Below are 55,712 nucleotides of genomic sequence, written 5' to 3'. Positions count from 1 at the left end.
CGGGGCTGTGCGTCGGCTTCCGGACGAACACCCTCTCGGACGAACGCCTCCAGTACGTCCGCCAGCTGGGCGTGAGCGACGTCTTCGTCAACCCGACCGAGCCCGGCGGCGGGACCGGCGGGGACATCTTCGCCGACGAGAGCGACCGCACGGCGACCGACCGGCGGCTGCCCCTCGGGCCCGACGACGTCCCCTCGGTCGAGTACCTCGAGTCGCTCGAGGCGGCGTGTGCTGACCACGGCGTCCGCCTCGCCGGGATCCACACGCTCGGGTACAACTGCTACGGCGACATCAAGTTCGGCCGGCCGGGCGCGGAGAAACAGCTCGAGTCCATCAAGACGCTCGTCAGGAACATGGGCGAGGCCGGCCTACCGGTCCTCGGCTACCAGTGGAACCCCCGGGGCGTCGTGCCGATGCGGACCGGGACCGTCCCGCTGCGCGGCGACGCCCAGGGGACGAGCTTCGAGCTGACGGACGTCGAGGACGCGGGCGACCCCGCGCTCGACCGCGAGTACACCGAGGCGGAGCTGTGGGAGAACTACGAGGGGTTCCTCCGGGAGGTCCTGCCGGTCGCCGAGGAGGCGGGCGTCACCCTCGCGCTCCACCCCATCGACCCGCCGAACATCGAGTCGATCGGCGGCATCCCGCGGCTGTTCAGGAACGTGGAGAGCTTTCGCCGGGCGATGGACGCGGTCCCCAGCGACAACCACGGACTGAAGCTGTGTCTCGGCTGTTTCTCCGAGATGGGGGTCGACGTCGTCGACGTCGTCCGCGAGTTCGGCGAGCGCGGCGACATCGTGTTCGTTCACTTCCGTGACGTCGAGGGGACCGCAGAATCGTTCAACGAGACGTTCGTCGACTGCGGCAACTACGACGAGTTCGAGGTGATGCGGACCCTGATCGACACCGGGTTCGACGGGATCGTCATCCCCGACCACGTCCCGGAGATGCGCGACGACACCGACTGGGGCCACCGGGCCCGGGGGTTCACGGCGGGGTACCTGCGCGGGCTCCTGCGGGGCGCGCTCGCCGAGTGACGGTCGGAAACGCCCGGCCGACACCGTTTTGCTCCGGGGGGTTCGATCCCGCCCATGGACCGAGGCAACTTCCCGTACCTCCTGTTACACTACCTGGTGATGATCGGGGCGATCCTCGTCGTCGTCGACGGGATCGAACGGGCCGGGTACGACCTCCCGATCTACGTCGGCGTCCTCGTCGCGGTCGCGGTCGGTCTCGCGTACCCGCGGCTCGTCGCGTTCGCCGGCATCGCGCCCGAGCGCTGGGAGTCGTCGTGACTGGACTTCGTCGTCGTGACGGGGGCGGTACGCGCGGAATCGACCCTGGAAGTGGGTTGATGGCGTGTCTTTCACGGCCTCGAAACGAACCGACCGTGAGAACTCGCCTGCTATTGGAGCGGAATGTTTGATCGAGAAGGCCTCGTTGCTGGCGCGGTGAAGGAGACTTCGGAGAACACTTCCAAAGCCCCAGCCGTTCGGCAGTACAGCGCAGCGAGCACGACTTCGGGGAACATCTCCAAAGCCCCAGCCGCGAGGACTCGCGCGCCTTGTTGCGCGCCTCACTCAGTCGCTACCGCTCCTTCGCAGCGGTGCTTACTGCGGCGTGCTTCGTCCTCGCGGCTGCCCCTTTGAGTCCCACCCTACCGTCCCGCGACCGCACCTCACGCCTCCCCAGCCTCGCCGCTCGCTTTCGCTCGCGGCGTCCCTCGCGGGCGGTTCGCGCCCTCCGGGCGCTCACCGGCACGCCACCGCAGATCGCTCATTCTCTCACCTACCTCGAACGATTCTCGATCCGGATGTGCGAACGCTTCTATGACACCTACACGAGGAACGCTAGTCGTAGATGAACTCGGTCCACGCGCCCTCGGTCGGGGGATACTCCTCGATGACGTCGAGGTCGACGGTCACGCCGAGGCCGGGACCGTCCGGGACGGTTAGTTCCCCGTCGTCGACGTCGATCGTCTCCTCGAGGATGTCGAACGCCAGGTCGAAGGGGTACATTCCCGGGTCCTCCTCGGCGTCCAGCGCGGGGTCGTCCTCGAAGACCGGGTACTCGAGGAGGTCGACCTCCGGCGCGGCGGCGACCAGGTGGGCGTTCGCGATCAGCCCGAGCCACGTGCCGAAGTTGTGGGGGACGAACTCGACGTCGCGCCCCCGACAGAACTCGATCGCCTCCGCACAGCCGGTGTACCCGCGGTGGTGGCGCACGTCCCCCTGGAGGAAGTCGACCGCGCCGGTCCGCCCGAGCTCGATGAGGCCGGCCGGGGACTCCTCGCTCTCGCCGCCCGCGAGCGGAACGCCCAGTTCGGCGAGTTCGACGTACCCCTCGTAGTCGTCGGGGGCGACCGGCTCCTCCACCCAGTAAGCCCCCTTCTCGCCCGCGTACTCCACGATGTCGGCGGTCGTTTCGGCGTCGTACGCACCGCCTTCGAGCTTCCACCACGTGTGGGAGTCGAGCATGACCTCCGTCCGATCGACCGCGTCGACGATCCGGTCTATCGTCTCGAGGTCGCCCTCGGGGCCGATCCCGGGGCGATACTTGTACCCAAAGAAGCCGAGTTCGTCGATGGTCCGCGCCTGCTCGGCGTACCCCGCCGGCTCCATGTACATGCCGGCGCTGGCGTACATCGGTAGCCGGACGTCCGGCTCGGTGTCGTACTCCTCACACAGCAGTTCGTATATCGGCGCACCCGCCCGCTTCCCCCGCAGGTCGTACAGCGCGACGTCGATCGCGGACGCCGCCTCGTGGCGGGCCCGCTCGGGGAGGTCGGTCGCGTCGATCAGGTCGTGGGCGTCCGTCACCGCCTCGACCGTCTCGCCCTCCAGGGCGTCGGCGATCGGCCCTTCCACGAGGTCGGCGAAGGTCGCCTGCGAGTCGCCCTCGAAGTACTCGCGCATCGCGGAGCTGCTCGCTCCCGCGGGCGCGAACCCGACCTCGCCGTCGGCCGTCTCGACGACGACGAGGACGACGTCCCGTTTCAACAGTCGGCGTTTCCCCCCGTGGAACGGGCGGGTCTGTGGCGGCTCGATCGGCGAGGACAGCGCGTGGCCCCGTACCTCCGTGATACGCATGTCGCAACCGACCCCGGAGAGTCACATAAAACCGATGGTGCCGACGACCGGTACCCGATCGGGGCGGTCCCGAAGCCGGGAGAGCCTTTAATACCCGGCTGGGACAGGATAGGGTATGAAACAGGATGTAACGGTCGAGTCCGCCGACGAGCGACGGGTCGTCTCGGAGGAAACGATCAGGAACGTCTGCGGGGACCGGGAGATCCCGCCGCTCGGCGTGATAGAGCAGGTGTGGGAGACTGACCCGATCCCGGAAGACGAGATCGAGTCGCGCGCGGCCGCAGCCGTGGACGAGCTCCCGTTCGAGGACGTTCCGGAGGGCGGCGAGGTCGCGATCGGGGCCGGGAGCCGCGGGATCGCGAACCTCGAGGCGATCGTCCGCGGGACGGTGGAGGGCGTCGAAGCGCGCGGCTACGAGCCGTTCGTCTTCCCCGCGATGGGGAGCCACGGCGGCGCGACCGCCGAGGGACAACGCGAGGTGTTGGCCTCCTACGGGGTCACGGAGGCGAACGTGGGCTGTGAGATCCGGGCGACGATGGACGTCGAGGTGGTCGGACACACCGCGGACCGCGACGTCCCGGTGTACGCCGACGCCAACGCGGTCGCGGCCGACGCCATCCTGGTCGCCAACCGGGTCAAACCCCACACGATGTTCGCGGGCGACGTCGAGAGCGGGCTCTCGAAGATGCTCGTCATCGGGATGGGGAAACAGCGGGGCGCGAAGACCGCCCACGAGTGGGCCCTCGACTGGAGCTTCCGGAACATGATCCCCGAGATCACCGAGATACTCCTCGAGGCGCTCCCCGTCGTGGGCGGCGTGGCGATCGTGGAGGACGAACGCGACGACACGACGGTCATCGAGGGGGTGCCCGCGTCGGGCTTCCTCGACCGCGAGGCCGAACTGTTGGAGACCGCCTACGAGCGGCTCCCCCAGCTCCCCTTCGACGACCTCGACGTGGTGGTGTTCGACCGCATGGGCAAGGACGTCAGCGGCTCCGGCATGGACACGAACGTCACCGGGCGGATCCTCCCGTTCAACGAGCCCTCGCCGGAGACCCCGTTCATCCGTCGGATCTACACCCGGTCGCTGACGCCCGCCTCCCACGGCAACGGCACCGGCGTCGGACAGGCGGACTTCATCCACCGGGACCTGCTCGCGGACCTCGACGTCGAGGACACGGTGATCAACACGGTGACCGCCGGGAGCGTCGAGAACGCCCGGATCCCGGCGACCGTCGAGACGGACTGGGCGGGGATCGTCGCCTGTCTGTCGACGGTCGGCGTCCGCGAGCCGGGCGAGATCCGACTGCTCCGCGCGACCGACACGATGAACGTCGAACGGCTGTACGCGTCCGAGGCGCTGATCGAGGACGCCCGCGACCGGGACGACCTCAGGGTCGTCTCCGAGCCCGAACCCGTCGAACTCGACGACGGCGACCTGGCTGCGCCCTCGCCGTCGTCGCCGGAGTCACACTAGAACCCTCGCGTCGGGCCGACCGCCGTGGCCGACGCCGCAGGGGGGGCGATCGGTCCCGTCGGACCGTCGCCGCAGTCGGACGGTCCGGACCGTCAGGCGATCCGGTTTCGCAACTCGCCGTCGCCGTCGCGTCGCCGGTCGAAGTTGTGGAGGAAGAGGTCGACGAACCGGTCGACGAAATCGCGCGACCGCCCGCCGACGTGCGGCGTGAGTATAGCGTTGTCGATCTCCCAGAGCGGCGACGACTCGGGAAGCGGTTCCGGGTCGAAGACGTCGAGACCCGCGCCGGCGATCGACCCCGTCTCCAGCGCCTCGATCAGCGCCTCCTGGTCGACGACCGGGCCGCGCGCGACGTTGATCAGGAACGCCGAGTCGGGGAGCGTCTCGAACGTCGAGCGGTCGACGAGGTGCCGGGTCTCCGGCGTGAGCGGGACGGTGAGCGCGAGGACCTCCGTCTCGCCGATCACCCGGTCGAGCGCGTCGGGTTCGAGGACGCGGTTGTCCGGGAGCACGCCGTCGTACTCGGCGGGCGTCCGCTTCGTGCCGTACACGTCCATGCCGAACCCCAGCGCGCGGCGGGCGACCGACTCGCCGATGTCGCCCAGCCCGACCACGGTCATCGTCCGGCCGTCGAGGTCGATCAGCTCGCCGCCCTTCGTCCGGTCCCAGTTCCGTTCGCGCTGTTCGTCGAGGAACGTCGGGAGCCCCCGCGCGAGGCCCAACGCGAGCGCGAACACGTGGTCGGCGACGGGCGACCCGTAGTTGCCGGTCGCGTTCGTGAACGTGATCCCGCGCTCGCGGAACGCCTCGACGGGGAACGCGGCGTAGCCGGTGCTCGTCGCCTGGACCCAGTCGCCCTCCTCGAGGGCCTCGAGGAGGACGTCGTCCCAGCTCGCCGGGTTGATCACCAGCGCGTCGGCGTCGGCCAGTGCTTCCTTGGTCCCCTCGGTGTCGTGGGCAGTGCGGACCGTGAGCCCGTCACGCGTCCCCTCCAGCGCCTCGTCGATCGGTAGGTCGTGTCGAACGACAACGGTGGTCATATGGTCCCTCTCCTCGGCCGGGCGGTTAAAGCGTTGCCTTGCCGCACAACTATACCGGGCGGTGTCGTACCCGACGTCACATGGAGATCAACGGAGACACGGCACTGGTGACGGGCGGCGGTCGGGGGATCGGGCGAGCGATCTGTACGAAGCTCGCGTCGCGGGGGCTCGACGTCGTCGTCGCCGACATCGACGACGACGGCATGGCGGAGACGGAGGCCGAGCTCGAAGCGCACGGCGTCCGGACGCTGTCGGTTCACACGGACGTGAGCGACGAGGCGAGCGTGCGGGACGCCGTCACGGCCGCCGAGGCGGAGTTCGACGCGATCGACGTGTTGGTCAACAACGCGGGCATCGCGGGCCCGACGAAGGACGTCGAGGACGTGACCGTAGAGGAGTGGGACGCCACGCTCGGGGTCAACCTCCGCGGGGCGTTCCTCCTGTCGCGGGAGCTGATGGGGAAAATGAAGGAACGGGGGTACGGGCGCATCGTCAACATCTCGTCGGCGTCGGGGAAGCGACCGGTCCCACAGCGGAGCCCGTACACCGCCTCCAAGAGCGGCCTGTTGGGGCTCACGCGGACGCTCGCCGTCGAGGGCGGGCCACACGACGTCAACGCGAACGCGGTCTGTCCGGGCTCGGTCGCCGGCCCCCGGATCGACCGCGTGATCGAACACGAGGCGGAGGCGCGGGGGCTGTCCGCCGAGACGGTCGCCGACGAGAAGCGGGCGAAGAGCCCGCGGAACGAGTTCGTCCAGCCGGAGGACGTCGCCGAAACCGTCGCGTACCTCTGTTCGACGGCCGCGGACCGGGTCACCGGCCAGAGCCTGAACGTCAGCGCCGGGAAGGTGACCTACTAAACAGCTAACAGCCCTCCGGTCCGGCCTCGACCGGGTCGCCGGGGGCCGCTCACTCGTCCCGGTCCGCCGAGTCGTCCTTCGCAGCACGGTCCGGTCCGGCCCGCGACGCCGGCCGGTCGCGGTCCTCGTACACCGAGAGCAACGAGAGGAGCTGTCGGTCGCGGTCCTCGGTCGCCGTCGGAATATCGACCTCCGACCAGTCGTAGACGCCCTCACCGGTCTTGACGCCGTACCGGCCCTCCTCGACCAGGTCCGTCAGGACGGCTGGAGGCGACGTGTCCCGGTTGATCTCCCCGAGCAGCTCGTCGAGGACCTTCGCGTGGATGTCGAGCCCGGAGTGGTCCCCCTTCTCGAAGACGCCGAGGGCGGGCAGGCGGAACCCGAACGTCCCCTTGACGGCCGCGTCGATGTCCTCCGCGCTCGCGACGCCCTCGTCGAGGAGGGCCCACGCCTCGCGCGCCATCGCCGACTGAATGCGGTTGCCGATGAACCCCGGGACGTCCTTCTCGACGACGACCGGGGTCTTGCCCGCGTCCTCGAGGAGCGTCCGGACGGCCCGAACCGGCCCGTCGGCGGTCGCCTCCCCGCGGACGATCTCGACGACCGGGACGATGTGTGGCGGGTGGAACCAGTGGGTCCCGAGGAACCGCTCGGGACGGTCCAGCGCGTCGGCGAGCAGTGTGATCGAGAACGACGACGTGTTGGTCGCGACGACCGCGCGAGACGGGGCCTCGCGTTCGATCCGGCCGAGGACGTCCAGCTTTATCGACTCGTCCTCCGGGACGGCCTCGATCACGAGGTCGGCGTCGGCGACCGCGGTCGAGAGCGTCGAGTCGTACGCGATCGACCCCAACACCCGCTCGGCGTCCTCGAGTTCGTGTCCCTCGTGTTCGGCGAGCGTCGCGACCGCGTCCGCGATCGCCTCGCGCGCCGCCTCCAGCGCGTCCTCGTCGACGTCGTAGAGCGTCACGGACCGGCCGTCGCCGGCCAGCGCCACCGCGATCCCGTGACCCATCGTGCCCGCGCCGACGACCGCGATCCGTTCGATCCGCGCGGGGTCGGCCCGCTCGGATCCCGCCCGTTCGATCGCTCCGTGGTCGTCAGCGTCGACCTCGTCCGTTCGGGTGTCGTCCGACATGGTCGGCCGTTGGGAGACCGTGCGGATAACCGTTGCCACGGCTCCCCGCGACGAACGGCGACGGGGATGCCCACAGGGAGGTGCCAGGACCACCGGCAGACACAACGTTTATCATGGACAATATGGATGGTTCACGCATGGCCGAAAACAGGTCCGGTTCCTCTTTCATGCCGACAGTCGCCGTCGAAAAGCTCCTGACGGTGCTCTCGCTCGTGCTCTGGGGGCTGGCGATATACTACGCCTACACGCAACGGATGCCGCGGGCGCTGTACACCGTCGGGCTGTTCGGGCTCGCGTTCGGAATGTACGTCATCGAGCAGTCGATCGATTCCATCGAGGACCGCGACTACCTCGACCTCTACCTCCTGGGGATCGTGCTCCTGTCGACCTCCACGACCGCGGTGTACCTGATACTCAACTTCGAGGAACTCCTGTTCCAGCGGACCGGGATCGCGTTCCATCACGAGTACGTGTTGTCGCTGTTGTTCACGTTCGCGATGTTCTACCTCATCTACCGCGCGTTCGGGATGGCGTTCCTGGCGGTCATCGGCGGGGGCGCGCTCTACGCCTGGCTCGGCGCCTCCCTCCCAGGGATCATCGGCCACGGCGGCCTCTCGCTCACCCGCATCCTCGTCGTGTTCGTGACGGACTTCAACGGCTTCTTCGGGTCGATAAGCGGGATCGTCGCTGCGTGGGTGGCACTGTTCCTCCTGTACGCGGGACTGTTGAACGGCTACGGGGCCTTCGATTACGTGATGCGCATCGCGTTCCGGGTCTCCGAGTACGTCCGTTCCGGGATCGCCCAGTCGGCGGTCGTGGCGAGCCTCGCGATCGGGTCGATCAACGGCGCGCAGGTCGCCAACGCGGCGATGACCGGCTCCGTGACGATCCCTCTGATGAAGAAGGCGGGGATGAAACCCTCCACCGCGGGCGGGATCGAGGCGGTCGCCTCCTCGGGCGGGCAGATCATGCCGCCCGTGATGGGCGCGGCGGCGTTCATCATGGCGTCGATCCTCGGGATCACGTACATCCAGGTCGTCGTCGCCGGCATCGTTCCGGCGCTCGTGTTCTACATCTCCGTCGCGATCGCGGTCCACTACGCGGCGCTCAACCAGAACATCAGTAGCGGGGTCGACACGAGTAGCGCGGACGCCGGCATCGACGAGCGGAAGTCGCTCCCCGCGTTCGCGCTCGAGACGGTCAAGCTCCTGATCCCGTTCGCCGTCCTCATCTACCTGCTCGGGATCGCCCAGTGGACCGTGATGACCGCGGCGCTGTACACCTCCATCGCGATGGTGTGTACCGGGATCGTCTTCCCGGTCTTCGAGCGCCTGCTCGGGTTCAGCGACGAGTCGTACCTCGTCGGCATCCCACAGACGCTCGAGGGGATGCGCTACGGCGCGATGATGTTCGCCCCCATCGCGGTCATCGTCTCGGCGATAAACGGGATCGTCGACATCCTGGTGACGACCGGGGTGCCGGGCAAGCTCGCGCTGGCGCTGATCGAGCTGTCCGGCGGCGTGTTGATCTTCGCGCTACTCTTGGCGATGCTGATCTGCATCATCCTCGGGATGGGGATGCCGACCGTCGCCGCCTACACCATCGTGGCGTTGCTCGTCGCGCCGGCGCTGATCGAGGGCTTCGAGCTGGCCCGGCTGCCCGTTCACTTCTTCGTGTTCTACGCGGCCATCCTGTCGGGGATCACCCCGCCGATCGCGATCGCCGTGGTCGTGACCACCGGGATCGCCCAGTCCAACTTCTGGCGGACCGCGATCGAATCGGTCAAGATCGCCGCGCCGCTTTTCATCCTCCCGTTCACGTTCATCTACAACCCGGAGATAATCGTCGGCGGGCTCTCGGCGATCAAGATCGCCTCGTCGGTCCTGCTCCTGCTCGGCGCGGCGGCGATAGTACACGGGCTGAACTACCACCGGAAGGCGCTCTCCCTCCGGGCCGCCAACTACGGGATCAGGCTCGTGTTCGTCGTCCTCGGGGTCGTGATCATGGCGGCCCCGAACGAGTACATCCGGTTCGGGAGCTTCGTCATCGCGGCGGTGCTCTTCACCTGGCAGGTTATGGCGGTCAGGGGGATGGCGCTCTCGACGCTCCCGGCCGTCCTCGCTCGCCGGTTCTGAGCCGTCCCGGTCGCTGACGGTCCTTCGTTTCGGCTCCGTTGAAATCCTGTTCTTCGGGCGCAGTATCGTCCGAAACGGCTGTTCGGTAAAGACTGCTAGTAGTATAGATCGGATGATCGAGGACGCCTCGTTGCGGGGGAGATGACTGGGGCTTTGAATCCCACCCCGCCCCACACAGCATCGCACCTCACACCTCCCCAGCCTCGTCGACCGGCCTCCGCTTCGCTCCGACCGGCCGACTCCCTCGCGGGCGGTTCGCGGGTGCTATCGCACCCGCTCACCGGCGCGCCACCACACTGGATCGCTCGCTCCTTCGGCTGTACTGACCACAGCAAGTCAAAGCGTCACACTTGCTGAGGATTCCAACAGAGCCGTTGGGTCGTTCATCACGAGGTCAATCCGCGACGACCGCCACGATCCTCACGCGGACCCGCGACGCTCGCCCGAGTCAGGTACTCGCAACCGGCCTCGTCGGCTTCCACGGTCTCGTTCCGTGAAGCGACCGAATCGCATCTCGCCGGAGACGTGTCTCGACCGTCCGTCCGGTATTGACGACCGTTCACTCGGATCGACAGTGTGAGCGCGTCGCTACCCTCGAACGGCGTCGTGAAAAATCGTCTCGAAAAAACGGCTATCGTACGGTCGCGCTATTCGCCGCGGGTCCAGTCGTCGTTCCAGAGGTCGTTGTCCTCGTAGAAGTCCGCCGCACCGGGGTGGACGGGGGTGAAGTCGGACTCGATGGCGGTGATGAAGTGGTCAGGGTTCTCGCCGTAGGGGAAGAACGCCGGCTGTCCCTCCTGAACGCTCTCGTAGTGGTCGTGAGCGACCTGGAGCACGTCGTACACCGCGTCGGCCGGGAGCTCGGGGTCGAAGAAGTACTGGAACAGCAACTGCCATCCCTGGAGCGGCCCTTCGATATCCTGTTCGAACCCGTACGGGTCCTTCTCGAAGTACGGCGCGAGCGGCGAGGACTCGAACACTTCCTTGAACTGATCGGACATCTCGACCAGGTGGACGTCGGACCGGGCGTCGACCTCGGCGAACCAGGACGGCAGGTTCACCTCGTTGGCACCGTACCCGATACCACACGTGATGTTGCCCTCCTCGACGCCGCCGGCCACGTCGCCGACGTCGACGTTGACGACGTTCTCCTTCAGCTGCTCGAGTAAGTCCTCGCCGCCGCCGGTCCGCATGATCTCCTCGAACATGGCGCGGGTCCCCCAGCCGGGCTGGAGCATGTGGAACGGCTCCCCGAGCATGTCGTCGGTGGTCTCGATGCCGGAGCCGTCGACCGCATAGAAGAAGTCGTCGCGGACGAAGTAGGTGAACCCCTGATAGGGGGCTTCGAGGTCTTCGCCCTCGAACGGGCCCTCCGAGTTCATCGCCTGCTTCTGGGTGAAGTTGGTGAGCCCGTACGCGTCCAGCCCGCCGTCGTTGTAGATGCGGATGCTGGCGGGGTCACCACCGCTCGCCTGCGTGTCCCAGCGGACGATGTCCGACTCGTTCCGGAGCACGCGCTGGATCGCCTGGGAGGTCTGGAAGACCGTCGACCCCTGCGTGGAGGACCCGACGCGCATGTTGACGACGTCGTCTCCGCTCCCGTCGTCGTCGCTCCCGTCGTCGCCGCTTCCGTCGTCTCCGCTCCCGTCGTCTCCGCTTCCATCGTCGCCGCTCCCGTCGTCTCCGCTTCCATCGTCGCCGCTCCCGTCGTCGCCGCCACCGCCGGCGCATCCGGCTAATCCGATCATACCTGCCCCCACTGTACCTTCGAGGAACCGCCGTCTGGATGGTAATTCGTCTGGCATCCCATCTATCATTATCGTTCGGGGTATAATAAAGATGTGGGAACCCCTGTTATGTGAATTCCTCGTACTCCGTTCGGGCGGTTTCCGAGACCACCTCCGTACCGGTCCCGGCGTCGCCCGCCGACCTGCTCAGAACTCGAACCAGACGACGTCGAACTGGTACGCGAGGATCCAGTAGACGAACATCGCGGTGAAGAGCACGCTGAGAAGGAACTTCACGACCCGTCCGACGCGGTCCGGGTCCTCCGGTTTCACCGCGTCGGTCAGTTCCCGGATCCTCTCGCTCGTTCGAGCCAACGCCCCCGCGATCCCACCCGGATCCTCCTCGGAGGGACTCGCCGTATCGCCGCTTGCGTCCGTTCCCATACCTCGAGTTATTCCCTTCCGTATCATAAACGTTCGTGTCGATCCCCGCGAGATGGAGGGTCGACCGCCCTCCGCCGACCGGTCCACACGGAGGGAAAGCGATCCGTGTGGAGGGAGAGCAGATCCGATCCGACGACCACAAAGATATATACGCGTTTCGGCGGATCCGGTACTGAAGCGATGTACACACAGAAAGCGATCTCACGGATCCACGCCGGCCCGGTTTCGCCACGGAGACCACTCGGAGGATCCCTCCGGGAGCCGACCGACGTCCGTTCGGTGGTGGACAGATGAGCCAGAACCTGAAGACGGCGTTCGAAGAGCAGTCGTTCCTCTCGGCGACGTGGGTCTCGATCGGGAGCCCGACCGTCGCGGAGGTGAGCGCGGCGAACGCGTTCGACTTCGTCCTGATCGACACCGAACACACGACGACGACCCTCGAGACGGTCGAGGACATGCACCGGGCCGTCGAGGCGGCCCCCGGCGAGAGCGGAACCGTGATCCGCGTCCCCTGGAACGACCCGGTGTACCTCAAACGCGTCCTCGACGTCGGGGTCTCGGGCGTGATGGTGCCGATGATCGACACCGCCGAGCAGGCCGAGTCGCTGGTGGAGTCCCTTCGATACCCGCCCGAGGGGAAACGGGGGATCGCGTCCGGGCGCGCGTCCGACTACGGGGCCGACTTCCGGTCGTACGTCGAGAACGCGGGGGAGACGTTCGTGACGATCGCCCAGATCGAGACGGTGGAGGGTCTCGAGAACGTCGAGGAGATAGCCGACGTGGACGGCATAGACGCGCTGTTCGCCGGCCCCGCGGACCTCTCCGGCGCGCTGGACGTGTTCGGACAGTGGGAGAACGAGCGGTTCCTCGAGGCGATGGACCGCATCGTCGACGCGGCACACGCCGCCGGGATCCCCGTCGGGACGCTCACCGTCGACCCGGACGACGCACCCGAGCGGGTCGAGCAGGGGTTCGACTTCCAGATCCTCGGGAAGGACACCAGTTACCTGCTGGAACGGAACGAGCGCGCCCTCTCGATATACGACGAGGCGACGGGAGAAGCGAAGACGGGGAAGTCGACGACGGAGGAGTGACCCCGCGCTGTCCGGGACGGAACCGCCCCGTCGGACGCCGGGAGACGGAATCGCCGGTCGGACGCCGGGAGACCGCGCGCTACTCGGCCGAGCCGTCCGGGAGCTGGGCCTCGATCTCGTCGTACGGCGGCGTCTCGGGCCACTCGTCGGCGACCCAGACGTGCTCGATCGTTCGATCCTCCCCGAGAAGGAACGTCGCGGGTCGCGGCTCCGCGATCCCTTCCATCCCGTCGAGTTCGTGAACGAGGTCGTACGCCTCGGCGACTCCGTTGCCCGGGTCGGCGTACAGGGGATACTGGAGGTCCCGCCGTTCGATGAACCGCTGGTGGTCGAACGGCTGGCCGATCCCGACCCCGGCGACCGTCAGGTCGTCACCGCCCCACCCCCGGCGCTGGATCTCCTTCCACCAGTACATCGACTTCCCGCCCCAGTTCAAGGGGTAAAACACCAGGAGCACCGACCCTGCGCCGGTCGCGAGCTCCGACAGGGGAACGTTCGACCACGACTCGTCGGTGACGAGCGGCCGGGTGAACGCCGGTGCCGTCTCCCCGACGGTCGGGTGGTCCGAGTCGTCGAACTCCATGACCGCGAGCTCGCCGAACGCCGCGGTGTCGCCCTCCTCGCCGTAGGTTCGGACGAGGTACTCGAGGATGTTCCCGCTCTCCGGCATCGTGACGCCGGTCGCGGGGTCGACGAGCAGCGGGACCGCCCGCGTCCCCGCGATCCGCTTGACCTCGTCGCGACGGCTGTGCTCGCCCGCCACGAACGTCGACCGGTACTCGATGTCGTGATTGTCGAGCCATCGAACGATCCGCTCACAGAACGGACAGCCGTGGAGTCTATACAGCGTCATCGGTCGGGGGGTCTCCCCCCCGGGTCGTCCGCCGTCGGGCATCGGTGGCGTTGGCATCCCACGACCGTTGGGGCGGCGGGAACAAAAACCCGACAGGTGACGGCGACGCATCCGTCCGGCGACGGCGACGCACCCGTCCGGCGACGGCGACGCACCCGTCCGGCGACCGCGACACACAGATTAAAGTAGACGTACGGTGGAAACACGGATATGTATCGTGTCTTGGTCGCTGTCGACACGGAGATGGAAGCGCCGGAACGGATCGCGGAGGCGGTGACGTCCCTTCCGGCCGCCGACTCGGACGTCGAGGTCACGCTCCTCAACGTCTTCGAGGAGTTCAACGTGACCGGTCCCGAGAGCGGCACGGTCGATTCGGACGACGTGTACGACGCCGACGACTTCCCCGAGACCGTCGGCATCGTACGCGAACACCTCGCGGAGGCGGGCGTCTCCGTGAGCACGGTCCGACGCCACGGCGACACGACCGACGAGATCCTCGCCGAGGCCGGCGAGATGGACGCCGACCTCGTCGTCATCGGCGGGCGGAAGCGGAGTCCGGTCGGCAAAGCGATGTTCGGGAGCGTCGCACAGTCGGTGCTGTTGGAGATCGACCGCCCCGTGATGTACGTCCAAACCGACTGACCTCATCGTCGATGCGGTCACATCCCGACGCCGACCGCGTGGACCGGCCGACGGTCGGCCCGGAGCGTCCGCGGACGAGTTCCACGTAACATGGCCTGGCGATACAGGCACACCGTCCTGACGCTCTGTACCTTCGCGTTCTTCGCGACGATGGTCGGCCGGCTGGCGATCAGTCCCGTGGTCCCGCAGATCACCGAGAGTTTCGCCATCTCGAACACCGTCATCGGCCTCGCGCTCACCGGCATGTGGACGTCGTACGCCCTGTCGCAGTTCCCCAGCGGGATCCTCGGGGACCGTTTCGGGGAGCGCCGGATCATCCTGCTCGCCATCGGCGGAACGGGCGTGATGAGCTTCCTCGTCGCGGTCTCACCGGTGTACGTCGTCTTCGTCGGCAGCGTGGTCCTCCTCGGCGCGTTCGCGGGGCTCCACTACAGCACCGCGACGACGCTACTGTCGCGGACGTACGACAACATCGGCACCGCGATCGGTATCCACACGATCGGCGCGCCCGCCGGAGGGTTGATCGCGCCGGTCGTCGCGGCGTGGATCGGGACGCGATACGGCTGGCGGCCCGCCGTCGCGATCGGAACGGCAGTCACCCTCCCCGTCTTCGTGCTGTTCGCGTGGCAGGTGAAGCCGACCGAACCCCAGCGTCCGGACGAGCCGATGCGCGACCGTTTCCGGGCCGGCCCCGTGGTCGAACTGCTCTCGCGCCCGCCGATCGTGTTCACGGCCGTCATCGCGTCCGCCGGGGCGTTCGTCTGGCAGGGGACGGCCTCGTTCCTGCCGACGTTCCTCATCGACTACCGCGGGCTGTCCTCCACGTCCGCCGGGATCGTCTTCTCCTCGTACTTCGTCGTCCAGGCGGCCGCGAAACCCGGGCTCGGCGCGGTCTCGGACCGGTATCCACGGGACGTCGGCGTCGCCGTCAGCCTCGCTACGAGCGTCGCCGGCATGGCGCTTTTCGTCGTCGGCCCCGGACTGTTCGGTATCGTGACCGCCCTCGTCCTCGTCGGCGTCGGGCTCGGCATGGCCGTGACCGTCGAACCGCGGTTCATGGACGAGCTGTCAGAGCGCGAACAGGGGGTCGGCTTCGGCCTCGTGCGGACCGTCTACCTGGTGGTCAGCGCGCTCGGCTCGGTGATCACCGGGTTCCTCGCCGACACCCTCGGGTGGGCCGCCGCGTTCCTCGTGCTCGCGTCGTTGCTGGCGGTCATCCTGGCCGCGGTGGTCGTGAACTACGCGCTGGATCTGGGCTACTGACCGGGGTCCGACGTGACGGAGTCGGCCGCCGCGCGGAGCCCCTCGCGCTCCTCCTCGGGGAGATCCCACTCGATGACGCGACGAACCCCGGAGCGCCCGATCTCGACAGGGACGCTCAGGCACGCCCCCTCGATCCCGTACTCGCCGTCGAGCGGGACCGAGGCGGCTATCGGGTGGTCGGCGTCGTCGAGCCCGTCGTCGAGGACGGCACAAACGAGGCGGACGACACCCTGGCCGGTCACCCAGCGCGAGGTCTCCCCGGCCCCGCGGAGCTGGATGACGTCGTACGGGACGTCGCGGACGTACTCGCGCACGTCGCGTTTCTCCGCCTCGGTCAGCGTCGTCGGCTCGCCGTCGACGGTCAGCCGAGAGAAGAAGGGCACCACGTTCTCACCGTGCTCCCCGCCGACGGGACAGTAGACGTCATCCGCGGGCACGTCGCGGATGCTCGCGATCCGGTCCGCGGTCCGGGCGGTCTCCGAGAGCGAGTACCCCAGGAACCAGTCGCGGTCCCAGCCGGTCTCGCGCCAGATCCGTTGGGTGATGCGGTCCATGGGGTTGGTGGCGACGATGACGGGAAGCGGCTCCCGTTCGCGTAACGTCGCCGCGATCGATTCAGCGAGCTCGAGGTTACGGTCGAGGAACTCGAGGCGGCCGCCGCGTCTCGCCGACGACGACGGCCGTGGCACGCTCGCGGTCACGACGGCGACGTCCGCGGTCGCGAGCCCCGCCGTCGAGGACGGCTTCGCCGACACGCTGCCGAGATCGGTCGCGTCGCCGAACGCCGGGAGCGACCCGAGCGTCCGCGCGTGGCGGATACCGATGCCGTGTCCCTCCGCGGCGTCCTCCGCGACGTCGACGAGCGTGACGTCGACGGACGGTCGTTCGACTGCGAGCGTGTACGCGGCGGTCGCACCGACGGTTCCCGCACCTCCGATGAAAGCGACTTCCATGCGTCTACGGGATCGGCGCTCGGTCTCTTAAAACAACGGCCCGGCGATCCGCCGGTCCCGGCGGCGATCGGTCGACCCGTTGACCCTCCCGTGGGAAGCCATGGCCCCCGTATCGACCGTCGGGAGGATCACCGAAAGAATGATACGAACGTCGGGAGTGTTGATGACGATGGCGGATCCCAACCGAAACTACGTCGACGGGGAGTGGATCACGGCGTCGACCGGCGAGACGGTCGCGGTCCGGAACCCGGCGGAGCCCGACGAGGTCGTCGCCAAGTACCAGCAGTCCGGCGCCGCGGACGCCGTGGAGGCGGTCGAGGCGGCAGCCGCCGCACGGAGCGAGTGGGCGGACACGCCGGCTCCCGAACGCGGGCGGATCCTCCGGGAGACCGCGATGACCCTCGAGCGACGCGAGGAATCCCTCACCGACCGGCTCATCGCCGAGGAGGGGAAGGCGCGCCCGGAGGCGGCCGGGGAGGTACGGCGGGCGATCGACGTGTTCCACTACTTCGGCTCGAAGGCGGCCGATCTGGGCGGGACACGGAAGGCGTCGAGCGGCCGCGACGTGAACCTGTACACGCGGGTCGACCCCGTCGGCGTCGCGACGCTGATCACGCCGTGGAACTACCCGATCGCGATCCCGGCGTGGAAGCTCGCCCCCGCTCTCGCGACGGGCAACGCGGTCGTCCTCAAGCCGGCGTCGCTCGCGCCCGGCGTCGCGCTCGCCGTCACCGAGGCGCTCGACGAGGCGGGGCTTCCAGACGGCGTGTTGAACGTCGTCACCGGGCCCGGGAGCGTGCTCGGGGACGAACTCGTCGAGCACGACGCGGTGGACGCCGTCTCCTTCACCGGCAGCGGACGGGTCGGCGAGGCGGTGTATCGCCAGGCGACGGCGGCCGGCAAGCGGGTCCAGACCGAACTCGGCGGGAAGAACCCGACGGTCGTGACGGCGTCCGCCGACCCGGCGGAGGCCGCCGAGATCGTCGCCGCCGGCGGGTTCGGCACGACCGGGCAGTCGTGTACGGCCTGCTCGCGCGCGATCGTCCACGAGGACGTCGCGGACGCCTTCGTCGACGAGTTGGTGAAGCGGGCCGAATCGATCGACGTCGGGCCGGGCGACGACCACGAGATGGGTCCGCAGGTCAGCGCCGAGGAGTTGGAGTCCACGCTGGAGTACGTCGACGTCGCCGTAGACGAGGGCGCGACGCTCGTCGCCGGTGGAGGCACTCCCGACGGCGACGCGGTCGGGACCGGCCACTTCGTGGAACCCACCGTCTTCGCCGACGTCTCCTCCGACATGCGGATCGCCCAGGAGGAGGTGTTCGGCCCGGTCATCGCGGTCATCGAGGTCGGTGACTTCGACGAGGCTATCGCCGTCGCGAACGACGTCGAGTACGGCCTCTCCGCGAGCGTGGTCACCGACGATCACGGCGAGGCCAACCGGTTCGTCGACGAGATCGAGGCCGGCGTCGTGAAAATAAACGAGAAGACGACGGGCGTCGAACTCCACGTCCCGTTCGGCGGCGTCAAACGGTCCTCCTCCGAGACGTGGCGCGAGCAGGGCGACGAAGGTCTCGAGTTCTACACCATCGAACGAACCGTGTACGACAACTACTGAACGTCGTGCCACAGGTCACCTTTCCGATCGGATCGTCCCCGGCGACGGGAAGACGTTCACCCGCCCGACGACGGGAGGCTGTTCACCCGACCGTCGACGAGGGGGTGCCCGCAGGTGTGACGACGCTGGATCGTCTCGGGTTAGCCAATACCCAAGATAATATATAATACTGGGAACTGATATTATTGACGGAAAACGATCGAAAGCGGGCCGTCGAGCCCCGTCGATGACGGGAAGTCGTCGGTAACACGGTGCTAGTAGACGGTGATGTTCATTTCAAACATATTAAATAAAAGTTTAATATAAAGATATAATCGACTGATAAGTGTAAGAATTAGATAAATACTTGGAAATGTAGATTACCCTTTGAGACCGACCGGAGCGTTTCCGATGGTAAACGAAACGTCATTGACGGCGTGAACACAGAGAAGCACGTCCCTTCACCAGCTCGCGTCCCATGTTCGGAGGGCTTCCTTTCGCGATGTTGTTACTTTCAGAAGGTTATCAGGCGGTAGCGTCGATCGATCTCTTTTCAGGGAGCCGTTGGACGACGTCACGAGATCGACGACGAGTAACGTATTAAAATATATTGTAACTGATAATTTTGTGTTATTATAATTTTTGTGAGTATCTAACTCCGTAGAACGCTCCGTCCTGGACGGGACGAAGGAACGCCCGGAAACGACGAGGCGAGCGACGAACCGACCGGTTACCTTGATATCGATTTTCGTATATGGTGGTTTCCGTATCCGTGGATAACTTATATAACGGCCACCGCCGTGGATGTACGTATGACGGCAGGACCACCGATCGAGGAGATCCACTTCGATGACGCGCCGAACGTCGACTCGGTTCCGGGCCCGAAGAGCCGGGAACTGCTGGACAAACAGGAGCGCATCGACAGCAGCGCGGTCGCGTACCCCGAGGACATCCCCGTCGCGTTCGAGTCGGGGAAGGGCGCGACGATCCGCGACGCGGACGGCAACACCTACATCGACATGTTCGCCGGCATCGGCGTGTTGAACGTCGGCCACTCGAACCCGTACGTGCTGGAGGCGGTCAGAGAGCAGACCGAGAAGCTCGTCCACACCGTCGACTTCCCGACGGAGGCGCGTCTCGACCTCATCGAGAAGCTCGACGAGATCGCGCCGCCCGGGCTCCGCGGCCAGAACCGGGTCGTCTTCGGCGGTCCGACCGGCAGCGACGCGGTCGAGGCCGCGATCAAGCTCGCGAAGTACAACACCGGCGGCGACGGCCTGATCGCCTTCCGCGGGAGCTACCACGGTGCGACCTCCGGCGCGATGTCGCTCACCTCGAACAAGGGGTTCAAGGACGACTACACGCCGCTTCTACCCGACGTGGTCCACGCGAAGTACCCCTCGCCGTTCATCGACCGCGAGGAGTCGGGCAACGCCGGCTCGGTCTGTCCGGTCGCCGACGGCGAGTGCTGTGAGTCCTTCTCGTGTGCCCGCGCACTCAAGGAGGTCGAGGAAATCATCGAGGACCCCTACGGCGGACTCGCGAACCCCGCCGGGATCTTCGTCGAGCCGATCCAGGGCGAGGGCGGCGTCATCGTCCCGCCCGAGGGGTTCCTGAAGGGGCTCCGCGAGATCGCTACCGAGAACGACATCCCGCTCATGTTCGACGAGATCCAGAGCGGCATGGGCCGCGCGGGCCAGTGGTGGGCGAGCGAGTGGCACGGCGTCACGCCCGACATCATGACGACCGCGAAGGCGCTCGGCGGCGTCGGCTTCCCGCTCTCGGCGACGATCTACCACGAGGACCTCGACACGTGGGACGCCGGCGGCCACGCCGGCACCTACCGCGGGCACGTCGTCGCGATGCGCGCCGGCACCCGCGCGATCGAGTACGTTCAGGAACACGACCTGCTGGCACACGCTCGCGACCTCGGCGAACACATCCGCGACCGCCTGCGGACCGCGGGCGAGGGCAACGACCGCCTGGGTGAGGTCCGCGGCCGCGGGCTGTTCATCGGCGCGGAGTTCGTCGACGCGAACGGCGACCCCGACGGCGACGCGGTCGAGGCGATCCAGCAGTACTGCTTCGAGCACGGCGTCCTCGTGTGGACGGCCGGACGCCACGGCAACGTCCTCCGGCTCCTGCCGCCGCTCGTGTTGACCCGCGATCTGGCCGACGCCGCGTTGGACGTGATCGAGGAGGCGATCGAGAGCGTCACCGCGGAGACGGCCGCGTCGCGGTAGTCCCGAAACTGCCGGGGCCGATCGGCCGAGATCGGGCGGTCCGGCGGGATCGAGCGGTCCGAGTCGGGGGCGGGCACCCGCCGACCGAGCCGTAATCGCCGACCGAGCGTAATCGCCGACTGATTCTCTTAAATACGTTCACGGCATACCGCCTGTGAAACGATGTCCCACGACGTGCGGAACAGACTCTCGTCGATCCGGCGGGCGTTCCACAGACACCCGGAACCCGGCTGGTGTGAGTTTCGCACGACGGCCCGGATCGTCGAGGAACTGGAGCGGATCGGCGTCGACGAGCTGGCGATCGGGCGGGAGGCGCTCTCCTCGGACCACCGGATGGCCGTCCCATCGGAGGAAACCCTGGACGAGTGGCGCGACCGGGCGGTTGCGGCGGGCGTCGACCCCGCCCTGCTCGAGTCGACCGCGGGCGGTCACACGGGCGCGGTCGCGACCGTCCGGAACGGCGAGGGACCGACGGTCGGGCTGCGGGTCGACATGGACGGCGTCTCGATCCCGGAGTCGGATACAGCGGGTCACCGACCGGCGGACGAGGGGTTCCGATCGGAACACGAGGGGTACATGCACGCCTGCGGCCACGACGCGCACCCCACGATCGCGCTCGGAACGCTCGAGGCGGTGAAAGCGAGCGACTTCCGAGGCACGTTCAAGGTGTTCTTCCAGCCGGCCGAGGAGATCGCCGGCGGGGGTAAACCACTGGCCGAGGGCGGGCTCGTCGACGACGTGGACGAACTGCTCGCGTTCCACCTCGGACTCGGACGGCCGACGGGCACGGTCGTCGCGAACGCCACCCGTCCGCTCGCGATGGCGCACATCAACGCGACCTTCGAGGGGGCGAGCGCGCACGCCGGCAAGGAGCCGAGCGGCGGGACGAACGCGATGCAGGCGATGACGACGGCGGTCCAGAACGCCTACGGGATCGCCCGCCACGGCGACGGGCTCACGCGGGTGAACTTCGGCCGCGTCGAGGGCGGGAGCGCGAGCAACGTGATAGCCGAGGAGATCACCCTCGACGGCGAGGTCCGCGGCGAGACCACCGCGCTGATGGAGTACATGCGGACGGAACTCGAGCGGGTGTTGTACGCTGCCGCGGAGCTTCACGAGTGTGACGTGGTGATCCGCCGGATCAGCGAGTCGATCCGTGTGGACGGCGATCCGACGCTCGCGAAACTCGTCGCGGACGTGGCTCGAACGGTACCGTCGATCGAGGAGGTGGTTCCCGAGGCCCCGCTGGAGGCGAGCGAGGACGCGACGTTCCTCATGGACCGCGTCCACGGGAACGGCGGGCGGGCGCTGTACCTCGTCGTCGGCGCGGACCACCCGACCAGCCACCACACGCCGACGTTCGACCTCGACGAGCGAGCGCTCGACGTCGGGGTCGAACTCCTGACCGAGGTGGTCTCGGCTCTGGGTGCCGATCGGTCGGAGGACGGGGACTGTTCCGACCACAACCATTAATCCGCTGAGTCTCCGGTTTTCGGGTATGTCCGAAGACGAGCTACCCCCGTCGCTCGAAACGGCGGCGGACGCCGACCGACCCCGCGGGATCTTGACCCCCTCGGACCGCGATTTCCTCCTCGGTCGCAAGACCGACTACACCGAACACTCCAGAAAACAGAAGCGCAACCGGATCCGCCGCCGGGTTCGCAACGCGATACTCGATTTTAGCATCCTGTACGAGTGTCTCGAGGACCGCGACCGAAAGACAGTCTTCGACCCCGACGACGAGGACCACGAGGCGTACACGCGAGGGATCACCGACATGCTCGCGTTCCTCCACCTGGGGACGATGGGGTACGTGACCCCGTTCAAGGACATGCTCTCGGAGGGCGTCGCCAAGTCCGAACAGCGGCTCGCGGGCTCCGACTACCGCATGGTCCGGGTGGAGTTCAACGTCGACCCGGTCGGCCAGATCGACGTCGACGAGGTGATAGCGAAGATCGAAGCCGACGAGTTCGAGCGGATAACCGACGAGGAACTCCGGGCGTTCGTCCGGTTGCTGTCGATGTCCGACGAGTTCGCGCCCGACGACGTCCGCGACGGGATCAAATCGCGCGTCGACGAGTTCGTCTCGGAGATCCGCGAGAGCGAGGACCGGCGCGACCGGACCGTCGAGGAGCTGACGACGGGCGACCGGCGCTGAGGACGGACACCGGGGTCGGGACCTCCACCGTCGACGCCTTCTCTCCCCCTTCGCGACCCGCGAGGACGCGAGTCACCTGAAGTTTTATCGCTTGGCCGTCGTAGGGATCGGTATGAAACACGCCCAGGGGGAACTCCTCTCGATCGACCTGACGGACAGGACGGTTACGACGGAACCGATCGACGACGTACTCTCGGAGTTCATCGGAGGACGGGGACTCAACACCCGACTCGCCTACGAGCGGATCCCGTTCGACGCCGACCCGCTCGGCCCGGAGAACCGGTTGTTCTTCTCGACGGGACCGATGCAGTACTCGACGACCTCGTACACGGGGCGCATGTCGGCGACGGCCGTCTCGCCGCTCACGAACGGACTCTGCTCCTCGAACGCCGGCGGGTTCCTCTCGCGGAACTTCACCGGAGCGGGCTACGCCGCCGTCGAACTCGTCGGCGCGAGCGACGAGTTACTCGCGGTCCACGTCCGCGAAGCGGACGAAGACGGGACGCCGGCCGTCGAGTTCGAGGAGGTCCCCGACCTCGCCGAAGCCGAGGTGTCGGCGGTGTCGGACCGGTTCGAGGCGGACCACGGGGTGGGGGCAGAACACGTCGCGTGTGTCGGCCCCGCCGGCGAGAACGCGGTCCGGTTCGCGTCGATCATGACCTCGGACACGCGGGCGTTCGGCCGCGGCGGGCTCGGGGCCGTGCTCGGGTCGAAGGGCGTGAAGGCGCTCACGTTCGACGGCGACGCCGACGCCGAGATCGACCTCGACTGGCCCGACGACGCCGGCGACGTCCACCGGGAGGCGGCGACCTCCGACTCGATCATGAAACGACAGGGGACCGCGAGCGTGACGGAGCTGGCCAACGAGGTCGACGCCCTCCCCTCGTATTACTTCTCCGAGCGGTCCTTCGAGGGCGCGTCGGGGATCTCCGGGGACCGCGTCGAGGAGAAGAAGTACAAGAAGGGCACCTGCTCGAACTGCGCGTTCGCCTGCAAGCTCCCGACCCGCGACGAGGACCGCGGGATCGAAACCGAGGGGCCGGAGTTCGAGACCGTGATGGCGTTCGGGAGCAACGCCGGCGTCGACGACGTCGTCGACGTGATGGCGGCCAACGAGCTGTGTGACGAACTCGGGATGGACACCATCTCGTGTGGGGACGTGGTGTCGATGTTCCTCGAGAGCGAAGACGAGTTCGGGAACGCCGAACTCGTCCGCTCCGTGGTCGAGCAGATCGCCTACCGCGAGGGCGTGGGGGACAAGCTCGCCGAGGGGGTCCACCGCGCACACGAGGAGTTCGGCGCGGAGGACTGGACGGTCAAGGGAATGGCGTTCTCGGGCCACGACGGACGCAAACTCAACGGCCAGGGGCTCGCGTTCGCGACCGCGAACCGCGGTGCCGACCACATGTACGGCGAGTTCTACCCGTACGAGTACCCCCTCGTGAGCAAGGAGGAGGCGCTCGACCCGAGCGGGTTGGAGGGGAAACCGCCGAAGCTCGTCAAAAAGGAGAACCGCAACGCGGTGCTCGACTCCGCGGTCATCTGTAAGTTCTCGCGGGGAATCGTGACCGACGACCGACTCGGGGCACTCCTCGACGCCGACTACGAGGACCTCGTCGATCTCGGCGGTCGGATCGTCGAACTCGAGCGCGCGTTCAACAACGCCCGCGGCTTCGACCGGGCCGACGACACGCTCCCGTACGTCGACCAGATCGAGGGCTTCGACGAGGGGCTCTCGGAGTACTACGAGATCCGCGGCTGGAACGACGACGGGACGGTTCCCGGATACGACGACGGCGTCGTCGGACGGTCCGCCGGGACCGCCGACGACTGAACGGGGTCCGCGACCCGATCACGGACGGCCCGTGGTCCGATCACGGACGATCCCCACGACGGTCGCGGAGTCGACGCTGTGGTTCTCGAAGCGCGCGCTACCCCCGTCGTCGGCGACGTCGGACCCCGAGCCGTCGGCGAGCGCGCCGACCTCGACGCGGGCGTTGGCGGCGCGGACCACGCCGTCGGTGTCGACGATCACGACCGGAGCCCGTCGAGCGCCTCCGGGAACCGGTCCAGGGCTACTGCTCCGACGGTTCGTGAACGTGGCCGCACTCCGGACAGCGGACCTCCTCGCCGCGGAGGTCGGCCGAGGAGGTTCGGACCTCGCGCATCACCTCGCTGATCCTGTCTTCGGCCTCCAGCTCGTCGGCGACCGCGAGGTCGACCCCCTCGACCTCCAGGAGGAACTTCGCGACCTCCGTCACCTCGTACATCATCTCGTCTAAGTCCTCCGCGGTGAAGAAGCCGGACATCGCGCCGTAGAGGAACGTCGCGCCCGCCTTCGTCACCTTCTCCTCGAAGGAGTACCGCGCCTGGTTGACCGCCTGTGGCGTGTAGGTGTCGGTCATGAACGGGACGAGTTCGGGGAGGTTCTCTCCGATCTTCGTCATCTCGACGCCGGTCTCCGTCCGGAAGTCCGCACAGAGCCGGGCGATCGCCCACTCGCGGGCCGTGATGTACGTCCGGTCGCGGAGGAACTCGTTGACTCGCTCGTACCGCGCGCCGTCCATCTTCTTGAACCGCTCGTACTTGCGCACGTCGCGGGGGACGTCCTCGGCGTCGGCGGCGTCGACGTCCTCGGCGTCGGCGGAATCCGTGTCGCCGGCGGCGACGTCCTCGGCGTCGGCGGAATCCGTGTCGCCGGCGGCGGTGTCGGCGTCGGAATCCGTGGTGTCGCCGCCGTCGCCATCGAGGTCCGCGTCGGCCGGCGCAGCATCGGCAGTATCGGCTCCGGAGTCGGCGGGGTCGGCGGGGGAGCCGGAAGGATCGGTCATGTTCCACCACACTCGACGGGCGGATGAAAGGGTTGTGGGTGGCGTCGGGACCCCCGTGGAGCCGGTCTCCGTCCCGCACGGCGAACCCTTTTTAGACCGGCACGCGAGGTGGGAGACATGAAGGTGCTCTGTGGGATCGGCGGAAGCGACGACTCGCTCCGGGCGCTCGAGCGGACGGTCGACCGCGCCGCGGTCGCCGGCGACGAGCTCACCGTGGCGGTCGTGGAGAACCCGGACTCCGACGTCGCCGTCGAGGAGGTGGCGAAGCGGGCCGAAGAGGCGATCGACGAGGCCGGGATCGACGCCGAGGTCCGACGCGTCGAGGGCGACCCCGGGAGCCGGCTCGTCGACATCGCCGAACGGGAGGGGTTCGACGAGATCGTCCTCGGCGGCGGACGGACCAGCCCGATGGGGAAGATCACCATCGGCCCGATCGCCGAGTTCGTCCTGTTGAACAGTATGACGTCGGTTACGCTGGTCAGATGAACGACCGACGGTACCCGGAGACGACGGCCGACCGGTTCGAGTCGCCGCCGATCGCGTTCACCGACCGGACGGGCCGCGAGGTCGAGATACGCGCCTACGACGGGTCGGCGGAGGCCGAGGAGGCGCTGGTGTCGATGTACACCGCCTTCGACCCGTCGGACCGCGCACAGGGGATCCCGCCGGGCGGGGAATCGCGGGTCCGCACGTGGCTCGAGGCGATCCTCGCCGACGACTGTCTGAACGTGATCGCCTGGTGTGACGACGAGGTGGCGGGCCACGCGACGCTCGTCCCCGACGGCGACGCCTACGAGCTCGCGATATTCGTCCACCAGACGTACCAGGAGGCCGGGATCGGAACGCGCCTCATCCGCGGCCTGCTCGGCCACGGACAGGCCGAGGGGGTAGAGAAGGTGTGGCTCACCGTCGAGCGGTGGAACCGCGCGGCGGTGTCGTTATACGAGAAGATCGGCTTCGAGACGTCCAACGCCGAGAGCTTCGAGTTGGAGATGGCGCTCCGGTTGAACGAGTCGAGCGACGAAGAGTGAACGACCCGTCGTCCGATCCGAACCACGGGATCGCGACCGGACCACGCGCGTTTGGCCCGGGAGACCACGTTTTTACGCCGGGCCGTGGACCCGTCCGTATGGACTACAGCCGGCTGGGATCGACGGGAACCCGCGTCTCCGACCTCTGTTTCGGCACGTGGCGTTTCGGGCGGAGGACCGGGGGCGTGCTCGAAACGGACGAGGAGCGGGCCCACGACCTGCTCGACGCGTTCGCCGACCGCGGAGGCAACTTCATCGACACCGCCAACGTCTACGGCGACCCGAACGGGACGAGCGAGGAGTACGTCGGCAACTGGCTCGCCGACCGCGACCGCGAGAAGTACGTACTCGCCTCGAAGGTGTACTTCGGGTTCGACGATTCCCACCCGAACGGGTCGGGGCTCTCCCGGACCCACGTCCGGAACCAGATCGAGGGGACGCTCGACCGGCTCGGCACCGACTACCTCGATCTGTACTACATCCACCGGTGGGACGAGGGGACGCCCATCGAGGAGACGCTGTCGGCGCTCGACGGGCTCGTCGCGGACGGAACGGTGAACTACCTCGGCGCGTCGACGATGGCGGCCTGGCAGCTCACGAAGGCGCTCTGGACGTCCGACGTGAACGACTACGAGCGCTTCGAGGTGACCCAGCCGCTGTTTCACGCCGGCTACTACGAGGACGTCGAGGAGTACCTCGCGGTCGCCGCCGATCAGGACCTGGCGGTCTGTCCGTACTCGCCGCTCGCGGGCGGCTTCCTCACGGGCAAGTACACCCGCGCGGACCCGGACGACCCGAAGTCGGTGCGGGCCCCGGACGGCTCCCGCGGGAGCTTCGACGAGCGGTTCGAACGGTTCTATCTGTCGGAGCGCGGCTGGAAGGTGCTCGACGCGGTCCGGGCGGTCGCCGACGAGGTCGACGCCACCCCCGCACAGGTGGCGTTGCGGTGGCTCATGGACCAGGACGCGTTCACCTGCGTGCCCATCGTCGGCGCGCGGACGGTCGACCAACTGGAGGAGAACCTCGGCGCTGTGGACGTGTCGATCACCGCCGACCAGCACGACCGGATCACGGACGCGCGGTACGACGAGGACGGTCGCCGGTGGGGGCACTGATCGACACGAGCGGTCGACGCGGGTCCGACCGGCGGGTCGTTTTTATATCGTGGACTGCGAACGCGAGAGCATGAGCGAGGATGACACGACGGGAGCGATGTCGGCCGAGGAGTTCCGTTCGCTGACCGACGGGCTGGTTCGACAGGGCTCCGGCGGCGGCACGACGGTGTACAAGAACGCGGCCGGCGTCGGCTGTCCGAACCCGGAGTGTGACCTCGGCGTGTTCCAGACGCTCTTCGTCAGCGACCACGGCTGGCAACGGATCGGCGCGACCCGCGACGGGATCGAGCTGTGTATCTGTAACACCGAAGACCGCCGGCTGGTGTTCATTCACGACGAGTGATCGACCGAGGGTCCGCGTCGACGCGGACCGCACCGATTCAAGGGCGTCGGCACCGACGGACCCGTATGAACGACGAAAGACCCGAGCGGGACGTGGACGGCCGACGGACGGACGGCGGGAAGACGGACGACCGTGACGCGGTCCGGGCGAACACGCCGGGGCGTGGGGTCACCCCGGACGCGGACCCGATCGAGGCGAGCGCGCCCGAGGAGTTCGGGCTCGTCCAGGCGTGGTGGGGCGACGGGAAGGGAAAGACGACCGCCGCGCTCGGGATGGGCGCCCGCGCTGTGGGACACGGCTACCGCGTCCACATGCTCCAGTTCATGAAGGGCGGCGCGGACTCCGTGGAGGCCGTCCGCGGCGAGTACAACGCGATCCGCGCGATACCCGGCTACTCCTTCGAGAACACCGGCCACTACGGCTGGCACGGGCTGGCCGACGGCTCCGCGGACGACGAACACGAGCGGAACGCCCGGGCCGGCCTGGACCGCGCACGCGAGCTGGTCGACGCCGCCGCGGACGCCGACCTCGGAGCGCCGATCCCGCTCGACGCCGAGCCGGAGGCCGGCGTCCACATGCTGATCCTCGACGAGATACTCTACGCTGTCGACCGCGGGCTGGTCTCCCCCGAGGAGGTGCTCGGGTTGATCGAGGACAAGCCGGACGGGCTCGAACTCGTCCTCACGGGGAGCCACGAGCGTCCATCGTACCTCGCGGACACTGCCGACCTGATCACCCGGGTCGGCAAGGAGAAACACCCGATCGACGCGGGCCAGCGCGCCCGGAAGGGCACGGAGTACTGATGGGACCCGGGTCGGCGGACGGGGAGGATCCGGACGCGGTCGACGAGGCGCGCGTTGGCGACGACCCGGATACAGTCGACGACCCACACGCCGCCGCCCGGACGCTCCTCGTCGCGGGCACCGCCTCCCACGTCGGCAAGTCGACGGTCGCCGCCGGGCTCTGTCGGCACCTCGCGGACGCCGGCGTCTCCGTCGCCCCCTACAAGGCCCAGAACATGTCGAACAACGCCCGAGCGGTCCCCGTCTCGCCCGGCGCCGGCGTCGACGCGGCGTTCGGCGAGGTGGGCGTCTCCCAGTACGCTCAGGCGCGCGCCGCCCGCGTCCCGCCGGAGACGGACCACAACCCGGTTCTGCTCAAACCCCGCGGCGCGGGCGAGAGCCAGCTCGTCGTGAACGGGCGGGCGGTCACCCACGCCACCGCCGCGGACTACTACGGCGGGCGATGGGAGGAGGCGCGCGCGGCCGCGGCGGCCGCCCACCGGCGGCTCGCCGCCGACAACGACGTGGTGGTCGCGGAGGGCGCGGGCTCGATAGCCGAGATCAACCTCCACGACCGCGACCTCGCGAACGTGGAGACGGCGCGGCTGTTCGAGGACGCGGATCGGTCCGCGGCGACGGGGCCGTCGGGGGGCGCGGAAGTCCTCGTCGTCGCCGACATCGAGCGCGGCGGCGTCTTCGCGTCGCTCGTCGGAACGCTCGAGTTGCTCCCAGCGGACCTTCGAGATCGCGTCGTCGGCGCGGTCATCACCAAGTTCCGGGGCGACCGCGACCTCCTCGAGCCAGGGATCGACACGTTCGAGGAACGGACCGACGTCACGGTCCTCGGCGTCGTCCCCTACGACGACCCGGGGCTCCCGGAGGAGGACAGCGTCGGGCTCCCCGACCGGGGCGAGCGCGGGGTCCGCGGCGCGGACGACGGGGTCGCCGACGCCGACGCGGTGACGGTCGCGGTTCCCCGACTTCCGCGGATCTCGAACGCGACTGACGTCGAGCCACTCGCAGCCGAGCCGGGCGTCAGGGTCGCGTACGTGCCGCTCGAGGACGACCTCGCGGACGCCGACGCGGTCGTGATCCCGGGCACGAAGAACACCGTCGACGACCTCCACGCCTGCTGTGAGGCCGGGTTCGACGACGCCCTCCGCGCGTTCGACGGCCCCGTCGTCGGCCTCTGTGGGGGGTACCAACTGCTCGGCGAGCGGATCACGAACGCGGGCGTCGAGAGCGCCGACGACGACGTGTCCCGCGTCGTCGAGGGGTTCGGGCTGCTCCCGGTCGAGACCACGTTCTCGGCCGAGAAACGCGTCGTCGCTGGCGACTTACGGCTGGATGCCGACCGGACCGATCTCGTGGCGGCGACCGCGACGTCGAGTACCGGTGACGGGACCGTCCTCGACGTCGCGGGCTACGAGATCCACATGGGCGAGACGGGTCGGGTGGCCGGGACGGAGGCGGCGACCGCAGCGCTCACGACGCCCTTCTCGGAGCCCGCCGGCGGCCGGGCCGGCGTCGAACTCGGCACAGCCCGGGGCGACGTCCTCGGGACGTACCTCCACGGGCTCTTCGAGAACGACGCCGTCCGGAGGGGGTTCGTCGCGCGCGTTCGCGAGACCGCGGGTCTGGACCCCGACGTCGACCGCGTCCGCGACCGACCGGCCGGCTCCGGGGACGGCCCCGAAGACTCCCGTGACGGCCCCGAAGACTCCCGTGACGGCCCCGGCGCCCCTCGTGACCCCTACGACCGGGCGGCCGACCTGCTCCGGGAACACGTCGACCTCGACGCGCTGGGGCTACCGACGAACGCTCCGGCGCGGGCTCGTTCCCGGTAGGTATTTGGGCCGTCTCGCGCAAACGTATATAAATGCTCAGCGACGTGATGGAGGACTACCTCAAGGCGATCTACGTCCTCCAAGCGGAGGAGGGTCCCCCCGTCTCGACGTCCGCCATCGCCGAGTACCTCGGAAAGACGCCGCCGTCGGTGACGGACATGCTCGGCAAGCTGGTCGATCGGGGGCTCGTCGAGCGCGAGCCGTACCAGGGCGTCGAGCTCACCTCGGAGGGGGAGGCGGTCGCCCTCGAGATCGTCCGACATCACCGCCTGCTCGAGGCGTTCCTCGCCGACCAGCTGGACTACGATTGGAGCGACGTCCACGCGGAGGCCGACGCGCTGGAACACCACATCTCCGAGGAGTTCGAACGGCGCGTCGCGGAGGCCCTCAACGACCCCGAGGTCGACCCCCACGGCGACCCGATCCCCGGCGCGGACCTCGAACCCATCGACGAGGGGAGCGGCCCGCGGCTCTCGGACCACCCCGAGGGCGACCACGTGGTCGTCACCCGAGTTTCCGACCGCGACGAGGAGGAGCTCGACTACCTCGCCGACGCGGGGATCACGCCCGGAACCACGGTCGAGGTGGTCGACGTCGCGCCGTTCGGGATGGTGACCGTCCGCACGCCCGCGGGCGAACAGAGCCTCCCGGCCGAGGTCGCCCGATCGATCCGCGTCGAGGACGCCGAGTAGTCGGCGAGGACCCGCGGTCCGTGAGGTTTTTCACGCGATCCCGCCAGTGAGTTGACGTGAACACGGTCGCCACCCTCGCCGTCGGCGCGGTCTTCGGGCTCGCGCTCGCGGCCCCGCCGGGGCCGATGAACGCGGTTATCGCCGAGGAGGCGGTCCTGCGCGGGTGGCCGGCCGGCACCCGTGCGGGCCTCGGCGCGGCGACCGCCGACTTCCTCTTTTTCGTCCTCGCGTACCTCGGCGTGGTCTCGTTCGTCCAGTCCGTCCCGCAGCTCCAGACCGCCATGGTCGGCGTCGGCGGCTGCCTGATGTGTTACTTCGCGGTCGGCACGGCACGCGACGCGCGGGCCTCCTTCCGGCCGACCGCCGGCGAGACCCCCATGGTCGAGGACGGGAAGGGGTTTCAGAAGGCGCTCGCGCTGGCGCTGACGAACCCGTTCCAGGTGCTGTTCTGGCTCACGGTGGGCGTCGGGATGTTGCGTCCCGGCGAACTCGACGTCCTCGCACCGCTCCCGTTCGTCGGCGACGAACTCTCTGGCGCGCTGGTCGTGTCGACCGGCTCGCCGGCGCTCCTCGGCGGGTTCTTCCTCGGCGTGTTGAGCTGGGTGACGCTCTTCCCGATGAGCCTCGCCGCGGCCGAGAAGCGGATCCAGGCGGTCGGGCCGGTCGTCGCCGTCGGCTCGGCGCTCGTGCTCGGCGGCTTCGGCGTCTACTTCCTGTACGACGCGACGACGGCGGTGCTCGCGTGGTGACGGGTCGACGGCTGGGCCTCGGGACCGGCGTCCGCATGGACAACGGCTTTGACCCGCCGGCGTGAGCGATCCGTATGTTCGAGAAGTCCACGTGGATCAAGCTCCCCCGGAACGTACTCGTGGGCCACGGCGTCCTCGACGACCTCGGGGCCGCGGTCGGCGAGCTCTACCTCACGGGGCGGGCCCTGATCGTGACCAGCCCGACGCCGAACGCGATCGCCGGCGACCGGGTTCGAGCGCAGTTCGACGACCCCGCGACCGCCATCGTCAAGGACGCTTCCTTCGACGCCGTCGAGGAGCTTACCTCGACCGCGGAGGAAGTCGATCCCGGGTACCTGATCGCGCTCGGCGGCGGCAAGCCGATCGACATCGCGAAGATGGCGGCCGACCACCTCGGCGTCGGCTTCGTCTCCGTCCCGACCGTCGCCTCCCACGACGGCATCGTCTCGGGGCGGTCGTCGATCCCCGAGGGCGACACGCGCCACTCGGTGGCCGCCGACCCGCCGCTCGCGGTCGTCGCCGACACCGAACTGCTCGCGAACGCGCCGTGGCGGCTCACCACCGCGGGCTGTGCGGACATCATCTCGAACTACACCGCCGTGAAGGACTGGCGGCTCGCCCGGCGGCTCCGGAACGTGGAGTACAGCGAGTACGCGGGCGCGCTCTCGGAGATGACCGCCGAGCTACTCGTCGAGAACGCCGACATGATCCGGCCCGGACTGGAGGAGTCGTCGTGGGTGGTCGTGAAAGCGCTCGTCTCCTCGGGCGTGGCGATGTCCATCGCGGGCTCCTCGCGGCCCGCTTCGGGCGCGGAACACCTCATCTCACACCAGCTCGACCGGATCGCGCCCGGCAAGGCGCTCCACGGCCACCAGGTCGGCGTCGCCTCGATCTTGACCGAGTACCTCCACGGCGGCGAGAACGGCGAGTGGGCCGCGATACGCGAGGCCCTCGGCGAGCTCGACGCGCCGACGACCGCGGCGGACCTCGGCGTCGACGACGAGGAGCTGATCGCCGCGCTGACCAGCGCCCACGAGATCCGCGACCGCTACACCATCCTCCAGGGCGGGATCAACGAGGAGGCCGCCATCGAGGTCGCGACCGCGACCGACGTGATCTGAGGAGAGACCGACGAGTCGGTTCGTGGTTGCGGCTCGGTCAGTACAGGTGAAGGAACGAACGATTCTGCGGTGGCGCGTGCCTCCGAGCGGCCGGTGGCCGCGAGGAGCCCGCGCGAGGGAGTCGGTGGTCCGACGCGAAGCGAAGGACCACCGACGAGGCTGGGGAGGCGTGAGGTGCGGTTGCGGGGCTGTGCGGGGTGGGGCTCAAAGGGGCAGTCGCGAGGAGCGCGCAGGTGACGTAAGGACCGCAGGGAGTGAGCATCGCGAACGACCGAGGACCGCAACGAACGTGCGCGCTCCTCGTGGCTGGGGCTTTGGAGGTGGTCTCCGAAGTCGCGCTCGTTGCTCTGTAGAACCGAACAGCTTGGGATTTGGAGGTGGTCTCCACGGTCGCCTTCACCGCGCCAGCAACGACGTATCCTCGATCACATGACCTGTTTTATAAGTAGCTCTCGTCGACCGGCCGTGTCGATCCGGTCTTCGCGAACGGAACGCGTGAAGGACGTCGACCCCTCGAGTGAGGTCCCATTGGCACCTCCGCCAGTTCCGCCGACCCGGCCCCCATCCCGCAGTCGACCCCGACACCCATCGCACGATCCCGGCCCGGAACCCGAAGACGGATTAGCGTCCCGGACCGATCGGATCACATGGCAACCTCCAGCGTGCGCACCCGCCTCAAAGACCGGGCGGGCGCGCTCACCGTGCTCCTCACGATCGTCGGCTACGGAGCGGTCGGCGGCGTCTTCCTCGTTCCGGAGTTCCAGGCGCTGTTTCCCGAGTTGACCCGCGGAACGGTCGACCTCCTCGCCCACACGATCGCTGTCGTCAACACCGTCACGATCGTCACGCTCTCGCTGGGATGGTACTGGATCCGCAACGACGAGATGAGAAAACACGCGGCCGCGATGACGACCTCCTTCGTGCTCATCCTCGTCTTCCTCGGGATGTACCTCCCGAAGGTCGCCGGCGGCGGGACGAAGTACTTCGTCGGCCCCGACCCGGCCTACTACGCGTACCTGGTCATGCTCGCGGTCCACATCGTGCTCTCGGTCGTCTCCGTCCCGGTCGTCCTCTACGCGATCCTGCTCGGGCTCACCCACACCGAACGCGAACTCAGGAACGAGACGCCCCACGCGCGGGTCGGCCGGATCGCGGCGAGCGCGTGGCTCCTCTCGCTCGTGTTGGGCGTCGTCACCTACCTCCTCTTGAACCACGTCTACGGTTCGACGTTCGAGGCGGCCGAAACGGCGACCGAGACCGCCTCGGTCCTCCTCCCGCCCGTCCTCTCGTTCGTTGCCACGCTCGCTCCGGTCGTCTGACGCGGCGTTCCCGTCCGCCGTCAGTACGGCCAGTCGCCGATGATCTTCATCCCCGCAGCGAGGTCCTCGTCCTCCAGCTGTGCCGCGATCTCCTCGGGCTCGCGCGGGTCGATCTCGGTGCCGTCGTCCGCCAGGTCGACGACGAGCTCCGTCAGCAGGATCGCCTGCTCGCGGAGGTTCCGGACCTCCAGCTTGTCGAGCGTGTCCGCGAAGGTGTGGCCCCATCCCCGCCCCTCGGTCCCCGTCTCGCTCATGACGTGGTAGCCCGGGACACCCCACTGGACGTACGGCCAGTGATCGCTGTGGGGGCCCAGCCGCGGGACGGTTCCCGCGGGGTGGTCGAAGCGGTCGGCGACGGCCTCGGCGGCGTCGTCCAGTTCGTCGAAACCGTGCGTGTAGAACTTCAGCGTCCGGCCGCGGCCCACGCCGTCGTTGTTCACGATCGCCTTGATTTCGTCGTGGTCGCGTTCGGCCGCGTCGTGGCTCGATCCCACCAGGCCGACCTCCTCGGCCCCGTACACCAGACAGTGGACGCGCGTGTCCAGTTCCGCCTCGCGTGCGGCGAGCGCCTTCGCGACCTCGAGGACGACCGCGGTTCCGGCCCCGTTGTCGCCCGCGCCCTCGGCGATGTCGTGGGCGTCGACGTGGCTCGTCAGGAGTATCGCCTCGTCGGTGTCCGGGCCGAGGTCGGCGTGGACGTTGTGGCTGGTCGCGTCGTGGGCCTCCGCGTCGACCTCGACGGTCACGTCCTCGCCGTCGAACCGCCGGGTGAGACGCGAGCCCACCTCCTTGGAAACGCCCACGGCGGGGACGTCGCCGATCGGCGCCTCCGCGGTTCCAACGCTCCCCGTCGGCGGGAGACACCCCTCGACGTGGTTCCGGAAGACGAACGCGGCCGCGCCACCCTCGACGGCGTAGTAGTACTTCTCCCGCCGGTGGATGAACCGGTCGTAGTAGTCGGGAACGTTCGAGGCGGCCATCACGACCTTACCCTCGATGTCCGCCCGCTCGAAGTCCGCCGGCAGGCCGTAGCCGAGGTCGACCAACTCGCCCGTGACGTCGCCCGAGGGGCTCCGCGGGAGCGCGATGGCGTCCTGGGCCGTGTCGCCGGCGTGAATCGCCGACGACCCCCGCGTCCACCCCTGGATGTCGAACGACTCCAACCGCGCGTCACGCGCGCCGACCTCGGCCAGCGCGTCGCGCGTCGCCTCCGCGGCGCGACGCTCGCCGTCGCTGCCGGCCATTCGGTTCCCGATGTCGACGAGCGTCTCGAGGTGTGACCATCCCGCGTCGCTCGTGAACGTCTCACCGATCCACGTTGTCATGGGTCACCGATGTGAGCGCCGCCGCTTGAGGGTTCGGGAAGCGGAGAATCCGGTCCGTCGTCCGTCGGTTCGCGGCGTCTTCGAGGGCGGTCACGATCTCGACCGGAACCGGGGGTTTTTCCATCGTCCCGTGCGGAGCCTCCGCGTATGGGAGATCCGGTGTCCCGTGTCGCCGTCGTCGGCGCGGACGAGTCCGTCGTCGACCGCGTCCGGCGTGCCGTCCGGTCAGCCGGCGGACGGACGGACGACCCCGCAACCGCGGAGGCCGTCCTCGCCGTGGGCGACGAGGCGGTTCGGGACGCCATCGTCGGTTCCTCGCCGGGAGGCGCCGACGCCCCGATCCTTCCCGTTCGCGAGAGGGGAGACGCGGTCGGGTCGGCGAGCCTCCGGGAGGCGGTCCACGAGGTGATACGGGGGAACGCACTGCGGGTCGAACAGCCCGTCCTCTCGGTCGGGAGCGACGGGACGGCCCACCGAGCCGCCTTCGACGTCGGGTTCGTCACGGACGAGCCGGCGCGCATCTCCGAGTACGCGGTCGATCTCGGCGACCGTCGGGAGGCCGACTTCCGGGCCGACGGCGTCGTCGTCGCGACGCCGCTCGGGAGCGATCACTACGCCAACGCGGCGGGCGGACCGTTACTTACGGCCGGAAGCGGGATCGCGGTCGTCCCGATCGCGCCCTTCACGACCCGCAGCAACGCGTGGGTCGTCCCCGAGGGCGTGACCGTCTCGGTTCGGCGGGACGCCGAACCCGTCTCGCTCCTCGTCGACGGCGACCGACGGGGGATCGTGACCCCCGGACGGCCGGTCCGGGTCGAGGTCGTCGACCGGGTTCGGACGCTCCGGATCCCCGATCGGTCCCCGCCGGATCCGAGCACCGATCGGAAAGGTTCTAATAACTCGTGAACGGAGGGATCGGTATGGATCCACTGCAGTTCCTCGTTCCGTTCGGCTGGCTGTCGGCCGTCGGTCCGGCGTTGCCGTACGCGATCCTCGTGATGGCGGTCGCAAACATGGGGACTCGGCACCTCGCGCACAGACAGCACGTCGAACAGGCCGAAGAGCGGGACGCCGTCGAACAGTACGGTCCGCACACCGTCACGAACTTCGGACTCGCGCTGTTGAGTTTCCTGTTCGCGGTCCACCAGCCGACCGGGGGGTCCATCCTCTCGTTCCTCGTGGTGACGATGATCATCGCCGACCTGTTCGAGTTCGAGGCCCGCAACGTCGAGGCCCGCAACGACATGAGCGTGGAAGCGCCGAAAAGCGCCATCGTCACCTCCGGGCTCGTGTTGCTGTACGCGTCGTACTACTCGCTTTTCTTCCTCGTCGAGGGGTTCTGGAACCAGGCGATCGTGGCCTGAAAAGCGGGTTCCCCGTTTCACCGTCGAGTTCTCGGTACCGCCAACTATTGCGACGGATCCAGCGGCTCGACCGCCTATCGTGTCAGACAAACCGTGATTTATCGTCGATGAACTCCGGGTCAGTAGAATAAGTAATCCTACTGTACTTTTTTCGTGCCGTGACTGGATATCCCGACTATGAAAATAGACTGTCCAAGATGTGGCGAGACGGCGCTACTCGGGATCCCGCGCGACGCATCGCTTGAGGACGTCACGACCGATGCGAACCGATCGGTGAGCACGGACGTACACGACGGCACGAAGACGCGAAAAGTCAGCTGTCCGGATGACCACCAGATCTACGTAACGTTCACTGTGACCGACCCGGACCACGATCTCGGATCGTGATAGGCGACAGCCTCCGGTTCGCTCTCGAAGACGCGAGGGGTCGACGGGTCAGTTGAACAGCCGACGGGTCAGTTGGCGGCCTCGCCGTCGACGCTGCTCCGTAGCTCCCGGCTGATCGGGATGAGCACCCAGAAGGTCAGCGGGCCGAGGATCATCAACCAGTAGAACACGTCACCGGTGAGGACCCCGATCGTGCCGTACACCGTCTCGACGCCCTCCGGCGCGTTCACCAGCTGAACGACCTCGTAGTACGAGGGGGTCCGGTACCACGCGCCGAAGGTGATCCAGCCGAGGGCCCCGAGGCTGAACAGGACCAGCCCTTTCATGAACTCGTCTGCCATTGTATCACCCTTCGTTGGAGTCCTCTTGAGGCTTTCCCATTCCCTGGGCGCGGAACCGCGTCCCGAGGACGTACACCGCCGTTCCGAGCAGTATGGAGCCGACCCCGGCGACGGCGAGCAACGCCGTCAACGTGTCCTCGGCGAGCCCGATCCCGAGACTGTCGAGCGCGAGGAGGACGAGCCGGCGGACGATACTCACCTGAAGCGTCGCGGCGTCGACGAGAACGAACCCGACGAGGTACGTCACCACGGCCGCCAGCGTCGAGAGCGCGGTGACGGTCTTGTACAGTCGGAGCGGAACGACGACCTCCCGCCCGTTCGGCCCCACCCGCGGGCCGACGGGCTCGTTCCGCGGGTCCGCCTCGTCGTCGACGGCGATCGGGTCGCCGGTCGCGTCGACCGCCTGGTGTTCGGCCCGGCGGTCGAACTCGTCCCGGCCGACCGAGTCGTCCCGGCCGACCGAGTCGTCCCGGCCGACCGAGTCGTCGCGGTCAATAGAGTCGTCGCGGTCGATGGAGTCGTCGCGGTCGATGGAGTCGTCACGGTCGACGGAGTCGTCGGTATCAGGCATGGAAAGAACGGGACGGATGGGGGTGGTCGGGCGTTACTTCGGCGGGCGGAGCATGTAGTACCGACGGTTGAGGTCGTACATGTACCCCTCCCGCATCGTCTTCAGGACGGCGTAGGTGATGATCCCACAGAGCACCGGCAACAGGAACGTCAGCGTGACGAGCAGGTCGAGCTCGAACGGGAAGAAGTTCTGGATCGCGAGCGCGGCGAGCGTGAGCGACAGCACGACGCCCGTCATCCCGACGGCTGCCCAGAACGGCTCCTCCACCGGCCGCCGCGCGCTCCCCTTGTTGAGGAACGGAACGAGCGCGATCGCGCCGAAGACGATCCCGTGAGCGATGATCCCGAGGAACTCGTTTCCGAGCAGGATGTTGCCGTCGAGCACCGCGAGCGAGGGATTCAGCGGGTTGAGCTTCAACAGCCCGAACGACCAGTAGAGATACCAGTCGGGCAGGATGATCGCCGGCGTCGAGCCGGGGTTGGCCGGGTGGCCGAAGTGCGGCGGCATCAGCGCCGAGATGAAGATCAGCATGCCGACGAAGAAGCTCGCGATCGCGAGGTTGCGGATCGTCTCGTGGGGCCACGCGGGGAACCCCAACACGTCGCGCTCGACGTACGTCGACTCCGCGCGCAGGTCCTCGTCCTCGCGGCGGGATCGCTCGAAGTACTGGTACGTCAGTTGGGCGAGCCCCTGGGAGTGCTCCTTGCGCTCGCTCCAGGTCGGGGTCTCGTCGTCCGGCGGCACCGTCGCCGGCGGGCCGCCGTCGGTGCGCGCTTCCTCGTCGGTTCCACCGTCCGTCATGGGGTCGTTGTCGTCGGTCATTGACTTAGTGCGGCTCCGCGATCCCCTGCACCCAGACGATGCCGATGTGGAGCGCGATGAGCGACGTCACCACGAACGGCAGTACGAACACGTGCAGGATGTACATTCTCACGAGCGTCGCCTGCCCGAGCGTGAACCCCCCGAACAGGAGTTGTGCCGCCCACTCCCCGACGATCGGGGTCGCGAGCGCCATCTCGACGCCGATCTGTGCCGCCCAGAAGGACAGCTGCTTCCACGGGAGGACGTACCCGGAGAACCCGAAGAAGAGGGTCAACCCGATCAACACGACGCCGAGGATCCAGTTGACTTCGCGGGGTTCCTTGTACGCGCCGGTAAAGTAGACGCGCAGCATGTGGAGGAACACCGCTGCGACCATGAACTGGGCCGCCCAGCTGTGGATCGACCGGAGCATGTATCCGAACTGGACGTCCTGGAGGATCAGGACGACCGAGTCGTACGCGGCGGTGGGGTCGCCCTGTGCGGCGGCTCCCGCCGTCGACGGGGAGTAGTAGAAGCCCAACATCGCGCCGGAGACCGCCGCGACGAGGTAGGCGAGAACCGAAAGCGACCCGAGCGAGTACAGCGGATACCAGTACCAGAACTTGTTGTCGAGGTCGTACTGTTCGGTGTGGCTCTTCGGCATCTGGAGGTTCGCGCGGTAGTACATCGTCTCCAGGAGCTCGAGGTAGTCGACGATGCGGAGCCGCTTGTCGACCCAGATGAGCGTGGTGAGGAACGCGGTCTCGATGACCGTCAAATCCTGCGTTTTGAGCCACGCGTTGTGGTCCATCTCGTCGTTCTTTTTAAGACTCATTGGTTGATCACTTCTTGTAGTAGGGGTACACCGCCCGCTTGACGGTATCCCAGGCGTCGCCGGCGTCCAGTTCCACGCCGTCTTTTTCTTCCTCGCGGACGTAGAGGTCCTCCCACTTCCGACGCCGCTTCTTGACGATCATCACGTCGGGGAGGAACTCCTTCCGGTACAACAACAGTATGAACGCCAGATCCAAAAAGATCAGTGCGAGCAGGGCGCCCATGAACATGTTCCCGGGTTCCGTCGACGCCCAGGAGAACATGAGCCCGTAGACGAACAGGAAGACGAACACGACCTCGATGATCGTGAGGAGCACGATCGCGATGGCGGCGGCGGTGCTCTCCCTGGCGGGCTCGTACCGGTGGATGTCGCCGTACGAGGAGCCGCTCGAACTCATCGGCTCCCCCCCTGACCGGTGTGTGCGGACTCGCCGTACTTCAGCATGTAGAACGTGAATATCATCGTGAGCACGACGCCGAGGCCGGCGGAGACGCCGACCCAGTGGGCGTGAAGCGGCATCCCGACGTCGGCGATGTCCTCGGGCCAGCCGGTGTTCGCCCCGCCCGTCTCGACCGTGGCGACGTCCTCGCCGACGGCGATGCCGCCGTGCATGCCGACGGCGTCGTGGGGAACACAGTGGTAGTGGGTGATTCCGGCGTCGTCCTCGCTCGTCTCGTACTCGTAGGTGTACCCTTCCTCGTCGACCGCGTCGCCGCTGTCGAGGTCGGCTTCACCGTCGACGGTGACGACGTTGTGTGCGCCGCCGGAGCCGGTCCACTCCCAGGTGATGGTCGTCCCCGTGTCGACCCACGCGAGGGTGGGGTCGAACGCGAGCCCGTCGTCGCCCGCCCCCACCGAGATGGTTACCTCACTCTCGCCGCGGAGGTCCTCGTAGGATCCACCGTTCCCGTCCGCCGCACCGCTCGGCCAGTCCGGTTGCACCTCCTGTGCGGCGGCCGTCCCGGTCGCCCCGGCCGAGGCCGCGACCACGGCGGTCGTGCCGCCGGCCGTTCGCACGAATTCCCGCCTTTTCATACAGGTTCACTCAGGACGGGGTGCGCTTAAACCCACCGACTATCCTCGATCGGTGGGCGGATAGTAAGGTGGGTTGAAACCCCCGAATTCGGCTGTTTCACCGATCTTCGGTTTCCTCGCTCAGGACCTCCCCGTCGACCGGGACGAACTCCGGCCGCTCCTTCGCTTCCCGGAGCGCGCGCAGCCGGTCGCGGTACTCCTCGGAGCGGAACCGATCGGAGAGCCTGGCGTTGGCGACTATCGCGAACAGGAAGAGCCCGACGAGGAGAAAGATGGCCCCCATCGCGGGGCCGACGATGCTGTCGAGGTCGGTGAGGAACGACGCGCCGAGCAGGGCGAGACCCGCGATCACCTGGACCGCAGCGACGACCTGGATGATCAGGTTGCCGAACTCGCCGGAGCCCTCCGGAACCGTGTCCGGGTGGGGAAGCGACCAGTCGTCGGGCGGGTCGGCCACGTCGTACTCCTCCATCGCTGCGAGCGCGACGAGCGGTTCCACGTCCCGGAGCACCGTCCCCCGACCGCTCACCTCGCCGCTCGGACGGACGATCGCGTACCCCTCGTCGGAGTAGACGAGCACGCGCTCCTCGCCGTCCTCGCGCACGCGCTCGAGGAGTCCGAACACCTCGCGACGGGCGATCCGGGACTTCAGTTCGGCCTCGACGCGGTCGAGCAGGCGCGGCCCGGTGATCCACGTGTCAGGGTCGAAGGCGGCGTCCCACTCCTCGGCGCTCATCCGGGCCATGTCCGCGGGGCCGAAGTCGTCGAAGTCGTACTCGGCGTCGACGCGCTCGCGGAGCTCGGCGAGGTCGTCGTCGTCGGACGCCGACGGTCCGTCCACGGACCCGCCGTCGTCCGCGGCGTTCGCGTCGTTCGCGACGTCCGCGTCGACCGGGGCATCCGCGTCGACCGGGGCGTCCGGACCGTCCGGCCCCTCCTCGACGGTCTCCCGGTCGGGACCGTCCGCCTCCGACTGCGTCGAGGTGTCCTCCATTGCCCCGACGTACGCGCTCGGGAGGGTAACTCTTTTTCGTCCGATGCCGACCCCCGAGAACGGCCCGTCCACGGAGCGCAGGGTGTCGTCCACGGATTGCGGGGAGTCGTCCACGGATCGGGGAGTTTTACGCACGCGAGGCCGAACGTGAGGCATGGTCGACGAGTCGGTGGTCGCGGCGGTCGCGGGGCTGTCCGTGACGGCGAGCCTCCCGTTCCTCCTGTACGGCGCGTGGATCATGATCGACGCCGAAGTGGTGACGTGGAAGGTGTTGACTCGCCACTTGCGGTACATCCTCGTCGGCCTCCTGTTGACGACCGTACCCGTCGTGGCATGGATGATACCGCGGCTCCCCGGACAGCTCTCCGGTGGGGCCGTGGTTCACGCCTTCCTCGGGCTTCAGGCGTACGCGCTGTTGACGTTCGCGCTCACCGGGATCGTCCGGATCTTCCAGGCCAAGCGGGACGCCGACGCCTACGACGACCCCGACGTCGACATCGACGAGCTCCACGAGGACATGGGGAAGTGGCGCGGTCGTCTCCGAGTGGGCGTCGCGGGGTTCATGATCCTCTGGCTCTGTGCGTGGGTCTCCGGGCTCTACCGGTTCTACAACCTCCACCTCGGACAACTAGTGCTGTAGGCCCGATGTCGACGACCCGAGAAACGGCCCCACGTCGTTCCGCGAGTCGTGACCCGACCGACAGCTTCAATCCCGGTTTGTCCCTACAAGGGGTATCGTGGCAGTAACGTTCGATCTCTTCGGCACGCTCGTCGACGTCGAGTACCCGACCGACCCGGCCGAGGTCGTCGCCCGCGAGCTCGAGTCGCGGGACGTGGCCGTCCCCGACGACTGGCACGTCGCGTACGGCGAACGGCACGTCGACGCGCCGACCGGCGCGGAAGTCCCCCTCCCGGCACACGCCGCCGCCGCGCTCCGTTCCCGCGGGGTCGACGCCCCCGACAACGTCGTCCGTCACGCGGTCGTCGCCGCGTTCGACCCCGAGGTCACGCGCCGCGAGGGCGCACTCGAGGCGGTCCGGACGGCGGCCGACCGCGGCCCGGTCGGGATCTGCTCGAACTGCGCGGTCCCGGAGCTGGTTCCCCGGACGCTGATCCGTGCGGGGCTCCGCGGGGAGTTCGACGCGGTCACGGCGAGCGTCGGCTGTGGCTGGCGGAAGCCGCACGCGAAGGCGTTCGAAGCCGTCGCCGAGGCGCTCGGCGTCGCCCCGTCGGCCCTCGTCCACGTCGGCGACGACCCGGCCACCGACGGCGGGATCGTCGACGTCGGCGGCCGGTTCCTCGACGTGACGGAGATCCCCCTCGGCGAGATCGGCGGCGAGTTGGAGGCCGAACCGTGAGCGTCGCGGCGGCCGGCGCGCTCGCGCTCGCCGCCGCCCTCGACCGGACCTTCTCGGAGCCGCCGGCCGGCCTCCATCCCGTCGCGTGGCTCGGCCGCGGCGTCGCGGGTCTCGACGGCCGGCTACCGGACTCGCGGTCAGTCGGCGTCGCGCTCGCGTTCGTCGCTCCCCTCGCCTTCGCCGCGCTCCTGGCAACACCCGTGGTCGTCGTCGGGTCGCGTGTTCCCGCCTCCGCGGTCCCGGCCGCCGCGACCGCGGGGGTCGTCCTCTTCGTCTGCTCGAGCCGGCGGATGCTGGTGGCCGTCGCCCGCGACGTGATCGACCTCGCCGACGGCGACCTCGAGACGGCACGCCACGAGTTGCGCGCGCTCGCGGGCCGGGACGCCGGGGACCTGTCGCCTGCCCACGTCCGGTCCGCGGCCGTCGAGAGCGCGGCTGAGAACCTCGCCGACGGCCTGATCGCGCCGCTCTCCGCGTTCGTCCTGACCGCGACCGTCGCCCCGATCGCCGGCCTGTCGACGACCGGCGGGCTCGCTTTCGCCGCGGGCGCGACCGCCTGGGTCAAGGGCGTCAACACGCTGGACTCGATGCTCGGGTACCGCGACCGGCGGGCCGGCTGGGCGCCCGCCCGGCTCGACGACGGCGTCATGTGGCTCCCGGCGCGGGCGACCGCACTCTTGATCCTCGTGGCTGGCTGGGGGGCGACCGCGACCGGCCCGCTCGCGGGGCTCGGGCGCACCCGGTCGGCGGCGCTCGTCCCCGACTCGCCGAACGCCGGCTGGCCGATGGGGTCGCTCGCGGCCGTGCTCGACGTCCGACTGACGAAGCCGGGTGCGTACACGCTGTTGCCCGGGAGCGCGCTCCCGACGACCCCGGAGGCACGGCGGGGCGTCCGGATCGTCTCCCGGGCCGGCTGGCTCGGACTCGGCGTCGCGGGGGTGTCGCTGGCGCTGTGACGGACGGCGATGACGGCGGGGCCGACGGCGATGACGACGGGAGCGACGGCGATGCGGCGGTGTCGTCGATCGCCCCGATCCTCGCACTTCGGGGCGCGTTCACGTTCCTGACGCGGGTGCCGGTGCCGGGTGCCGATCCGGCCGATTGGCACGCGTTCCGGCGGTCCCCCTGGACGTTCCCGGTCGTCGGCACAGTCGTCGGCGCGGTCGCGGGGCTCGCCTTTCTCGCGCCCTCGCCGTGGACCGCCACGGCCGGCTACCTCGTCGCGTTGTACCTCCTCACCGGCGTCACCCACGCCGACGGGCTCGCGGACCTCGGCGACGCGGTCGCTGTACACGACCCCGACCGCCGGCTGTCGGTCCTGAAGGACGCCGACCTCGGCGTGGGCGGCGCGCTCGCGCTCGGGGTCACGCTGCTCGCCACGACGCTCGGCGCGCTCGCGCTCGCGACCGGGCCCGCCGGCGACGCGGGCGGTGGAGTCGTCGACGGCAGTACGGACGGCGCGCTCGTCGGATCCGTAGCGATCGTGGTCGTCCTCGCGGCGGAGGTCGGCGCGAAGGCCGGGATGGCGCTCCTCGCCTGCCTCGGGACGCCCACACACGAGGGGCTCGGGTCCGCGGTGGTCGGCGAGGTCGGCCCGCGGTCGCTGGTGGCGGTCGCGGCCGTCTCCGTCGCAGTCGTCTCGGTTCCGGCCCTGCTCGCCGTCCCCTCCGGCGTGCTCCCGGCGGTCGCTGCGGCCCTGCTCGCGGGACCCGCCGTCTCCCTCCTCCTCCTGGTCCGCGTCCGCCCGTGGCTCGGGGGAGTGAGCGGCGACGTGTTCGGCGCAGCGAACGAGCTCGGCCGGGCGGTCGCGCTCCACGCGGGGGTGATCGCGTGGGCGATCGCGTGACGGGCGAGGCGTCGGATCGCTCGACCCGGGAGCTCCCGGCCGTACTCCTCTGTGGCGGGGAGGGAACGCGGCTCGGCGCCGACGTCGAAAAGCCCCTGGTGGAGGTAGGGGGTCGCCCGATGGTCGCGTGCGTCCTCGACGCGCTGGCGGACGCGGACGTCACCCGCGTCCTCGCCGTCACGTCGCCGGACGCGCCCGACACCCGGCGCGCGCTCCGGTCCGGGCTCTCGGCCGGGTCGGCGGTCCCGTGTACCGTCCTCGACGGGAGCGGCGACGGCTACGTCGCGGACCTCGAGGTGGGCCTCTCGGCGGTCGACGGACCGGCCGTCACCGTCACAGCCGACCTCCCGCTGCTCCGCGGCCGTGACGCCGACACCGCGATCGACGCGGCACACGCCGGACCCGCCGACGACCGCGACGCGGTCCCGGAAGCGACCCCCGACGGTACCGTCGGATCGGTGACGGGCTGCGTGCCGGTCGCGTACAAACGCGCCCTCGGCGCGAGCGTGGACGCGTCGTTCGAACACGCCGGTACGCCCGTCGCGCCGACGGGGCTGAACGTGGTCGGCGACGGCCCGGACCGTGTCGTCGTCCGGGAGCGGGACTCGATCGCGGTCAACGTCAACCGGCCGGGTGACCTGGAGCTGGCGCGGCGGCTCGCAACTCGTTCGGAGATGGGTTTTTGAACTTCGGGCCGGGATCGATGGCATGGACGCGGAAGCGCTGGACGACCTGCCGCGCGTGCTCCACGGCGGAGCCACGGACCCCGGCGTGGTGGACTTCAGCGCGAACACGAACCCGGAGACCCCCTCAGGAGTGACGTCGGTGTACGACTCGGCGCTCTGTTCGTCCACGCGGTACCCCGGCGACGACTACACCGCCTTCCGCGCCACAGCCGCCGACTACGTCGACTGTGCCCCCGCCGAAGTGATCCCGACGGCGGGCGCGATGGCGGGGATGCGGCTGCTCTTCTCGCTCGTCGTCGACCCGGGCGAGTCGGTCGTCGTCCCCGAACCCTCCTTCGGCGAGTACGACCGCGAGGTGCGCCTCCAGGGCGGCGAACCGGTCCCCGTCGCCCACGACGCGGTCCTCGACGTCGACCCCGACGGCCACGCGCTCGTCGTCGTCTGTAACCCGAACAACCCGACCGGCGAGCTGACCGATCGGGACGGGCTCCTCGAGCTCGCCGCGCGTTGCCGGGAGGCCGGAGCCGTCCTGTTCGTCGACGAGGCGTTCCTCGATTTCACGCCCCAGCCGTCGCTCGCCGGCGAGCCCGACGTCGTCGTCGCGCGCTCGCTCACCAAGGTGTTCGGCCTCCCGGGGCTCCGCGCGGGGTTCCTCGCCACGGGAGGGAGGCTCCGCGACCGGCTCGACCGCGGCCGGCTCCCCTGGGAGCTGTCGACGCCCGCAGTCGAGGTCGGCACGCACTGTCTCCGACGGACGGCGTTCGTCGAGCGAACGCGCGAGCGCGTCGCCGTCGAGCGCGAGCGGATGCGGGAACGGCTCACGGCACGCTTCGAGGTGTACCCGTCGGACGCGCCGTTCCTCCTCTTTCACACTGGCGAGGCCGACCCCGACGACGTGCTCGGGACGGCCCGGGCGGAGGGGATCGTGCTCCGGGACGCGCGGTCGTTCCCGCGGCTCGACAGCCACCTCCGGACGGCGATCCGAAGGCCGAACGAGAACGACCGGCTCCTCGACGCGCTCGGGGTATGAGCGGCCGACCTCCGGCGTTCCACGCCGACGTCGAAGACGGCGTCTGTCGGTTCCGACGGACGGACGGCCCGACCCGGTTCCTCTCGACCGGGTTCGACGGCGGGGTCCGGGTCGCGGACGCCGCCTACAACGTGACGGTGCCGGAGGGGTGGGACGAGGGGGGACGCCGGGACCTCCGCGCGTACGTCGACACGCGGGTCGGCACAGCGGGGTTCGCGGACGTCGCGGGCGACGGCGCCGCCGATGGCGTCGCGCCCGCGCTCCTCACCGGCGTCGACCAGCGACACGCCCGGGTCGCACGGCTCGAGGAGGCGACCGTGCTCGCCACCGCCGGGGTGTCGAACCCCGCAGCGCTCCCGATGCCGGCGGACGAGGTCGACCGCGTCGGCGACGCGGACGTCGACCGTGACGACGCCGGATCCGCCGAAAACAGCGTCGAAAACGACGGAAACGACGCCGGACCGCCCGCCGGCACCGTCAACCTCCTCGTCGGCGCTGACCGCCCCCTGGCACCCGGCGCGCTCGCGAACCTCGTCGCGGTCGCCGCCGAGGCGAAGGCGGCGACCCTGCTCGCGACGGTCGGGTTCCCCGGGACGACGAGCGACGCGGTCGTGGTCGGCTGTCCCGCAGGGGACGACACGGCCGCGAACACAGCGTTCTCCGGCTCCGCCACCCCGATCGGAACAGCGGTCAGGGCTTGCGTCCGCGACGCGGTCCACGGCTCGCTCACCTCGCGGTACGGCCCGGAACTCGACGGGGTTCCGGGGTCGGTCGCGACCGCCGAGTACGGCGTCGTGACCGACCGCTCGGCGACGGTGTCGGCTCCGGGAGCCGTGGTCCGGCGGGAACGACCCGATCGGGAGTGACGCGACCGGCAATCAGGGATCGGCGTCGTCAAGGTCGGCGTCGGTCTCCTCGCTCATTATCGATCCGTTCCGTCAGGGCAGTATAAGTACAGCGTCGCAGACGGTCCCTCGCGTGAGATCGGGAACGGTCCGCCGGTTACGCGTGGGTCCACGCCGCGTCGACCCGTCCCTCGTCGACGAGTTTCGTCAGGTGGGCACGGACCGTCGCCCGTGCGAGGTCTTCGACCCCGGTCAGGTCCGTGTCATAGGCCGACTCGAGGACCGCGTCGACGTCGTCCGCGCCTGCCTCCACCGCCGCGAGCACCCGCAGCTCGCGTTCGAGCCGGTGGTCGATCAGGCGCTCGCAGGCTGTGGTCGGGTCGTCGACCACCGGACCGTGGCCGGGATACAGCCGGTCGAAGCCGGCGTCGCGCACCCGTTCGAGGCTCGCGAGGTACGCGCGGAGGTCGCCCTCGGGTGCCCCGACGACGACGCTCCCCTCGGCGACGACGAGGTCGCCGACGAGGGCCGCGGCAGCGGCGTCCTCGTCCCCGACACCGACGTCGGTGCCGCCGTCTCCGCCCGCCCCACGTTCGACCACGAACGCGACGTGGTCGGGCGCGTGTCCCGGCGTGTCGAGCGCGCGGACGCCCGTCGTCCCGAGCGTGTCGCCGTCGCGGAAGGTCCCGTCGGGGGCGATCCCGGTCGCGGTCCGGAACCGATCGACGTGGTCCGCGTGCGCGTACACGGTCGCGCCCGTCGCGTCGGCGTAGTCGGCGACCGCGCCGACGTGGTCCGGGTGGGCGTGCGTGACGGCGATCGCCTCCACCCCGGGCGTGTGCGACGCCACGGCCTCGTCGAGGGCGTCCGTTCGGGCTGCGGGGTCGACGAGGAGGCCGTCCGCGAGGTGGGCGTTCGTCGTCCCCGTCGTCGCGCGGGTGTCGACCGGGAGTTCGACGCGCGTGACCGGCGAGCCCCCCACGGGCTCTCCCGGTGATCCGGACGCCCCCGGCGACCCGCCTTCCTCGGGCGCCATCAGTCCCCCCGACCGAGCGGCGACCGGGCGTCCGCGCCGGGCCCGGATCCGGGCCGCTCCCTGCCGGGGATCGGGACCCCCGTGTCGCCGGCGACCGCGAACCGCGAGAGGTCGGCGACGCCGGCGTCGACCTCGTCGACGGCCGCGTACGGCCTCCCCACGACGACGTCGCCCGCCGTGTTCCGGGTGATCCCCGGGATCGCGGTCAGCTCGTCCATCGAGGCCGTGTTGACGTCGAGCGGGTAGGGCACGCCCGTGACGGAGCGGTAGCCGTGGTCCGTGACCGCCACGTCGATCGCGGTGCCCAGCTCGCGCTCGCCCGGGACCGCGACGAGCAGGGCGTACGTGCCGAGCTGGCGGCCGAACGTCTTCCCGTCCTGGTGGTACTCGAGGTGGACGTCCGGGAGGACCGTTCCGGGCGGGACCACCCGGTCGAGCATCGGGTTGTCGATCGTCTCGCGCACCTCGCGTTTGTACGCCTGAAAGCGGTCCGTGTGCTCCTGGGCGATCTCCGCGCCGGTCTCGGCCATCTCCGTGCCGGCGAACGCCATCACCTGCCGGACGTTGATCCGCCGAAGCATGAGCCCCTCGTCGTAGACGGACCCGAGGAACCGCTTGTTGTGCTCGTACGTCTCCGGCCGCTCGCCTTTCAACCCGTGAACGAGGTTGATCCCGGGCAGGAGCTTCGGGAGCCGCGGGCTCGCGTCCGGGCCGGTCGAGGGGCCGTATCTCAGGGCGTCGTCCGGTCCCGGAACGCCCCCGGGCTCGCCGGCGGGCGGGTCCCCCGGCCGCCAGCCGCCCTCCTCGTTGACGACGCGGACCGCCTCCAGACACTCCTCGGCGGTGACGAGCAGGTTGTTCTCCTCCTGAACGACGGGGTCCGCGGACTCCAGGCCGAACGCGGCCGTGTCGCCGGGCGTGTTGTGCTCGGCGATGACCCGGATCGCCTCGCGGGACGCCTCGGGGTACTCCACGATCGTCACGGGGTTCATGTTGTCGAGGTGGAGCGTCTCCAGGTCGGGTGCGACCTCGCGGATCCCCCCGTACAGCTCCCGGAGCGCGTCCGGGTTCGGGGCCTCGCCGTCGCCGCCGAACGCGAGGATGTCCGCCTGGCGGCCGAGCCGGAAGTGTTTGACCCCCCTGTCCGAGAGCGCGTCCACCTCGTCGACGACGGAACGCGCCTCGCGGAACGCCGGGTTCCCGTAGAGCGGCTCCGTACAGAACGAACACCGGTAGGCACAGCCGCGGGAGGTCTCCATCTCGCAGATGAGGTAGTCGGGGTGGTTGGGGTGCTGTTCGACGACGAACGCCCCCTTCGCAGCCCAGCGATCGACCTCGGCGTTGTCGCGCATCCGGTTCCCGAACCCCTCCAACCCGTTCGCGACCAGGTCGTGGGCGGCGGCCTCGACGTCCCCCTTGGCGACGAAGTCGTAGTCGAGGTCGTCGCGCTCCATGTCCTGTGCGCCCGCGTTCTCCTCGCCGACGCCGAAGCGGACGGGGCCGCCGAGGAGCGTGACGCCGTCGGCGGTCCACTCCAACTCGCGCACCTCGTCGGGTTCCGCGGGCGTCCCGCCGACGTAGTTGCCGGGGACGGTCATCCCGCCGACGTAGACGAAGAGGTCCGCGTCGGCGACGTCGGCGTGGTTGTTCCGGTCGTCTCGCAGTTCGTCGATGGTGTGGTAGGTGATCGACTCCTCGGGGACGCCCGCGTCGACGAGCGCGCCGGCCGTGTACCGCGGGTACGTCGAGACGTACGGCGGCACTCCGAAGTGCGCCGGCTCGTCGACGTAGCCGTCGACGATGGTGACGGAGAGGTCGGCCGGGTCGGTCATATTGGCCCGTCGTAGACGGCCGAGACGGAAAACGCGTGCGGAACGCGGGGAGCAGGCCGATCGCTTATGTCGGAACGCGCGAAAGCGCCGATTATGCCCTCCCAGACGCCCCCGACCGATGAGACGCGCTCGGGCGACGGTTCGTCACCCGCCGCCGACGAGTCCCCTCGCTGGCAGCGAGTCGGAAATTACGTCTCGCTCGCCGCGCTGTGCGCGCTCGCCGCGGTACAGTTCCTCGGCACCGACCCGCGGCCGTGGGGGCTCGCCGCTGGGTGGGCCGCGGCCACCGCCGTCGCCCTCGGGCCGACCACGTGGCTCGCCCGGGACCGGCTCCCGCCGGACCGACTGGAGACGCTGACGTACGTCGCCTTCGGCGTCGCGGTCCTCGCCATCGTCGTCGGGCTGGGAGTCGCGATCACGTTCGAGGCCCCGTCTCGCCCGTACGGCCCCGGCTTCCTCGCCGGCGTGGCGATCGGGACGCTCGTCGTGTTCCTCGCCGAGCGTACGGTCGTTCCCGAACGGCTCCGCGGGACCAGGGTCTGATCGACCCCGCCGACTCGACGTGTCCGCTCGGACCGCCCCGCCGCCGCCACGTCGTTTAAGCCCTCGCCGACACAAAGTACCGGTAATGCCATCCACGATGGAGGTCAAATGCGAGAGCGCCGACTGCGAACTCGACATGTTCGAGAACCACTACACCTACGACGTCCCCGACGACCACGCCGTCACGGACCTGACGTGCCCGTACTGCGGCGGGAGTGAACTGTCCGAGATCGAGGTGTAGTCCCGTGACGCGCATCGTGGAGACCGGCCGCTCGGTCGTCCGCCGCACCCTCGAGCGCGTCGGCCGCGGCTGGAGCAAGATGCAGGAGCGCCGCCCGCTCTCCTCGGACCTCCTCGAGAGCGACGACGCCTACCTCGTCGTCTTCGACGCGCCCGGCGTCCACGGCGAGGACGTCGACGTGACGTTCCTCGATCACACCGTCGAGGTCCGGCTCGACCGCTTCCGCGACTTCTACGACGGGTTCGACGTGGTGTTCCCCGGCCGCGGGCTCAGCCTCTCGGGGAGCGCCGAGCTACCCGCGGACGCCGACGTGACGCCCCACGGCGCGAACGCGACGCTCACCCGGAACGGCACGCTCCAGGTCGAGATCCCGAAGGACGGCGCGGCCGAGGCGGTCGACGTCGTCGAGGAGGGCGAGGAACCGGTCGAAGACGACGGATAGTTCGGTCGTGTTCGGTCCGCTCCGCCGTCGTCAGCGGTTCCGAACCGACATCCCCTCCTCGATCTCGAACTCCTCGTCGCCCTCGAACCGGCCCGGGTCGAACGCCTCGACCCACGGCGAGTCGTCGTCGCCGATCGCCGTGCCCGAAAGCGACGCGAGGACGCCCTCGGCGAGGATCTCCCCGGTCGCGGGCGCGCGCATGAACCCGTGGCCCTGCCAACCGGCAGCGACGAAGACGTCGTCGGCGACGGGGCCGAGAAGCGGGTCCTTGTCGGGCGTGGCCGTACACACGCCGGCCCACGCGCGCTCCACCTCGGGGTCGTAGTCGGCGCGCTCGCGGAGCGCCGTCGAGACGTTCTCGACGAACCAGTCGTCGCCCTCGGAGTCGTACGCGTCGGGGTCGGCCTCGAACGGCTCGGTGCCGTCGCCCGCCAACAGCCCGGTCGGGTGCGGGCGGAAGTAGACGCCGGCGGTCGCGTCGTACGTCATCGGGCCGTCGTAGGGGACACGGCTCGTCAGCGCCTGGACGCGGTACGGCTTCACCGGCACCGCGATCCCGCCGGCCTCGAGGAAGCGCTCGGTGTGTGCGCCGACGGCGACCACGACCGCGTCGAAGGCCTGCTCCGTCCCGTCGACGCGGAGCGTCGCGCCCGCGTCCGCGACGAGTTCCACCTCCGTGTCGGTCTCGACGGTCACGCCCTCGCGCACGGCGCGCTCGCCGAGCGCGACGACGTAGCTCCCCGGGTCGGCCCAGCCGGCGCCTTCGCCGACGGCGGCGGCCGCGAGGTCGGACGTCGAGAGCGGGAACCGCTCGCCGAGGTCGTCGGGGTCGACGACGGAGACGTCCCGGCCGTGCTCGCGCATGCGATCGACCATCCCCGGCACCGCCTCGGCGTCCTCGTCGCCCTCGCGGACGGCGATGACGTACGGACAGGGGGTGAACTCGAAGCCGGGTAGCGTCCGGTCGAACCGGCGGAACCGCTCCATGGCACGGGCGCCGATCGCCGCGTCGACGTCCTCGGCGTACGCGTCGTAGAGGACGCCGGCCGCCCGGCCCGACGCGCCGCTCGCGAGGTCGTCGCGCTCGAAGAGCGTCACCGTCGCGCCGCGCGCTGCTAGGTCGTGAGCGGCGGTGACGCCGACCGCGCCGCCGCCGACGACCGCCACCGCGGGATCCGAGGGCTCCACGCCGTCCGAAGGGTTCGAGTCCGTCATCGGCGACCCTTCTCGAAGCGACGATAAAAACGGTCCGGCGGAGAGGGGGTCCCTACGGGAGGAACTCGTCGATCCCGCGGGCGGGGTAGCCGACGACGCGGTCGACGCCCGCCTCCCGGAGCTCAGCGACGCGCTCGCGGACCGTCTCCGGCGACCCGACGAGCGCGAAGTCGCGCGCGGCCGCCGAGAGCACCTCGCGAGTGCGTCCCGTGGCGGTCGCGTCCGTCGGCGGGGTCCCGCCGTGTGCGTCGCCCCCGTCGGGGAGCGCGCGGGCGACCGGCCGCCGCCGGGAGACGTACGCGCCGACGCCGTCGAGGACCGCGTCCTCGTCGTCGGTCAGCACGGTCGGCGCGTAGACGGCGATATCGCCGTCGAACCCGGCAGCGCGGAGCGCCCGGGCGTCGCGGGTAGTCGACCGCGAGAGCAGTTCGTACTGCGTCCCGCCGGCCGCGAGCGCGAGCCGCTCGACGCCCTCGGTTCCGACCCAGGCGTCCGGCGCTGTCTCCCGGGCAGCCCCGAACCGCGGGGCGATCGCCCGGGACGCCTCCGACTCGGAGAGGTACGCGCCGTGACCGGCGACGAGCAGTCGGCGCGCCCGGCCGGGGATCCGGTCGAGCAGCGAGTCGTCGCCGAGCGGGTCGAAGCCGTCGGCGCGGACGGGCGTGGTGACGTACAGCGACTTCTCGGCGGCGATCGCCTCGAGGGTCGCGGCGTCCGGGAAGTGCTCTCTCCCCTCGTAGTCGATCGCCACGCGGTCCACCGGCAGGTCGACCGCCCGGGAGACGTCGCACTCGGCCGGCTTCAACGCGGCCGCGTCGAGCCCGGCGCGGACCATCGGGTTCGCGTCGTCGGACCCGTGGCCCGGCTCGGTCTCCTCGGCGTCGTTCCCGGTCAACATCGCTGTACGTCCTCCGTCGATCGGCGAGCGGCCGTCGCTCGCGCGTCACTATCCGTGCTCACGTAGAACTCCTCGTTACGATCGCGGAACGCGATCCATCGCCTGTGCGGCCATGACGAAACATCATACCGGGTCGGGGGGGTTAAACCCGTCGGCATACAGCGACGATCGCGAGAGCCGGCTTGTCACCGCCACACGCGACGTGCACCTCAGCCCACACGGTCCGCACCCGGTGACGTCCGTGTCCCCGGCCCGGTTATCCGTCTCGAAACCGTCGTGTGCGTATGAACCAACTCGTCGACGGGGAGTGGCGGACCGACGCGTACGAATCGACCGACGAGGAGGGCGCGTTCCAGCGCGGAGAGACCACCTTCCGGGACTGGATCGCCGGCAGCGACGTCCCGGCCCACGTCGACGCCGAGCCCGACGACCGATTCCAGCCGGAGGCGGGCCGGTACCACCTGTACGTCTCGTACGCCTGTCCGTGGGCCCACCGCACGCTGTTGGCGCGGTCGCTGCTCGAGCTGGAGGACGCCATCGGCGTCAGCGTCGTCGACCCGTGGCGCGGCGAGGACGGCTGGCAGTTCTCCCCCGAGAAGGACGGCTGTACCCCCGACCGGGTCCACGGAAGCGACTACCTCCGCGAACTGTACGCGGCTGCCGACCCGGACGCGACCTGCCGGGTGACGGTTCCGGTCCTCTGGGACACGGCGGAGGAGACGGTCGTCAACAACGAGTCCCGCGAGATCCTCCGCATGTTGACGACCGCGTTCGACGGCCTCGGCGACGACGTCTCGCTGCTTCCCGACGACCCCGAGGCGCGCGACCGCGTCGACGAGGTCGTCACCGAGATCTACGAGCCCGTCAACAACGGCGTCTACCGCGCCGGCTTCGCGACCTCCCAGACAGCGTACGACGAGGCGATCGACGACCTCTTCGGCGCGCTCGACCGCTGGGACGCCCACCTCGCCGAGAACCGCTACCTCGTCGGCGAGGGGCTCACCGAGGCCGACCTCTGTCTGTTCACGACGCTGGTCCGGTTCGACCAGGTGTACCACACGCACTTCATGTGTGACCGACAGTACGTCCACCAGTACGAGCACCTCTGGCCGTACCTCCGCGACCTGTACACCACGCCGGGCGTCGCGAAGACGGTGAACATGGACCACATCAAGGAGCACTACTACACGACTCACCCGGACGTGACCCCCTCCGGCATCGTCGCCCGCGGCCCCGACCTGGACTGGGAGGAGTCGCACGGCCGCGACCGGCTCGCCGGGTCGCCGCCGACGCCCCGCGCGGACGACTGAACGGAGATCCGGACCGGCTCCGTCGAGGTCCTCGGTAGCTGATACGTGGTGTTTCGGATCGGTCAACACAGCCTAAGCAACGATCAAACCAGTGTCCTGGCGCGCCGGTGAGCGGGCTGAAAGCCCGCGAACCGCCCGCGAGGTCGCCGGCGCTACGCGCCGGCTGCCAGAGGGACCTTTAGTGGTAGTCATAATTTTTGAAAAGATAAGAAGCGATCAACCCACGCTCTCGCA

57 protein-coding genes (1 of these 57 running past the window's edge) are annotated in these 55,712 nt (G+C 69.2%); 36 read left to right on the top strand and 21 right to left on the bottom strand.

Annotated features, from left to right (window positions below; all coding sequences use genetic code 11):
* Both DQW50_RS11695 and DQW50_RS11690 read left to right on the top strand, forming a co-directional pair.
* Window positions 1-1,037, top strand: the 3' portion of a protein-coding gene (locus tag DQW50_RS11695; RefSeq protein ID WP_198664664.1) for a mannonate dehydratase. The gene continues 34 nt to the left of window position 1, outside the view; only the last 1,037 of its 1,071 coding nucleotides appear in the window; its start codon lies off the left edge, out of view; its stop codon occupies window positions 1,035-1,037.
* 54 nt (window positions 1,038-1,091) lie between these two features.
* The gene (locus DQW50_RS11690; RefSeq protein WP_112079453.1) at window positions 1,092-1,295 is read left to right on the top strand and encodes a hypothetical protein; all 204 of its coding nucleotides are present in this window, start codon (window positions 1,092-1,094) and stop codon (window positions 1,293-1,295) included.
* Window positions 1,296-1,850: 555 nt separating this feature from the next.
* Here the strand turns inward: DQW50_RS11690 and DQW50_RS11685 are convergent.
* Window positions 1,851-3,089: a mandelate racemase/muconate lactonizing enzyme family protein gene (locus DQW50_RS11685; RefSeq protein WP_112079452.1), complete on the bottom strand. Its 1,239-nt coding sequence runs from the start codon at window positions 3,087-3,089 to the stop codon at window positions 1,851-1,853.
* 115 nt (window positions 3,090-3,204) lie between these two features.
* Here DQW50_RS11685 and DQW50_RS11680 point away from each other — a divergent pair, with 115 nt between their 5' ends.
* Window positions 3,205-4,566, top strand: coding sequence for a DUF362 domain-containing protein (locus DQW50_RS11680; protein ID WP_112079451.1), 1,362 nt, complete (start codon window positions 3,205-3,207; stop codon window positions 4,564-4,566).
* A 92-nt stretch (window positions 4,567-4,658) separates the two neighbouring features.
* Here DQW50_RS11680 and DQW50_RS11675 read toward each other — a convergent pair whose 3' ends face one another.
* Window positions 4,659-5,606 (bottom strand): D-2-hydroxyacid dehydrogenase, encoded by a 948-nt coding sequence (locus DQW50_RS11675; RefSeq protein WP_112079450.1) that lies wholly within the window; start codon window positions 5,604-5,606, stop codon window positions 4,659-4,661.
* 80 nt (window positions 5,607-5,686) lie between these two features.
* On the opposite strand from DQW50_RS11675, the gene DQW50_RS11670 reads away from it, so the two are divergent.
* A complete protein-coding gene (locus tag DQW50_RS11670; RefSeq protein WP_112079449.1) occupies window positions 5,687-6,466 on the top strand; it encodes an SDR family NAD(P)-dependent oxidoreductase in 780 nt (259 codons plus the stop codon).
* A 49-nt stretch (window positions 6,467-6,515) separates the two neighbouring features.
* Here DQW50_RS11670 and DQW50_RS11665 read toward each other — a convergent pair whose 3' ends face one another.
* Window positions 6,516-7,604 carry a 3-hydroxyacyl-CoA dehydrogenase family protein gene (locus tag DQW50_RS11665; protein ID WP_112079448.1) on the bottom strand — a complete coding sequence of 363 codons (1,089 nt, stop codon included), beginning with the start codon at window positions 7,602-7,604 and terminating at the stop codon, window positions 6,516-6,518.
* Window positions 7,605-7,741: 137 nt separating this feature from the next.
* Between DQW50_RS11665 and DQW50_RS11660 the strand changes: the two genes are divergently transcribed.
* A complete protein-coding gene (locus DQW50_RS11660) occupies window positions 7,742-9,739 on the top strand; it encodes a TRAP transporter fused permease subunit (protein ID WP_241964406.1) in 1,998 nt (665 codons plus the stop codon).
* A 647-nt stretch (window positions 9,740-10,386) separates the two neighbouring features.
* Here DQW50_RS11660 and DQW50_RS11655 read toward each other — a convergent pair.
* Together DQW50_RS11655 and DQW50_RS11650 are read right to left on the bottom strand one after the other, a co-directional pair.
* Window positions 10,387-11,487 (bottom strand): TAXI family TRAP transporter solute-binding subunit, encoded by a 1,101-nt coding sequence (locus DQW50_RS11655; protein ID WP_157964863.1) that lies wholly within the window; start codon window positions 11,485-11,487, stop codon window positions 10,387-10,389.
* Window positions 11,488-11,673: 186 nt separating this feature from the next.
* Entirely contained in the window at window positions 11,674-11,910 is a 237-nt protein-coding gene (locus DQW50_RS11650) for a hypothetical protein (protein WP_112079446.1), read from the bottom strand.
* A 290-nt stretch (window positions 11,911-12,200) separates the two neighbouring features.
* Between DQW50_RS11650 and DQW50_RS11645 the strand changes: the two genes are divergently transcribed.
* Window positions 12,201-13,004, top strand: coding sequence for an HpcH/HpaI aldolase/citrate lyase family protein (locus tag DQW50_RS11645; RefSeq protein WP_112079445.1), 804 nt, complete (start codon window positions 12,201-12,203; stop codon window positions 13,002-13,004).
* Window positions 13,005-13,083: 79 nt separating this feature from the next.
* Here the strand turns inward: DQW50_RS11645 and DQW50_RS18855 are convergent, their stop codons facing one another.
* Window positions 13,084-13,857, bottom strand: a complete 774-nt coding sequence (locus DQW50_RS18855; protein ID WP_112079476.1) for a redoxin domain-containing protein — start codon at window positions 13,855-13,857, stop codon at window positions 13,084-13,086.
* 210 nt (window positions 13,858-14,067) lie between these two features.
* Between DQW50_RS18855 and DQW50_RS11635 the strand changes: the two genes are divergently transcribed.
* Entirely contained in the window at window positions 14,068-14,499 is a 432-nt protein-coding gene (locus DQW50_RS11635) for a universal stress protein (protein WP_112079444.1), read from the top strand.
* Window positions 14,500-14,589: 90 nt separating this feature from the next.
* Window positions 14,590-15,762, top strand: coding sequence for an MFS transporter (locus DQW50_RS11630; RefSeq protein WP_112079443.1), 1,173 nt, complete (start codon window positions 14,590-14,592; stop codon window positions 15,760-15,762).
* Here DQW50_RS11630 and DQW50_RS11625 read toward each other — a convergent pair.
* Entirely contained in the window at window positions 15,756-16,715 is a 960-nt protein-coding gene (locus tag DQW50_RS11625; RefSeq protein ID WP_112079442.1) for a malate dehydrogenase, read from the bottom strand. The genes DQW50_RS11630 and DQW50_RS11625 overlap by 7 nt on opposite strands.
* A 169-nt stretch (window positions 16,716-16,884) precedes the next feature.
* On the opposite strand from DQW50_RS11625, the gene DQW50_RS11620 reads away from it, so the two are divergent.
* The 5 genes from DQW50_RS11620 to DQW50_RS11600 all read left to right on the top strand — a co-directional run bounded on the left by DQW50_RS11620 (window position 16,885) and on the right by DQW50_RS11600 (window position 24,547).
* A complete protein-coding gene (locus DQW50_RS11620; protein WP_112079475.1) occupies window positions 16,885-18,333 on the top strand; it encodes an aldehyde dehydrogenase family protein in 1,449 nt (482 codons plus the stop codon).
* Window positions 18,334-19,124: 791 nt separating this feature from the next.
* Window positions 19,125-20,555 carry an aspartate aminotransferase family protein gene (locus tag DQW50_RS11615; RefSeq protein WP_112079441.1) on the top strand — a complete coding sequence of 477 codons (1,431 nt, stop codon included), beginning with the start codon at window positions 19,125-19,127 and terminating at the stop codon, window positions 20,553-20,555.
* Between the two features lie 162 nt (window positions 20,556-20,717).
* The gene (locus DQW50_RS11610) at window positions 20,718-22,028 is read left to right on the top strand and encodes an amidohydrolase (protein WP_112079440.1); all 1,311 of its coding nucleotides are present in this window, start codon (window positions 20,718-20,720) and stop codon (window positions 22,026-22,028) included.
* Window positions 22,029-22,053: 25 nt separating this feature from the next.
* Window positions 22,054-22,713, top strand: coding sequence for a hypothetical protein (locus DQW50_RS11605; RefSeq protein WP_112079439.1), 660 nt, complete (start codon window positions 22,054-22,056; stop codon window positions 22,711-22,713).
* A gap of 112 nt (window positions 22,714-22,825) precedes the next feature.
* Window positions 22,826-24,547, top strand: a complete 1,722-nt coding sequence (locus tag DQW50_RS11600; RefSeq protein ID WP_112079438.1) for an aldehyde ferredoxin oxidoreductase family protein — start codon at window positions 22,826-22,828, stop codon at window positions 24,545-24,547.
* 18 nt (window positions 24,548-24,565) lie between these two features.
* On the opposite strand, the gene DQW50_RS17875 is transcribed toward DQW50_RS11600, so the two are convergent.
* Window positions 24,566-24,748: a hypothetical protein gene (locus DQW50_RS17875; protein WP_157964862.1), complete on the bottom strand. Its 183-nt coding sequence runs from the start codon at window positions 24,746-24,748 to the stop codon at window positions 24,566-24,568.
* Window positions 24,749-24,788: 40 nt separating this feature from the next.
* The gene (locus DQW50_RS11590) at window positions 24,789-25,544 is read right to left on the bottom strand and encodes a DUF5806 family protein (RefSeq protein WP_112079437.1); all 756 of its coding nucleotides are present in this window, start codon (window positions 25,542-25,544) and stop codon (window positions 24,789-24,791) included.
* A 117-nt stretch (window positions 25,545-25,661) separates the two neighbouring features.
* Between DQW50_RS11590 and DQW50_RS11585 the strand changes: the two genes are divergently transcribed.
* The 10 genes from DQW50_RS11585 (at window position 25,662) to DQW50_RS11540 (ending at window position 34,543) form a co-directional block, all read left to right on the top strand.
* Entirely contained in the window at window positions 25,662-26,030 is a 369-nt protein-coding gene (locus DQW50_RS11585; protein ID WP_112079436.1) for a universal stress protein, read from the top strand.
* On the top strand, window positions 26,027-26,575 hold the full coding sequence (locus DQW50_RS11580; RefSeq protein WP_112079435.1) for a GNAT family N-acetyltransferase: 549 nt from the start codon (window positions 26,027-26,029) through the stop codon (window positions 26,573-26,575). The genes DQW50_RS11585 and DQW50_RS11580 overlap by 4 nt, the downstream gene beginning before the upstream one ends.
* 98 nt (window positions 26,576-26,673) lie before the next feature.
* On the top strand, window positions 26,674-27,690 hold the full coding sequence (locus DQW50_RS11575) for an aldo/keto reductase (RefSeq protein WP_112079434.1): 1,017 nt from the start codon (window positions 26,674-26,676) through the stop codon (window positions 27,688-27,690).
* Window positions 27,691-27,760: 70 nt separating this feature from the next.
* Entirely contained in the window at window positions 27,761-28,033 is a 273-nt protein-coding gene (locus DQW50_RS11570) for a hypothetical protein (protein ID WP_112079433.1), read from the top strand.
* 65 nt (window positions 28,034-28,098) lie between these two features.
* Window positions 28,099-28,836, top strand: coding sequence for a cob(I)yrinic acid a,c-diamide adenosyltransferase (locus DQW50_RS11565; RefSeq protein ID WP_112079432.1), 738 nt, complete (start codon window positions 28,099-28,101; stop codon window positions 28,834-28,836).
* Entirely contained in the window at window positions 28,836-30,662 is a 1,827-nt protein-coding gene (locus DQW50_RS11560) for a cobyric acid synthase (RefSeq protein ID WP_112079431.1), read from the top strand. The genes DQW50_RS11565 and DQW50_RS11560 overlap by 1 nt, the downstream gene beginning before the upstream one ends.
* A gap of 32 nt (window positions 30,663-30,694) precedes the next feature.
* A complete protein-coding gene (locus DQW50_RS11555; RefSeq protein ID WP_112079430.1) occupies window positions 30,695-31,354 on the top strand; it encodes a metal-dependent transcriptional regulator in 660 nt (219 codons plus the stop codon).
* Between the two features lie 56 nt (window positions 31,355-31,410).
* Window positions 31,411-32,103 carry a LysE family translocator gene (locus DQW50_RS11550; RefSeq protein WP_112079429.1) on the top strand — a complete coding sequence of 231 codons (693 nt, stop codon included), beginning with the start codon at window positions 31,411-31,413 and terminating at the stop codon, window positions 32,101-32,103.
* A 74-nt stretch (window positions 32,104-32,177) separates the two neighbouring features.
* Window positions 32,178-33,224 carry an NAD(P)-dependent glycerol-1-phosphate dehydrogenase gene (locus DQW50_RS11545; protein WP_112079428.1) on the top strand — a complete coding sequence of 349 codons (1,047 nt, stop codon included), beginning with the start codon at window positions 32,178-32,180 and terminating at the stop codon, window positions 33,222-33,224.
* Window positions 33,225-33,871: 647 nt separating this feature from the next.
* Window positions 33,872-34,543 carry a DUF420 domain-containing protein gene (locus tag DQW50_RS11540; RefSeq protein ID WP_112079427.1) on the top strand — a complete coding sequence of 224 codons (672 nt, stop codon included), beginning with the start codon at window positions 33,872-33,874 and terminating at the stop codon, window positions 34,541-34,543.
* Window positions 34,544-34,563: 20 nt separating this feature from the next.
* On the opposite strand, the gene DQW50_RS11535 is transcribed toward DQW50_RS11540, so the two are convergent.
* Entirely contained in the window at window positions 34,564-35,868 is a 1,305-nt protein-coding gene (locus DQW50_RS11535) for a M28 family peptidase (protein WP_112079426.1), read from the bottom strand.
* A gap of 147 nt (window positions 35,869-36,015) precedes the next feature.
* Here DQW50_RS11535 and DQW50_RS11530 point away from each other — a divergent pair, with 147 nt between their 5' ends.
* Together DQW50_RS11530 and DQW50_RS11525 are read left to right on the top strand one after the other, a co-directional pair.
* Window positions 36,016-36,774, top strand: a complete 759-nt coding sequence (locus DQW50_RS11530) for an NAD(+)/NADH kinase (protein WP_112079425.1) — start codon at window positions 36,016-36,018, stop codon at window positions 36,772-36,774.
* A 14-nt stretch (window positions 36,775-36,788) separates the two neighbouring features.
* On the top strand, window positions 36,789-37,232 hold the full coding sequence (locus DQW50_RS11525) for a hypothetical protein (protein ID WP_112079424.1): 444 nt from the start codon (window positions 36,789-36,791) through the stop codon (window positions 37,230-37,232).
* Between the two features lie 455 nt (window positions 37,233-37,687).
* Here the strand turns inward: DQW50_RS11525 and DQW50_RS11515 are convergent, their stop codons facing one another.
* The 7 genes from DQW50_RS11515 to DQW50_RS11480 all read right to left on the bottom strand — a co-directional run bounded on the left by DQW50_RS11515 (window position 37,688) and on the right by DQW50_RS11480 (window position 42,196).
* Window positions 37,688-37,960 carry a hypothetical protein gene (locus DQW50_RS11515; RefSeq protein ID WP_112079422.1) on the bottom strand — a complete coding sequence of 91 codons (273 nt, stop codon included), beginning with the start codon at window positions 37,958-37,960 and terminating at the stop codon, window positions 37,688-37,690.
* A gap of 4 nt (window positions 37,961-37,964) precedes the next feature.
* Complete coding sequence (locus tag DQW50_RS11510; RefSeq protein WP_112079474.1) at window positions 37,965-38,339, bottom strand: hypothetical protein; 375 nt, start codon at window positions 38,337-38,339, stop codon at window positions 37,965-37,967.
* A 225-nt stretch (window positions 38,340-38,564) separates the two neighbouring features.
* Complete coding sequence (locus DQW50_RS11500; RefSeq protein WP_112079421.1) at window positions 38,565-39,353, bottom strand: cytochrome bc complex cytochrome b subunit; 789 nt, start codon at window positions 39,351-39,353, stop codon at window positions 38,565-38,567.
* Window positions 39,354-39,357: 4 nt separating this feature from the next.
* Complete coding sequence (locus tag DQW50_RS11495) at window positions 39,358-40,167, bottom strand: cytochrome bc complex cytochrome b subunit (RefSeq protein WP_112079420.1); 810 nt, start codon at window positions 40,165-40,167, stop codon at window positions 39,358-39,360.
* 7 nt (window positions 40,168-40,174) lie between these two features.
* Window positions 40,175-40,564 (bottom strand): hypothetical protein, encoded by a 390-nt coding sequence (locus tag DQW50_RS11490; protein ID WP_112079419.1) that lies wholly within the window; start codon window positions 40,562-40,564, stop codon window positions 40,175-40,177.
* Window positions 40,561-41,202: a halocyanin domain-containing protein gene (locus tag DQW50_RS11485; RefSeq protein WP_112079418.1), complete on the bottom strand. Its 642-nt coding sequence runs from the start codon at window positions 41,200-41,202 to the stop codon at window positions 40,561-40,563. The genes DQW50_RS11490 and DQW50_RS11485 overlap by 4 nt, the downstream gene beginning before the upstream one ends.
* Window positions 41,203-41,299: 97 nt before the next feature.
* Window positions 41,300-42,196 carry a hypothetical protein gene (locus DQW50_RS11480; RefSeq protein ID WP_112079417.1) on the bottom strand — a complete coding sequence of 299 codons (897 nt, stop codon included), beginning with the start codon at window positions 42,194-42,196 and terminating at the stop codon, window positions 41,300-41,302.
* Window positions 42,197-42,350: 154 nt separating this feature from the next.
* Between DQW50_RS11480 and DQW50_RS11475 the strand changes: the two genes are divergently transcribed.
* From DQW50_RS11475 to DQW50_RS11445, 7 genes are all read left to right on the top strand, one after another.
* Window positions 42,351-42,836 carry a hypothetical protein gene (locus DQW50_RS11475; protein ID WP_112079416.1) on the top strand — a complete coding sequence of 162 codons (486 nt, stop codon included), beginning with the start codon at window positions 42,351-42,353 and terminating at the stop codon, window positions 42,834-42,836.
* Between the two features lie 97 nt (window positions 42,837-42,933).
* Window positions 42,934-43,554, top strand: a complete 621-nt coding sequence (locus DQW50_RS11470) for an HAD family hydrolase (protein ID WP_112079415.1) — start codon at window positions 42,934-42,936, stop codon at window positions 43,552-43,554.
* The gene (locus DQW50_RS11465; RefSeq protein WP_112079414.1) at window positions 43,551-44,510 is read left to right on the top strand and encodes a CobD/CbiB family cobalamin biosynthesis protein; all 960 of its coding nucleotides are present in this window, start codon (window positions 43,551-43,553) and stop codon (window positions 44,508-44,510) included. The genes DQW50_RS11470 and DQW50_RS11465 overlap by 4 nt, the downstream gene beginning before the upstream one ends.
* Window positions 44,511-44,587: 77 nt before the next feature.
* Window positions 44,588-45,400 carry an adenosylcobinamide-GDP ribazoletransferase gene (locus DQW50_RS11460; RefSeq protein ID WP_112079473.1) on the top strand — a complete coding sequence of 271 codons (813 nt, stop codon included), beginning with the start codon at window positions 44,588-44,590 and terminating at the stop codon, window positions 45,398-45,400.
* On the top strand, window positions 45,385-46,086 hold the full coding sequence (locus DQW50_RS11455; protein ID WP_241964405.1) for an NTP transferase domain-containing protein: 702 nt from the start codon (window positions 45,385-45,387) through the stop codon (window positions 46,084-46,086). The genes DQW50_RS11460 and DQW50_RS11455 overlap by 16 nt, the downstream gene beginning before the upstream one ends.
* Before the next feature lie 22 nt (window positions 46,087-46,108).
* Window positions 46,109-47,116, top strand: a complete 1,008-nt coding sequence (locus DQW50_RS11450) for a threonine-phosphate decarboxylase (protein ID WP_112079413.1) — start codon at window positions 46,109-46,111, stop codon at window positions 47,114-47,116.
* A complete protein-coding gene (locus DQW50_RS11445) occupies window positions 47,113-47,982 on the top strand; it encodes an adenosylcobinamide amidohydrolase (protein WP_112079412.1) in 870 nt (289 codons plus the stop codon). Before DQW50_RS11450 ends, DQW50_RS11445 begins: the two co-directional genes overlap by 4 nt.
* A gap of 136 nt (window positions 47,983-48,118) precedes the next feature.
* On the opposite strand, the gene DQW50_RS11440 is transcribed toward DQW50_RS11445, so the two are convergent.
* Complete coding sequence (locus tag DQW50_RS11440) at window positions 48,119-48,997, bottom strand: MBL fold metallo-hydrolase (RefSeq protein WP_112079411.1); 879 nt, start codon at window positions 48,995-48,997, stop codon at window positions 48,119-48,121.
* Window positions 48,997-50,829 (bottom strand): radical SAM protein, encoded by a 1,833-nt coding sequence (locus DQW50_RS11435; protein WP_112079410.1) that lies wholly within the window; start codon window positions 50,827-50,829, stop codon window positions 48,997-48,999. The genes DQW50_RS11440 and DQW50_RS11435 overlap by 1 nt, the downstream gene beginning before the upstream one ends.
* Before the next feature lie 93 nt (window positions 50,830-50,922).
* Here DQW50_RS11435 and DQW50_RS11430 point away from each other — a divergent pair, with 93 nt between their 5' ends.
* From DQW50_RS11430 to DQW50_RS11425, 3 genes are all read left to right on the top strand, one after another.
* Window positions 50,923-51,372 (top strand): hypothetical protein, encoded by a 450-nt coding sequence (locus DQW50_RS11430; protein WP_112079409.1) that lies wholly within the window; start codon window positions 50,923-50,925, stop codon window positions 51,370-51,372.
* An 85-nt stretch (window positions 51,373-51,457) separates the two neighbouring features.
* On the top strand, window positions 51,458-51,613 hold the full coding sequence (locus DQW50_RS18180) for a hypothetical protein (RefSeq protein ID WP_198664663.1): 156 nt from the start codon (window positions 51,458-51,460) through the stop codon (window positions 51,611-51,613).
* 4 nt (window positions 51,614-51,617) lie between these two features.
* Window positions 51,618-52,055, top strand: coding sequence for an Hsp20/alpha crystallin family protein (locus DQW50_RS11425; protein ID WP_112079408.1), 438 nt, complete (start codon window positions 51,618-51,620; stop codon window positions 52,053-52,055).
* A 30-nt stretch (window positions 52,056-52,085) separates the two neighbouring features.
* On the opposite strand, the gene DQW50_RS11420 is transcribed toward DQW50_RS11425, so the two are convergent.
* Entirely contained in the window at window positions 52,086-53,270 is a 1,185-nt protein-coding gene (locus tag DQW50_RS11420; RefSeq protein ID WP_112079407.1) for an FAD-binding oxidoreductase, read from the bottom strand.
* Window positions 53,271-53,322: 52 nt separating this feature from the next.
* A complete protein-coding gene (locus DQW50_RS11415; protein WP_112079471.1) occupies window positions 53,323-54,105 on the bottom strand; it encodes an LLM class flavin-dependent oxidoreductase in 783 nt (260 codons plus the stop codon).
* Between the two features lie 347 nt (window positions 54,106-54,452).
* On the opposite strand from DQW50_RS11415, the gene DQW50_RS11410 reads away from it, so the two are divergent.
* Window positions 54,453-55,478: a glutathione S-transferase family protein gene (locus DQW50_RS11410; RefSeq protein ID WP_112079406.1), complete on the top strand. Its 1,026-nt coding sequence runs from the start codon at window positions 54,453-54,455 to the stop codon at window positions 55,476-55,478.
* The last annotated feature ends 234 nt before the right edge of the window (window positions 55,479-55,712 follow it).

Source organism: Halorubrum sp. 48-1-W (assembly GCF_003287355.1).
In the GTDB taxonomy this organism is placed as follows: domain Archaea; phylum Halobacteriota; class Halobacteria; order Halobacteriales; family Haloferacaceae; genus Halorubrum.
This window is presented reverse-complemented; position numbering and strand designations above follow the sequence as displayed.

Bases quoted from the DNA above. Each gene is read 5' to 3' on its own strand.
- DQW50_RS11605 (WP_112079439.1), top strand. From the start codon at position 22,054: ATGTCCGAAGACGAGCTACCCCCGTCGCTCGAAACGGCGGCGGACGCC.
- DQW50_RS11580 (WP_112079435.1), top strand. From the start codon at position 26,027: ATGAACGACCGACGGTACCCGGAGACGACGGCCGACCGGTTCGAGTCG.
- DQW50_RS11480 (WP_112079417.1), bottom strand. From the start codon at position 42,196: ATGGAGGACACCTCGACGCAGTCGGAGGCGGACGGTCCCGACCGGGAG.
- DQW50_RS11655 (WP_157964863.1), bottom strand. From the start codon at position 11,487: ATGATCGGATTAGCCGGATGCGCCGGCGGTGGCGGCGACGACGGGAGC.
- DQW50_RS11420 (WP_112079407.1), bottom strand. From the start codon at position 53,270: ATGACGGACTCGAACCCTTCGGACGGCGTGGAGCCCTCGGATCCCGCG.
- DQW50_RS11565 (WP_112079432.1), top strand. From the start codon at position 28,099: ATGAACGACGAAAGACCCGAGCGGGACGTGGACGGCCGACGGACGGAC.
- DQW50_RS11620 (WP_112079475.1), top strand. From the start codon at position 16,885: ATGGCGGATCCCAACCGAAACTACGTCGACGGGGAGTGGATCACGGCG.
- DQW50_RS11430 (WP_112079409.1), top strand. From the start codon at position 50,923: ATGCCCTCCCAGACGCCCCCGACCGATGAGACGCGCTCGGGCGACGGT.
- DQW50_RS11440 (WP_112079411.1), bottom strand. From the start codon at position 48,997: ATGGCGCCCGAGGAAGGCGGGTCGCCGGGGGCGTCCGGATCACCGGGA.
- DQW50_RS11670 (WP_112079449.1), top strand. From the start codon at position 5,687: ATGGAGATCAACGGAGACACGGCACTGGTGACGGGCGGCGGTCGGGGG.
- DQW50_RS11680 (WP_112079451.1), top strand. From the start codon at position 3,205: ATGAAACAGGATGTAACGGTCGAGTCCGCCGACGAGCGACGGGTCGTC.
- DQW50_RS11630 (WP_112079443.1), top strand. From the start codon at position 14,590: ATGGCCTGGCGATACAGGCACACCGTCCTGACGCTCTGTACCTTCGCG.
- DQW50_RS11645 (WP_112079445.1), top strand. From the start codon at position 12,201: ATGAGCCAGAACCTGAAGACGGCGTTCGAAGAGCAGTCGTTCCTCTCG.
- DQW50_RS11590 (WP_112079437.1), bottom strand. From the start codon at position 25,544: ATGACCGATCCTTCCGGCTCCCCCGCCGACCCCGCCGACTCCGGAGCC.
- DQW50_RS11450 (WP_112079413.1), top strand. From the start codon at position 46,109: ATGGACGCGGAAGCGCTGGACGACCTGCCGCGCGTGCTCCACGGCGGA.
- DQW50_RS11665 (WP_112079448.1), bottom strand. From the start codon at position 7,604: ATGTCGGACGACACCCGAACGGACGAGGTCGACGCTGACGACCACGGA.
- DQW50_RS11570 (WP_112079433.1), top strand. From the start codon at position 27,761: ATGAGCGAGGATGACACGACGGGAGCGATGTCGGCCGAGGAGTTCCGT.
- DQW50_RS11675 (WP_112079450.1), bottom strand. From the start codon at position 5,606: ATGACCACCGTTGTCGTTCGACACGACCTACCGATCGACGAGGCGCTG.
- DQW50_RS11515 (WP_112079422.1), bottom strand. From the start codon at position 37,960: ATGGCAGACGAGTTCATGAAAGGGCTGGTCCTGTTCAGCCTCGGGGCC.
- DQW50_RS11560 (WP_112079431.1), top strand. From the start codon at position 28,836: ATGGGACCCGGGTCGGCGGACGGGGAGGATCCGGACGCGGTCGACGAG.
- DQW50_RS11585 (WP_112079436.1), top strand. From the start codon at position 25,662: ATGAAGGTGCTCTGTGGGATCGGCGGAAGCGACGACTCGCTCCGGGCG.
- DQW50_RS11485 (WP_112079418.1), bottom strand. From the start codon at position 41,202: ATGAAAAGGCGGGAATTCGTGCGAACGGCCGGCGGCACGACCGCCGTG.
- DQW50_RS11545 (WP_112079428.1), top strand. From the start codon at position 32,178: ATGTTCGAGAAGTCCACGTGGATCAAGCTCCCCCGGAACGTACTCGTG.
- DQW50_RS11615 (WP_112079441.1), top strand. From the start codon at position 19,125: ATGACGGCAGGACCACCGATCGAGGAGATCCACTTCGATGACGCGCCG.
- DQW50_RS11445 (WP_112079412.1), top strand. From the start codon at position 47,113: ATGAGCGGCCGACCTCCGGCGTTCCACGCCGACGTCGAAGACGGCGTC.
- DQW50_RS11535 (WP_112079426.1), bottom strand. From the start codon at position 35,868: ATGACAACGTGGATCGGTGAGACGTTCACGAGCGACGCGGGATGGTCA.
- DQW50_RS11435 (WP_112079410.1), bottom strand. From the start codon at position 50,829: ATGACCGACCCGGCCGACCTCTCCGTCACCATCGTCGACGGCTACGTC.
- DQW50_RS11690 (WP_112079453.1), top strand. From the start codon at position 1,092: ATGGACCGAGGCAACTTCCCGTACCTCCTGTTACACTACCTGGTGATG.
- DQW50_RS11650 (WP_112079446.1), bottom strand. From the start codon at position 11,910: ATGGGAACGGACGCAAGCGGCGATACGGCGAGTCCCTCCGAGGAGGAT.
- DQW50_RS11475 (WP_112079416.1), top strand. From the start codon at position 42,351: ATGGTCGACGAGTCGGTGGTCGCGGCGGTCGCGGGGCTGTCCGTGACG.
- DQW50_RS11410 (WP_112079406.1), top strand. From the start codon at position 54,453: ATGAACCAACTCGTCGACGGGGAGTGGCGGACCGACGCGTACGAATCG.
- DQW50_RS11635 (WP_112079444.1), top strand. From the start codon at position 14,068: ATGTATCGTGTCTTGGTCGCTGTCGACACGGAGATGGAAGCGCCGGAA.
- DQW50_RS11575 (WP_112079434.1), top strand. From the start codon at position 26,674: ATGGACTACAGCCGGCTGGGATCGACGGGAACCCGCGTCTCCGACCTC.
- DQW50_RS11490 (WP_112079419.1), bottom strand. From the start codon at position 40,564: ATGAGTTCGAGCGGCTCCTCGTACGGCGACATCCACCGGTACGAGCCC.
- DQW50_RS11600 (WP_112079438.1), top strand. From the start codon at position 22,826: ATGAAACACGCCCAGGGGGAACTCCTCTCGATCGACCTGACGGACAGG.
- DQW50_RS11660 (WP_241964406.1), top strand. From the start codon at position 7,742: ATGGCCGAAAACAGGTCCGGTTCCTCTTTCATGCCGACAGTCGCCGTC.
- DQW50_RS11525 (WP_112079424.1), top strand. From the start codon at position 36,789: ATGGATCCACTGCAGTTCCTCGTTCCGTTCGGCTGGCTGTCGGCCGTC.
- DQW50_RS11415 (WP_112079471.1), bottom strand. From the start codon at position 54,105: ATGGTCCGCGCCGGGCTCGACGCGGCCGCGTTGAAGCCGGCCGAGTGC.
- DQW50_RS18855 (WP_112079476.1), bottom strand. From the start codon at position 13,857: ATGACGCTGTATAGACTCCACGGCTGTCCGTTCTGTGAGCGGATCGTT.
- DQW50_RS11495 (WP_112079420.1), bottom strand. From the start codon at position 40,167: ATGAGTCTTAAAAAGAACGACGAGATGGACCACAACGCGTGGCTCAAA.
- DQW50_RS11540 (WP_112079427.1), top strand. From the start codon at position 33,872: ATGGCAACCTCCAGCGTGCGCACCCGCCTCAAAGACCGGGCGGGCGCG.
- DQW50_RS11685 (WP_112079452.1), bottom strand. From the start codon at position 3,089: ATGCGTATCACGGAGGTACGGGGCCACGCGCTGTCCTCGCCGATCGAG.
- DQW50_RS11500 (WP_112079421.1), bottom strand. From the start codon at position 39,353: ATGACCGACGACAACGACCCCATGACGGACGGTGGAACCGACGAGGAA.
- DQW50_RS11625 (WP_112079442.1), bottom strand. From the start codon at position 16,715: ATGGAAGTCGCTTTCATCGGAGGTGCGGGAACCGTCGGTGCGACCGCC.
- DQW50_RS18180 (WP_198664663.1), top strand. From the start codon at position 51,458: ATGCCATCCACGATGGAGGTCAAATGCGAGAGCGCCGACTGCGAACTC.
- DQW50_RS11555 (WP_112079430.1), top strand. From the start codon at position 30,695: ATGCTCAGCGACGTGATGGAGGACTACCTCAAGGCGATCTACGTCCTC.
- DQW50_RS11610 (WP_112079440.1), top strand. From the start codon at position 20,718: ATGTCCCACGACGTGCGGAACAGACTCTCGTCGATCCGGCGGGCGTTC.
- DQW50_RS11530 (WP_112079425.1), top strand. From the start codon at position 36,016: ATGGGAGATCCGGTGTCCCGTGTCGCCGTCGTCGGCGCGGACGAGTCC.